Below are 57,671 nucleotides of genomic sequence, written 5' to 3' on the forward strand. Positions count from 1 at the left end.
AATATTTATCAGCTCCTATTAACCTTTCAAAATGATAAGCAGCTTTATTTGAAATTTGGCAGTCATTCAGGTGTATTTGAGCTATACGATGTGTATGGGCAAAAAAAATATGTGCTGACAAATGGCACAGAGCTAATATTGCTGTTGCAGCAAATTGCTGATGAAACGGCAACATCCTCCGATTGGAAAAAGTATTTGTGGGGGATATTGATTGTCCTTTTACTAATCGATGCGGCCTTTATTAGTAAAAATCGCTATAATCGTGATGACTATGGCAATAAAAAAAGCCTGCATTGGTCATGGCGAATCCTTTATACGATTATTTTTATGATGGCTTTTGTTGTGTCCTACTTCTATTTAGGGACAACGCATGCCGGTATATTATGCGGTGGCATTATGTTAACGATTGTACTTCAGGAATATTTAGAAGTGAAACAAGGGATTAAGCGAGCAAATTGGCTGTGGACGTCGATGACTATATTTTTTGTGCTGCTAGTAGTATTACTGTTTGTAATTTAGCGCTTTCATTCCGAATACTGAACTAATATAATAGAGTGGAAAGGGAGGCTTACAAATGACAGTCGAACAACAATTTGTAGATTATGTGAAGAAAATGCAAAACTATCACGAGGCGATTTCGGTTATTTATTGGGATATGCGTACAGGAGCGCCGAAAAAGGGGTTAGAGCAACGTGCTGAGGTGATCGGTACACTATCATCAGAAGTATTTGCACTACAAACATCAAATGAGTTAGGTGAAATGCTAGCAGCACTTGAAGCAAAGCAAGGTGAGCTGGATTTTGTAACAAAGCGCTTATTTGAAGAAGTAAAAAAAAGCTATGATGAGTCGAAAAAAATTCCTGCTGATGAGTATAAAGCGTATGTAATTTTACAGGCAAAGACAGAAAATGCCTGGGAAGAGGCGAAGGAAAAATCAGATTTCGCACTATTCCTACCATATTTAAAAGAAGTCGTTGCATATCAAAAGAAATTCATTAACTATTGGGGCATTAAAAACGGCTCGCCATACAACACATTGCTTGATAAATACGAGCCAGATATGACAACAGATATTTTAGATAAAGTGTTTGGTCAATTACGTGAAACCATTGTGCCATTAGTAAAAGCGATTCAAGCATCACCAAACAAACCAGACACAGCTATGCTATTTAAGCATTTCCCGAAAGAGGGACAGCATGCGGCTTCGCTAGAGCTTTTAGAGAAGCTTGGCTATGATTTTGACGCAGGTCGCTTAGATGAGACGGTACACCCGTTTATGATTGGCTTAAATAGTGGCGATATTCGTGTAACAACGAAATATGATGAAAATGATTTCCGCTCGGCTGTATTTGGTACAATTCATGAGTGCGGTCATGCGCTATACGAGCAAAATATTGATCCGAAATTAATGGGCTTACCACTTGCAACAGGTACATCAATGGGTATCCATGAATCGCAATCGCTATTTTATGAAAATTTTGTAGGACGTAATCCTGCTTTTTGGCAAAATAATTTTGAAGTGCTACAAAAAAATTCACCAGCGCAATTTGGTGATGTCACAGTAGAGGAGTTCCTAGCTGCTATCAATTTTGTAGAGCCTTCATTAATTCGTATTGAAGCAGATGAATTAACATACCCACTCCACATTATGATTCGCTATGAAATTGAGCGTGAGCTATTCAATGGCGATTTGCAGGTAGAGGATTTACCAAAAGTATGGAACGATAAATATGAAGAATATTTAGGTGTTCGCCCAGCGAATGATGGAGAAGGTGTTCTCCAAGATACGCATTGGAGTGGCGGCATGTTTGGATACTTCCCATCATATGCGTTAGGCTATATGTATGCAGCACAATGGAAGCATGCAATGGATAAGGATATTCCAAACTTTGATGAGCTATGCGGCAAAGGCGAGCTACTTCCAATCCGTGAATGGCTAACAGATAAAGTGCATCAATATGGCGCATTGAAAAAGCCATTTGAGCTATTAAACGAAGCGACGGGCGAAGGCTTAAATGCGCAATATTTAGCGGATTATTTAAAAGAGAAATATACGAAGCTATACCAATTAAAATAGAAACAAGAAAAAGCACTGCTGATTGTATGGTACATAACAATTAGCGGTGCTTTTCTTCGAGAGGGGATTCCATCTTTTTCTTTAACTAACATAACAAGCTATCATTTATTTGTAACTTATTCCACCATTTATCGTCAATTTCTATTAGAAAAACATTAAAGTAAGTCATAGACAAAGAGATGTTTTGAGTGAGTGGAAAATATTTTGTCATGAGAAAGCCTCCAAAGTTTTTATCTGTTGGAAATTAAAGCTTCTTCTTCGATTAATGGATGTTTTAGTGGAAGGCGGTTGAATGAGTAAATAAATTTAAGGATGTGAGGAGATGAAAAAAACGCTGTTTATGGTACTTATTACGCTTATACTTTCAGGCTGTTTTGGAATGGAAAATAGAGAAACAAAGGAATCAATTGATGAAGGGACTATCACAGTTGGCACAACTAAAAGTGAACTGATATTGAATGAAGGAATTCCTCTGTTTGAATATGCTCATCAACTACCTTCTATTGCAACAAAACCAAACGAAATAGCTACTATTCATATTGAGAATGAACCAAAAATTTCGGTTTATCTCTGGGATGAGCATGTGCCACTAAAATTAAATAGTTTCTCAATCCCTTATGAAATGGGGCGTTATGTTTACAATATCGAAGCCGAATGGCCAACTAAAAAAGCAAATTTTATTGCTGTAATTGAAGTTCAGCATGAATTTAAGCGAGTGCAACGTGAAAAGGAGCCTGATGATTCAAATGCATGGATTCCATCGCCTAATGGTGAAAAACAAGTCATGATTGAAGGGCTTGGAGAATTCGAAGCACATGGAACAATTGTATTGAAGGAGCTAAATAGTAATACGATGGAGAATATTGATTTTAATCATGGTCTTCAATGGACAGCAAAGAAAATTGCATGGTATGACAATGACTCAATCTTAACGACGATTGGGCTCGTTCATGGCACGGTAACTCGTGGAGGTAATCTCTATTACCTAAATTTAACAACACTTGAGCTCACACCGATTCTGGAGCTCCCTGTTAAGGAGGAAGTAACTGATTTTTCAATAGAAGGTAATTTACTAACATATGAAGTACACGTTTATGAAGATGACGAAATGAGCAAAGGATATATGGAAACCCGAACTTTAGAACTATCAGCTATAGAACAACAGTTAAACGATTAATAGAGAGCTTTAGGTAGATAAAATCCTAGAAAAACGCAGATATCTTAGGGGAATTCGCAGATAAGTCATGAGAAATCGCAGATAACCCAGAAAATTCGCAGATAAGTCCTAGAAAAGCGCAGATAACTCAGTAAAATCCGCAAATATTCCCTAAGAGAAGAGTTTAAAAATAGGCTGTAACAAATAAATGTCTCAACCGTCTATTACTATAAAGAGGAGGGATGCGTAGTGAGGATATTGTCAATTATAGGATTAACCATGCTACTAACCGCTTGTAACACGGCACAGCCACAAGCTGATCCTATAGAAAATCAAGCAACAGCACAAGTAGAGCAGCAGCCATTCACGTTAAAGCTTGAAGCAGAAAAGGAACAATATAAGGTCGGGGAAAAGCCTATTATTCAGGCGGAGCTTGTTTATGCTGGTGAAGAGGATGAAATTACGATTGCACATGGTGGTTCATGGCTATTTTTAGAAACGACAAATATAACAGAGGATTATCATTTTGGAGCATTTATGAATGAGCCGCTTATTTATACAAAGCTAACAAAGGGAGAGCCTTTAATTGAACGATATAGCTTTTCAGGCGGAACTTATATTGAAGGACAGGAAGGCAAGCCCTATAGTTACGAGCTATTTGAGCGGATGGCTAAAATGGACTTTCCAGCAGGGCAGTATGAAATTAAAGCGATAACGGAATTTGGAATAGAACAGATAACAGGGAAGAAGTATCAGTTAGAGGCACGTATCGTATTTGAAGTAGTAGAGTAAAAAAACTGACGGAAACTGTTCCGCCAGTTTTTTCATTACCATAAATTATTGAAGCCTTTTGAGCCAGGTGGTGCGTTGCTAATAATATCAAAGATTGGCACCGTGTAAGCAAAGATGATTAACGCTACTAAAATAACGCCCCATACTTTGAAGTTTTCAAGAATAGCAGGTGTTTTCTCCGCATCAGGTGCTACTTCTGCTACAGGGAAATCTTGCTCGCCCTTTGGTGCGAAAAATGCTAATTGAATGACAAGGTACGTAATCAAAATGATTGCGATGAATAAAATCGTTCCGCCAACTGCTTGCGCAATTTGGTAGGCAATCCATTCTGTTGCTTGTGATGCACCGCCATACTCAGAAAATTCAGAGCGACGTGGCGCACCGCTAAGTAGACCAACGATATGCATCGCACTTGACATAATAAACATACCCGTTGCCCACAAAATCCCTACAATCACACCAAGGAAGTTGAGCTTTTTCGTTAAGACACGACCTGTTAAATGTGGGATTAACCAGAACGCTACACCGAAGAATGTTAAGACAACAGTTGTTGCCACAGTTAAATGGAAGTGACCAGTAATCCAAATCGTATTATGCACAAGCTGATTCATTTGGTGCGATGCGTTGACGATACCGCCAGCACCACCAGGAATAAATGCGACCATCCCCATGAACGGTAATAAGAATCGGCTATCTTTCCAAGGTAATGCTTTAAACCAGCCTAAAAGTCCTTTGCGACCTAATTCGCGACCTCGTAATTCAAATGTTGCAAACATGGAGAATGCTGTTAATAAAGATGGTACGATAACGAAGAATGTTAAAACAACTTGAATGAATTTCCATAAGCCATCGATACCAGGCTCTGTTAACTGATGGTGAATCCCTACAGGAACAGAGAAGATTAAAAACAGCATAAATGCTAGACGCGCTAATGCGTCAGAGAAAATTTTTGCACCGATAATTTTCGGTACAATCGCATACCAAGCCATATAAGCAGGCAGTAACCAGAAGTACACTAATGCATGCCCGAAATACCAGAATAAAGTACGAGTTAATAATACATCCACACGTTCGATTAAGCCGAGCGACCATGGTAAAAGCATAAATAACACTTCTACTGCTACACCTAAAGTAGCAACAAACCAAAGTAAGCTATTGACAACCGCCATAAAAGCAAGCAGGGGAGATGTTTGCCCTTTATTTTCCTTGCGCCATTGTGCGTAGCGCATAAATTGTGGAACACATAATAGCCATGAGCCAACAACGACTAATGTTAAGCCTAAATAGAAAATCCAGTGCGCTTTTAATGGAGCATAAAATGTATAAAGCACTGTTGCTTCATTTAATAGCACCATCGTTGCAGCTGCAACTGTGCCAATTGTCATTAACCAAAAACCAATCCAGCCAATTTTGCGTTGTGTATTTGTTAGAGGACCAACTGTGCGACTAACCGCAGCAATTTGGAAGCCCATAATAAAGTATGTTGTTAAAATAAGACCGAGTAAAATCCCATGTACAGTTAATACTTGATAATAACCAATGCCCCAAGGCAATTTAAATTGACCTGAACGAACTAATACTTGCAATAAGCCAGCTAAACCACCGACAAGCAATGCGATAAATGCAACATACATATTAGCCATTGCTAGCTTTGCATCACGCGCATCAACCTTCATTACTTTATTCGCTATCGTTTGTTGCATTTGGGTCCACCACCTTTAATGTAGAATACATAAACGCATGCCCTGTACCACAGTACTCATTACATACGATTAAATATTCACCTGTTTTGTTAACAACGGTTGTATATTCTGATACATAACCAGGCTCAAGCATCATATTGACATTTGTTCCTGTAATATGGAAGCCATGAATAACATCCTTTGTTGTTGCGATAAATCTTACCTTTGCATTTAGAGGTAATTCGATTTCCATTGGATTATAATTGAAAGCAGAAGCGATTAATACGACTTCATAATCCCAATCCTTACCTTCTACTTTATGCACGCCTGGATTATTGAATGGCTCAAAGTCCTCCACTCGTTCATAATCAATCGTCCATTTTGTATCATTTGGATGTGAGCCGCTATGGAAGGCGCCGATACCTAAAATAACGAGAAACGCTACTAAAGTACCTGTACCAAACACTAGCCACCACTTTTCATACTTATGCAGGTGCATTTTTGTCAACTCCTTAAACAGTTAGTGTCATTAGAAACGATCCATAAATAGGCTGAAGCAATAGGCCCATAATAAAATAATGATTCCGCCTACGGTAAAGGTCATCAATAGCGTGCCTTTTAGATTTTCTTCCGACTTTTTCTTTTTTGCCATTATTACCCCTCCTATGTATTAGATGTATATTTCGTACTTGTTTTCATCATATAGAAAACTCATAGTAGACGATGTGATAAAAATCACACTTGCTGTAGGTTTTTGTGAAAAAAATGTGAAGTGTATAAAAAAAGCTAGCAGACGTATGTCCACTAGCTAACTAAGAAACCATTATTCTTCATCATCAATCGTTAATAAAATCGTAATGTTGCCAACGCCCTCAATTGCGGCAGGGAGGCGGAAAGCATGTTGGAAGCCATACAGCTTTGTATGACCAACCATCACGGTAGGTGGTGTAATATCAAGCTCTAAATTTTCAGTGCCAGCATGTGTACAAAGATTCCCAGCAATCATATTGCCGAGCTCACCTGTAAATGACTCTAGCATTGCACCTTCTAGTGGCATGCCAAACATAGAAGCACCAATTGCACCAAATGTTTCTGGCTTACTGTCAATAATGATACGTCCCTTTAAATCACCGACTAAGCCAATAAGTACGCCCATTTCCTGTTGTATGTATGGTTCTTTTGTAAGAGAGGGGGTTTCAACATCTATAGTCATTGGTAAAATAGTTTTTAATGAGTGGATTGTTCCGTTTAAAATCGTTTGTACATGCTTCGAAGTGCTCATTGTATGCCACATCCTTTTTATCTACTTTATTTCATAATATCATGAAAATGTCGAAAAATATAGAATACAATGAAGATTGACAGCAAACAAAAAATATTCGTATAATAGAGATGAAAATGATTCTCAATATTAGCTGGAGTGAGGTGGCTCGTATGATTTTTGTGCTAGTTGGCATCGTGATTGCTGCATATGTAGCAATCGGCTCATACGTGTTAAAAAATACAACAAAATCCATTTAAAGCGGAGCTTAAGGCAAATATATATTTGCTATAGCTTCGTTTTTTTTTTCAATTAAAGAGCGAAAATTATGTTACTATATACGTATGTGAAAATATAAATAAAGGGGCATTACAGTAGAATGGAAGTTTTTGAGCAACAACTGCAGGAGCTGCTTCAGCAATCTGCAATTCAATACATAATTTATCAAAAAAATGAAGATACAGAGCGCATGGAAAAGCTTGATTTATTTGCGCGCAAAATTTTGCAAAAGGAATATGTGATCGGCTTTGCAGGGCATTTCTCAGCAGGTAAATCGAGCATGATTAATGCATTATCTGGTGAGGATATTTTAGCAGCAAGTCCGATTCCGACGAGTGCGAATATCGTTAAGGTGCATAAAGCTGAAGAGGATTATGCGATTGTTTATATGCATCATGAAAGGCCTGTAAAGTTTGAAGCGGGCTATGATTTTAAAACGGTAAAAGAATTAAGTAAAAACGGCGAGCTTGTATCGCAAATTGAAATTGGGCATAGCGGCTCAAATTTACCATTAGGTGTGACAGTAATGGATACACCAGGTGTTGATTCAACCGATGACGCACATGCGATGAGCACAGAGTCGGCACTTCATATCGCTGATATTGTCTTTTATACGATGGATTATAATCATGTGCAATCAGAGTTGAACTTCCAATTTACGAAGCAATTAATGAAATATAATCCGAACGTTTATTTAATCGTCAACCAAATTGATAAGCACATTGATGCGGAGCTATCGTTTGAGGATTTCCGCAAGTCTGTGCATCAATCATTTGCGGCATGGGGTGTTGAGCCAAAGGATATTTTCTTTACATCATTAAAGGATAAGGAGCATCCACATAACGATTTTGCGAAAGTGAAAAAAATTGTGATGGATTCAATGAATGATTGGCAGGAGCAGCTTGTATCAACAGCTAAAAACACGCTGCAAAAATTGCATCATGAGCATGAGGCTTATTTAGCACAAGAAAAGCAAGACAGCTTTGAGGAGTTTGCCGAGGTGCTACCGATAGAAGATTGGGAGGCACGTGAGGATATTTTAGCACAATATGATTATTTAACACGCCAAACGACATTATTCTCCTTTGAGGAATGGCAGCAAACCTTTGACGACAAGCGCAAAGATTTATTAGCAAATGCGGCGATTATGCCAGCTGATTTCCGTGAAAAGCTACGCAGCTTTTTAGAGAGCAAGCAGGAAAACTTTAAAGTTGGTGGCTTATTTAGTGCTAAGCGCAAAACAGCGGAGGAACGCGAGCGTCGTGTGGAAGAGGCAAATAGTGCCTATCAGACGATCGTGCAATCACAAATTATCGGGCATCTCAAGGCATTAATGAAGGAAGCGTTGAAAAATGTTGGTGCATTAAATGAAGAGCGAGCTGCAGCAATTGATGGACATGATTTCAAGCTACCATTCTCATTGATTGAAGAGCAGGTGCAATCAGGGGCATTAGTAACAGGGGATGCCTTACTTAATTTTGCGAACCGTGTAGCAGAGGCAACGAAGCGATTTTTCGTACGTGCGACAGATGCGTGGCTAGAGGAGCAAAAGCCTCTTTTATCACAAATTGCAACAGAGGCGAGCGCGCCAGTGAAATTAAAAACCGCAGCGCTTCAGCCGAAAGTGGATGCAATTCGTCAAATCCAGTTATTTGATGAGCGCAAAGCGTATAGTGATAAGGAAATGAAGCAGGCGAAAAACGAAACACGTGCCATCGCTAAAACGCAAACAGCTAAATGGCAGCAGGATTTTGAGCGAGCACTTGCGGAAATTCGTCCATTTAGCGAGGAAATGCTTGCGCCAAAAGAACAACAGCACATTAATGAGCAGTTTGAACAACAGCAAACAACGGGCACAAACTATCAAACAGATGAAGTTATTCAGCGTGCATTGAAAACAGCAGAGACAATTGGCGATGTAGAAGGCTTCGCCGAAGTAGCAAGCTTCTTAAAGAAAAAAGTGGAGCGCCTGCAAAAGAAAGATTTTACAATCGCTTTATTCGGTGCGTTTAGTGCAGGGAAATCTAGCTTCTCAAATGCTTTAATGGGCTCAAAGGTGTTACCTGTATCACCGAACCCGACAACAGCAGCAATCAATAAAATTCGTCCTGTAACGCCTGAGCACCCACATGAAACAGCGGATGTTCAATTAAAAACAGCAGAGCAGCTGCTTGAAGATATTCAAGGCTCGTATGCGGCAATTGGTTTAACGGTTTCATCCTTAGAGGAGGCCTATACACGCGCAGAGGAAGGCTTAGCGGTAAAGCTAGTTGATGAGCGCTTAAATATTCATAAGTCATTTATTCGTGCCTATGCAGAAGGCTATAACCAGTTTAAAGAGCAGCTTGGGGAAGTGCTGCGTGTTGATCGTGAGCAGTTTGAGCTATTCGTTGCACAGGAAAATAAATCATGCTTCGTTGACAATATCGATTTTTATTATGATTCACCAATTACGCGCATGGGTGTGACCTTGGTTGACACACCAGGGGCAGATTCCATTAACGCGCGTCATACAGGAGTGGCATTTGAATATATTCGGAATGCCGATGCGATTTTATTTATTACCTATTACAATCATGCTTTTGCGAAAGCAGACCGTGAATTTTTAATTCAGCTTGGTCGTGTCAAGGATGCGTTTGAGCTAGATAAAATGTTCTTCGTTGTCAATGCGATTGATTTAGCAAACACGAAAGAGGAAGAGGAAGATGTAAAAAATTATGTGCGCAACGAATTGCAGCGCTTTGGTATCCGCTTCCCACGCTTATATGGCGTGTCGAGCTTGCAAGCTTTACGTGAAAAGGAGCAAGGGCAAGATTTGGCGTCAGGTATGCCACCATTTGAAGAGGCATTCCATCATTTCTTAAACGATGAATTGCAGGGGCTTGCGGTGCAGGCATTGCAGGAGGAAGTGGAAAAGGCACAAGCTCGCCTGCACGATTTAATTGCACAAACGGAGGCCAACCTTTTACGTAAGGATGATCGCTTAGAGGAGCTAACACAGCTAGAGCAGCATATTGAAAAGACGTATGCAAACGCCCAAACGACGATGCTAGAAGCTGATGCTAATCACGAGCTAGATGAGCTACTGTACTATGTGATGCAGCGAGTGTACTATCGCTACCCAGACTTCTTCCGGGAAAGCTATAACCCATCGCAATTTGCGGCAATGTCAGCAGCAGCAGCGTTGGAAACATCGCTAAAAGAAGTGCTACAAGCATTAAGCTTCGACTTTGCACAGGAATTGCGTGTAACGAACTTCCGTTTAGCACAATTCGTTGAAAAGCGCATCGGTGAACGCTTTAAGGAAGAGGCGCGTGGCTTAAAGGAAATGAACAACAGCTTTGCTTTTATCGCCTATGAGCCAGTGCAGCCAACAATGCTTGAATTTGCTGGACCATTTACAGATTATAGCAAATACACATCGGTTAAATCGCACTTCAAAAACGTCAAAGCCTTCTTTGAGAAAAATGAGAAGGAGCATTTAAAAGAAGCGTTAGAGCAATTAACAAAGCCAGATGCACAAAGCTATTTAGATGTGGAAAAAGCACGCTTACGTGAATGGGCAGCAGGCTATGTAGCAGAGGAAGCGAATGCGCTAGCCGCATATATGCGCACACAAGCATTGGAGCAAATCGCCACAGAGCGCCGTTTACTGCAAGAAGAGAGTGCATTAGGTGTATGGAAAGCGATTTACGCCCAATTGGAGTGCCAGGCACACAAACAATTCTGACAATTCGGGTGAAGGGGAGAGATGTTCATGGCAAAAGTATTTGTAACGGTAGATGAAGTCAAAGAAAAAGCACGCTTTATTGATACGCGCTTTTCACTAACAAATGCAGAGGAGGGGCAACAGTTATTTGCTGAAGGTCATATTCAAGGGGCAATTTATTGGGATTTAAATCTCGATTTATCGAATATGGCGAGCAAAGAAGGGCGTCATCCAATGCCATCAAAGGAGCAATTGCAAGCGCTATTTGAACGTAGTGGCTTACGCTATGAAGATGTCATTTATGTATATGACCAAGGTGGCATGCCATTTGCAGCGCGTGCTTGGTATATGCTGAAATACGCAGGCTTCCCACAAGTATATATTGTCAATGGTGGCTTTGCGGCATTGGCGGAAAAGCTTGATGTGACAGCAGAGCACATGAACTATTCGCCAACAGAGCTACAGCTGCAATGGCAAGAGCAGTTGTATGCAGGACGTGCGGATGTAAAGGCGATTGTCGATGGCAAGGAGCAAGCAACGCTGTTGGATGCACGTGCGGCCAATCGCTATCGCGGAGAGCAGGAGCCACTGGACCCAATAGCAGGACATATTCCAACAGCGAAAAACTTTGATTGGGAGCAGATCAAGCAAGGTGCTTCACTTGTACCGAATGATGACCTTTTAGCAAAAGTCGAAAAAAATGAGGACATCGTTGTGTACTGTGGTTCAGGTGTCACTGCATCGCCATTGTTTGCGGTGTTGACAGAGGCAGGCTATGAGCATTTGCGCCTATATGTTGGCAGCTATAGCGATTGGATTACAGCGTATGATGTGGAGACAGGAGAAAATAAATAAAAAAATAACTGCTTTGCAAAGAGATGTTGCAAAGCAGTTTTTCGATAGTTTGTTACAGATGTTCATGCTAAAATAGTTATTAATAGAGTGTATTTATATTATAGGAATTGGCAATGGCGGATAAAGTATTATAAAAAGCATTCAATACTTGGTAAGAAATGACCCTAAAGTTGTCAATTGAACAAAGTCGAATCCAGCTATAGCTGATGGAGCTGTCAAAAGGCGGCTCTCTCTTTTTAGAAGAAAAATGAATAGTGATTCATCGTGGAGGGAGAGATTGTATGTTATTAAAAAAACAATTTGAGCAAGGGGAAATAAATGGAGTAGTTTATGGCAATGGCACGGTTGCGTTTCAAGGTGTGAAGCTAAATGTCTATTGTTATATCATTGATGGGGTATGTATCGACACAGGAGCACATTCTTTGCGACAGCAGTTTCAACATTTTTTAACAGCACAATCCTTTGAGCAAGTTGTTTTGACACATCATCATGAGGACCATTCAGGTAATGCTGCGTTCTTGCAGCAACAAGGTGTTCCTATTTATATAGAGGAAAGTTTACTAAAGGAATGCGCTAAAAAAGCAGCATATCCCCTTTATCGCAGGCTGTTTTGGGGTGCGCGTAAACCGTTTCAGGCACAGCCGCTAGCTAACACATTCACCTCCAAAACAGCTACATGGGAAGTGATTCAAACACCAGGACATGCTATCGATCATGTAGCATTATTGAATAAAAATACAGGGCAATTGTTCACAGGTGATTTATATGTAATGACTAAGACGCGCCTTATTTTAAGAGAAGAAAGCATTCCAGCGATTATTCGCTCATTGCAACAAGTATTAGCATCTGATTTTGATGAAGTATTTTGCAGTCATGCAGGCTTATTAAAAAATGGTCGGAAGGCATTGCAAGCAAAGGAGGATTATTTATTAACAGTGCAAGACAAGGCTTTTTCACTTTATGAACAAGGCTTCACAGTGTCAGAAATTGACCGACAGCTGTTTTCGAAAAAATATCCAATTACGCGTTTTTCACGCGGGGAGTGGGATTCGCAGCATATCGTGACATCTATTTTAAAAGAAGCAAACAAAATTTGAGTTTTTTGTAACCTTTTTAAGCATCCTACGACTAATCGTATGAAACGTATTTAAAGGAGCGAAAAAAGATGATGAAAAAAACCATGACAATGGCATTAACAGCAACGTTAGCAACGAGTGCAATAACAGCACCATTCGCATTCGCACAAGATAAAGCAGAGCCAATTTCAAATGAAGTGCAGGAGGAAATAGCAACAAACTTCATTCAGCTTACAGGTAAATTAGGGAAAATTGAAAAGCATGATAACGGCACATTATATACAACAATTGAGCAAGGTGACGAAACATTCTCATTATATATTGAAGAAAGCACACTTGTTTTAGATAACCAAGGCAAAGAAGCAGAGTTAAAAGAAGGCGCAAAATTTACAGCGTTTGTTGATAAAAACAAGCCGATGCTAGCAATTTATCCACCCCGCTACACACCGGAAGTGCTAGTTGTGGAAACGGCTGATTTTGGCATTGTAGAAGTAGGCACATTTGATAAAGATTTCGTTAATAAGGAAAATACATTGAAATTAAATTTATCAGATGAAACAGTTGTGACAAATGTAGCTGGTGATAAATTGCCGCATGACGCAATCGTTGGCAAAGAAGCAATCGTTCTTTACGGACCAGCAACATTTAGCATCCCTGCTCAAACAAATCCATACCGTGTCATCGTATTTGACGGTGCACAAGATGAAGTAGAAGAAATTACGCCAATCGAGGAAGTAGTGGATTTCCAACAATTTGAAGGTGAAATTACTGATGTAGTAACACGTGAAAATGGCTCACAACTGCTTGTTATTGAAGATAAAGAGCAACCATTCGCATTAACTGTTGATAAAGAAACAATTGTCCTTGATAACACAGGGAAAAAAATAGAGTTGCAAAAAGGAATGAAATTTACAGCGTATATAGATGTGATGAAGCCTGCAATTTTAATTTATCCACCACAATATGCGCCAGAAGTGATTATCGTGCAAACGGAAGGTGCAGGTGTAGCGGAGTTTGGCACATTTGATTTAAATTTGTTAAATCATGAAAATACGTTAAAGCTAACGATTGATGATAAAACTGAAATTACAGGCTTAACAGGTGATAAATTAGCAAAAGATGATTTAATCAATGCACAGGCATTAGTGTTTTACACTGTAGCAACAGCAAGTATTCCAGCTCAGACAACACCAACAAAGGTGATTGTCTTTGGTGAAGCGACATTTCCAGAGGCTGAGCTTGCTGTAGAAAATAGCAAGCAAGTAGATGGTGTGACAATGGTGCCATTACGCGCTTTAGCAGAGGAATTAGGCTATAAAGTAACATCTACAGGAAAAGGTGCAATCCTAACAAAAGGCAATGCTTCATACGAAATTACACGCGGACAAAAGCAATACACGCATAATCGCGCAATCAAAGCATTTGACGTAGCACCTAATTTATTAGAAGAAAATACAACATATGTGCCACAGACTTTCATTGAAAGCTTACGTGGAGAATAAAGTAAAACGGCATTTCGTAGGGAAAACTCTACTTAATGAAATAGACATTTCATATTTTGGCTACCAACCAATATGAATGAGGAAAGGGGAAAGCAGGAAAAACCTGTCTTTCCCTTTTCTTATTAGAAAATGTAACCTTTTCATCCAGTATACGACTAATACTGTGAAATGAACGTGAAGGAGAGAAAGTATAATGAAAAAAGCAATGACGATGATTTTAAGTGCAACATTGGCAACAAGTGTCATGGCAGCACCGCTTGCATTTGCACAGGATAATGCAGAATTAACTTCAAAGGAAGTGAGGGAGGACGTGGCAACAAATTTTAAAAAACTGCAAGGCAAGTTAGGGAAAATTGAACAAAATAAAGATGGCTCATTCTTCACAACAATTGAAGAAGGCGAATCAGTTTACTGGCTAACAATCGATAAGGAGGCAATCGTTTTAGATAATTTAGGAAAAAAAGCGGAGCTGAAAGAAGGATTAGCCTTTACAGCTTATGTTAATGCCAACAAGCCGATGCTGATGATTTATCCACCACGCTACACACCAGAAGTCGTGATTGTGGAAACAGGCGAATTTGGTACAGTAGAAATCGGCACATTTGATGGCGATTTCGTCAATAAGGAAAATACATTGAAGCTACATATTGCTGATGAAACAGAAATTACAAATATCACAAATGAAAAATTAACGAAGGATGATGTTGTTGGCAAGGAATCACTTGTTTTTTACACTGCCTCAACAAGAAGTATCCCAGCTCAAACAACACCTTCTAAAATTATCGTATTAGAGGAAGCTATGCCAGAGCCAATTATTCAAATTTTAGATGTATTACCAGGGCTAATTGCACAGGATAGCTATGAAGTAAACGGTGTGACGATGGTGCCATTGCGCGATTTAGCTGAATATTATGGCTATGCGGTGAAATCAACAGGAAAAGGTGCAGTGATCACAAAAGGCAATCTTTCCTATGAAATTACGCGTGGACAAAAGGCATATACAGATAATGGTGTAACAAAGAGCTTTGATGAAGCGCCAGCATTATTAGAAAAAAATAAAACATATGTACAACAAGATTTAATTTATATTTTACGTAACGCACAATAAGCTTAATAAGGCTGTTAGAAAAGTAGGAAGATTCTACTTTCTAGCAGCCTTATTTTATGGAGATTTACTATAAGAAAAGAAATTTTTATGGTAATCTAGTATATTTTTGAACTGATTGCATAAAAAGAGGGACTATAAATTCGATACATAATTTAAAAGAATAAAAATAGTTGTAACTATTATATCAAGAAGTGCGGATCGTATTTGTTGAATATATAATTTTGATTTCGTTACATCTACAAGACTAGTAAAACCAATTACATAAACAATCGTATTATCAATCAGCTCTTCCTCTATAAAAAAATCATGATGATTGGAAAATTTATTTGTGAGTTCATTCACTATTTTTGTCATAGAGCCTTCTCCTTATTTAAATCAACAATAAAATAATTATTGGCAATAAGCGGTTATTTTATGCAAATGCTGAAATAGGTGGGCAGAACCAATGTAGGATATTTTGCTTTCTAGACAGCCTTATCGACAAGGAAAATATGGTATCATAATAGTGCTATTGGCAAAGTCTATATAGTAAAAGAGGGGATAAAATGACAAAACAATATATCGTAATAGGCGCAGGCATTTTAGGTGCCTCGGCTGCCCTTCATTTAGCTTTAAATAAAGCACAGGTAACAGTTATTGATCGTAATGACGCGGGCAAGGCGACAAATGTAGCAGCAGGCATTATTAGCCCATGGCTTTCACAGCGCCGCAATAAAGCATGGTATTTTTTAGCGAAAAAAGGTGCAGCGTACTATCCGCAGCTTATCGAAAAATTAGCTGAGCTAGGTGAATTCGATACAGGCTATGCACAAGTAGGTGCATTGCATATTCATTCAGAGGAAAAGCGCATTGAGCAAATTTTAGCATTGGCGGATAAGCGTAAAGCTGAAGCACCTGAAATTGGTGAAACGAGAAAGCTGTCAGTTGAAGAAATAACGAAAATGTTCCCCTACATAACAGAGCCAATGCGTGCTGCGTATGCAAGCGGTGGTGCACGGGTTGATGGACGAAAAGTAACGCAATCAATGAAAAATGCAGCTATTAAGCTAGATGCAAAATATATTGAAGGTGATGCTGCCTTACAAGTGGAGGATGGCAAAGTGATCGGTGTAATGGTCGACGGTATCGTCATTGAAGCAGATGAAATCATTGTGACAACAGGTGCATGGGGCAATGAAACATTGCAGCCGCTCAAGCTCGATATGCAAGTGAAGCCACAAAAGGCACAAATTTTAGAGCTGCAGCTAGAAAGCGAAAAAACAGAGCATTTACCTGTTGTCATGGCACCTTCCACTTTATACATGCTGGCATTTGAAGAGGGGAGATTGATGGTAGGCACGACGCATGAGGATGATAAAGGCTTTGATATGCGCCCGACGATTGGTGCGGCACATGAAATGGCAGAAAAAGCCTTTCAAATAGCCCCTGATTTGCGAGAAGCACAGTTAAGTGAGTTAAAAGTAGGCTTCCGCCCTGTTGTGCCAAATGCCATCCCTGTCATTGGGCGCTTGCCGCAATTTTCGAATGTGCTTGTAGCAAATGGCTTAGGCTCAAGTGGCTTAACAGTTGGTCCATACTTAGGTAAGGAATTAGCAGCACTTGCACAAGGGCTAGCGACTGAAATTGATGTAGACAATTATCAGTTAACGAATGTGATACGACATGAAAAGTAAGCCAATTTATGTTGAAATCGAGATGGATACATCGATGGAGCAATTATGGGCATATACGCAAAATCCTGAACTGCATGCAAAGTGGGATTTGCGTTTTTCTGAAATCCATTATAAAGACAAGGAAACGCCAGATGCACCGCAATTGTTTACATATAAAACGAAAGTAGGCTCGCTTTTCACTGTAGAAGGCTGGGGTGAAAGCAAAGGCACACATCATAAAAAAGATGAGTCAAGAACTTCCTCGTTGCATTTTGGGACGGAGCAAAAAATTTCACCGATTGCAGAGGGAAAAGGGTACTGGCAATACGTGCCGAATGGAGAAACGCTGACTTTTCTAACACAATACGATTATCAGGTGCGCTTCGGTGCAGTAGGCAGAGCCTTTGATATATTATTTCGCCCATTGATGGGCTGGGCGACAGCACTCAGCTTTGATGTATTGAGAAGATGGCTAAATACAGGAGAGCCACCAAGCATGCAATATCGTCGCTTCTTTTTATCAGTATTGTTATCACTGACATTTTTCTTTATTTGGTGTTATCAAGGACTTGTACCGAAGCTTATTGGGCTACATCCAGAGGAAGTAGCGCTTTTTACTGCGGTCAGTGGTATTGGCGGGGAGATGGCACAATGGGCTGTACGTTTGGTTGGTGTAGCTGAAATATTATTCGGCATGATTTGGCTATTGCCATTTAATAAAAGCCATTTGTATATGATGCAACTTGTCTTGTTTCCAATTTTAACGATTAGCACAGGCTTGACAAGCAGTGAAACATTAATAGGTCCGTTTAATGTGATTTCGTTAAATGGCGCATTGATTGCTTTATCGATTGTCGGTTATCTCTGCCAGCAAAATTGCCCTACAGCGAAAAGCTGCAAAAGGAGGAGAGAGGCATGATTTATGAAAAGCTATTAGGGGAAAGCTTTCAGCGGCTCCATCCGAAATTGCAGGAACGCTATGCACTACCGTTGAATGAGCCGTTTCAGGCAACTGGTATGATGCAAACGATTGAAACAGGCTCGAAGCTATTACATCCTTTTTATCGATTGGCAACGAAGTTTCATTTTTTGTTTCCAGAATCGGGACGCAATGTGCCGTTTACGCTTCGCAATGTTTGTAAGCAAATGGACAATGGAGATTATGAAGTAGAGTGGGAGCGTGCCTTTTATTTTGGAGATAAGGTGCGTCGCTTTGATGCGTTAATGACCGTTGATACAGAGCGGCATATTGTAAAGGATTATTTAGGCACACCTGCCTTGTTTTATTCGGATTTGCATTTTTCTGTGACGAAGGAAGGGCGCTTGTTGATTCGCTCAGGCTTACAGCGCTTTGTTGCGAAGAAGTTTGAAATGAAGATACCTGCCTGTTTGGAGGGGAGAGTCATTGTCGAAGAGGGCTATGATGATGCATTACAGGTGTATACGATTCATGTTTCCATCATGAATCCGCTAGTAGGGAGGCTGATGCTGTATGCTGGGCAATTTACGCCAGTCGATTAATCCGTTATCACTATTTGGTCTGCTTCTTTTTGCCATTGTTGTGATTGGGGCGGATAGGGCTCATTTTTTCTTGTACTTAACGCTTGCACAGCTCGTATTTGTGCCGGCGATTGTGCAGGGCATCGTGAAATTAACGAAGGGGCAGCAAAACCTTGTAGCACTTGGTCAACTCAGTGTAGCAATGCTAGCTTTTACGACAAATAAAACGGTGATGCTTGTAGGAGCAACGCTTTATTTGCTAGCAACAGCGATGATTAGCTGGCTAGGTTTACGTCGTTTTTTACAGCGTGGCTTTACTAATACAGCAGAAATCGCCATTGATATCGGGCTTATATATTTAGTTGTTGGTGGTATGTGGTTTTTTGCTTATACGGTTGGTATTGATACAGGCTTCACATCTTTAATTACATGGCTAACTGCGATTCATTTTCATTATTCGGCTTTTCTGCTTTGTATTTCAGTTGGGCTGCTTGGACGTTTAACAGGAGGTATTTTATATAAGCTTGTTATGGCAGTGATTGTGTCAGGTCCAATATGGATGGCAATTGGCATTACACTGTCAACAGTCATTGAAATGCTGTCAGCGCTGCTTTATATTTTGGCGATTTATTTGCTGCTGTTTCTTGTAATACGTACAAAGCTTTCTTTATGGCAGGGGATTTTTATTCGTCTTTCCATCGCAGCAATATGTTTCTCCATTCTGTGGTCTGTTTTATATGCATATGGTAATTTTACAGGGCATATGATTGTTGATATTCCAAATATGCTACAGTTTCATGGCTTTGTTAATTGCTATTTCTTCGGCATTTTTACGGTGCTCGGATGGCTGCTACATATCCCTGCAACGAAGCAGGGCGCTTTTCAATTTCCGATTAGCCAAATTCGAGGAAAGCTAGTAAATGAGGGAGCTGTACATAAAGGCTTAGTCGAGAAGCTAGATGATTTTGCGGAAACGATAAATTTACATCCAGCTATTGCGCATTTTTACGAGCAAACAACCGCCTACCGGTTATTTGCGCAGGTGCGTTGGGCGTGGTGGTTTTTACCCTTTGCTTTTATTTATAAAGGCTTGAGCAGGTGGCTCCAGCAAATTAATTTGCCATTAAGTAAAACGAAAACAGAAATGACAGGGCGCATTGTGCTCGTGGATGAAAAGGTGGATGGGCGAACATTTCCACGAGCATGGATTCGCACAGTGAAGGGGCGTCGTGTCTTCACAGCGATTTATTCTCAGCATACATCTGATCAAACCTATATGAATATTGCGCTGCCATTGCCCTATTCAACGATGATTGGGATTTTAGCATTGTATGAGGAGCAAGGAAAGCTACATTTAACGAGTCGTAATGGCGCAGATGCGGGTGTTTATTTAGCGATAGGCTCTGCTGTCATGAAACTACCATTACAGGAGCATTTCACAATTACAGCAATTTCCACAACACAATTAATAGCAGCACATCAAATGACGCTATTTGGCTTGCGTTTTTTGCATATTGATTATGAGATTGAGCGAGAAATTTAATTTTCCTTTAATTACTATATTGGATGCAATTGAGTATTTTGAAACGATGATTCGTTATTTAATGGAGGCAGTCAAGCAATTGTCGAAAGACGATATGAAGCATATCTTACAAGAAGTAGAGAAACAATTTCCAGAGGGGAGTGACTTAACGATGACATTGGCAGATAGCTTACGAGAGGAAGGACTACAACAAGGCTTGCAGCAAGGACTACAACAAGGACTGCAACAAGGAAAAATAGAGACGATGGCACAAGTTGTTCAGCAATTATTGTTCCGAAAATTCGGCAAGCTACCAGAGGATATTCAACAAAGCATTCTCCATGTAGATTCTGTAGATTTGCAAATATTGGTAGGTGATATTTTCACGATTGAAAGTTTGGATGATGTGCGAAAATATTTACAATAGCATTTGGGAAACAATAAAAAGTGTCTGAACGTGTTGGAGTTCAGGCACTTTTTATTGTTTATTACAAACCCATTAATTGCAATTCCCTCTGCACGAGCTCAAGCGGCACAAATAGACCGATACGTCCATGCTCCTCATGCTTTGTCGTAGCGAAGACGACACCAATTACTTGTCCGTCCTCAGTCAAAACAGGGCTACCGCTATTGCCTTTGTAAATCGGGGCTTGTAGCATCATGACAGGCTCCTGCCAATCATCAAGCTGCAAGGGCTCCAGCACGGTTCCTTCATTGGCAATGCCGGTGAAATAAAGAGGGTTGCCAATGACATAGACATGCTGCTTACTTGGCTGAAAAGTATTGGCTAATGGAAGATACGGTAGCTCCTCCTCGGTTTCCACCTTTAAAATAGCTAAATCGACTTCAGGGTTGCTTGCAATGACATGTGCTTTATATAAGCCGTTGTCAGGGAAAACAGCGGTAAGCGCTAGCGCATCATCAATGACATGTGCATTTGTCAAAATATAGCCGTCTGCTGAAATAGCGAAGCCTGTACCTTTACTGTTTTCGGATGAAACTTCAACAATAGCTTTTTTGTATTGCTGAATATCTTCCTGCTGTGACAGCTTTGTTGATACTTTAATAAATTCAATTGCAGGAATCGAATAAATTTGAAAAATGATAGCAAATGTATTAAATAATAAGGCGAATGCCATAATATAAACGGCGAAGCGAATGATTGGACGCTGTTGTCGTTTTTTCGGTTGGCCATTGAGACGACGCTGCCGTTCTTCCTCTAACGCCTTTTCCTGTTCAGCTAGCACAAGCTCCAAAAATTCTTCCTCTGTTAAAGGCTCCTCCTGAGGCTGTTGTTGCTTATCCATTTAGCTCCTCCTCCTTTACGATAACAAAATTAAGTCATAAGCGAGTTGAGCGATTAAAATTACTGTAATAATGCGCAATAGCTGACTAGCAAGCTTATTGCTTACTTTGCGTGAAAGCAATAAACCGATTTGCGCACCAATAATTGCACCAGCCATTAATGATAATGTTTCCATCCATAAAATTTGCCCAGTTACTATGTATGTAATTGCCGCACCAAAGCAAGTAGCAAAAACACCGACTCTTCCTAATACGACAGCCTTCATATAGCTTAGTCCAGCACTCGCATAAATATATAATAGCAATGTTCCACTACCAGGTCCAAACATCCCATCATAAATGCCAACACCAATTAACAGTGCGCGTGTACGATGCTTTAGCTCAAGGACGACCTTTTCACCAAAATTTGTTCGACCTAAAAAAGAGAGAATGAAGGCAAAAATAAGTAAGCATAATGCAATCATTGTTAACACTTTACTCGGTAATAGGGAGGCAATTAATCCTCCAAGCAAGCCGCCGCTAAAGCATAATATAGCTATTGGACGAGCTTCTGCCAAAGTCACTTCTTTATGACGCAGAGCCGAATAAAAGTTGGATAATGCACTAACTGCGCTCGCAACTTTATTAGCACCAATTGCAGAGTGAACAGGCATTCCGATCAACAGCATAGTTGGTAATGTGATAAGTCCGCCACCACCTGCTAGTGTGCCAATAATATTTCCTAGAAAACCAATTAAAAATAATAATGTTAACAAAAAATCGCCTTCTTTCTATATGCTCAACTTTACATTATTTTTTGAATTTTTAAAATGTATTTTGCGAATGTGTCTAAAATGTGACGGATTATACTTGTGACTTTGTGAAAATTTTCATAATTTTGCAGTGAAAATGAATCGTGTATATTTTCACAAAAAAGTAGCTTGTCTGAATAGTGCTAGAAAATGTAAGCGCTATTTTATTGCTATGTTAAAAAACTAATTTTTAGCCATTTATTATTTGTGAAACATTGAGCAATCCGTTGCTATATATGGCTTTAAATATATTTTTCAAACTGGCGGGAAATTATTATTGACTTCATATTTTGGAGGCGATATGATACGTAACTATAAAGAAAATTCAGATAACTAAAAGGAGATATGCGAATGGATGTTATGCAAAGAGCGTTACAATTACATGAGGAATATTGTGGGAAGATGGAAATCAAAGCACGTGTGCCGCTTGCGGATGCCTATGATTTAAGCTTAGCTTATTCACCTGGTGTAGCAGCGCCTTGTATTGAGATTGAAAAAAATCCATCTCTTGTTTATGACTATACAATAAAAGGTAATTTTGTAGCCATTGTCACAGATGGGACAGCGGTGCTTGGACTCGGTGATATAGGACCTGAAGCTGCATTACCTGTAATGGAGGGCAAGGCATTATTATTAAAGCGCTTTGCCAATGTGGATGCTGTACCGATTTGCTTAAATACAAAAAATGTAGATGAGATTGTGCAAACAGTAAAGCATCTTGCGCCAACATTTGGCGGGATTAATTTAGAGGATATTTCGGCACCGCGCTGCTTTGAAATTGAGGATCGACTGCGTGCTGAGTGTGGAATTCCTGTCTTTCATGATGACCAGCATGGCACAGCTATTGTCGTTGCCGCAGGGCTGATGAATGCGCTGAAAATTGTGCACAAGGAATCAAGTGAGGTCAAGGTCGTGATTAACGGGGCAGGGGCAGCGGGGATTGCCATTTTGCGTATTCTTGTGCAAATGGGCTTTACGAATATATTTATGTGCGATACGACAGGTATTATTTATAAAGGACGAAAAGAGGGCATGAATGCGATGAAAGAGAGCATTGCCCATTTAACAAATAGCGGATTGCAGCATGGACAGCTTGCGGATGCGTTAGTAGGAGCGGATGTCTTTATCGGCGTGTCTGTTGCCAATTTATTAACAGAGGCACATATTGCTTCGATGAATGCTGACCCGATTGTTTTTGCTTTAGCGAACCCAAACCCAGAAATCACCTATGAAAATGCCAAAGCATGGGGTGTGCGTGTAATGGGCACAGGGCGTTCTGACTATCCGAATCAAATTAATAATGTGCTGGCGTTTCCAGGCGTCTTTCGTGGTGCATTAGATGTAAGAGCAACGGACATTAACGAGACGATGAAGTTGGCTGCGGTAGAGGCTATTGCTTCATTAATAACAGAGTCGGAGCTGCATGAGGAGTATATCGTACCGAAGGCATTAGATGAGCGCGTTGTAGGTGTTGTCGCAAAGGCGGTTGGCAGCGCTGCAATTGATACAGGTGTATCAGATTTGTTTCAGCAGCCGATAACAGCATACGAATAGCAATAACTATCCGAAAAGCAGCGCTTTAAGCTACTTTTCGGATATATTTTATGCATTCATCGCTTCTGTTAATTTTTCAAGCTCGTCAACTAAGCTACCAATATAGGCAATCGTGTTGCGTAGCGGCTCCTCCGTTGTAATATCGACACCCGCCATTTGTGCAAGCTCAACAGGCGTTTTCGCACCACCTTGTTTTAACATATCAAGCCAATCTGTGACAGCTGTTTCACCTTCCACTAAAATGCGCTGTGATGCTTCTGTTGCAATTGTTAAACCAGCAGAGTATGTGTATGGATATAAGCCTTTGTAATAATGCAGCTGACGCATCCATGTTAATTCAGCACCTTCTGTAATTTCAACCGTATCGCCCCAAAATTCCTCGATGACGCTATGCTTTAATTCATTTAGCTTCGCCGCGTTGACAGCACCTCCTGTATCAACAATTTCATACACTTTGCGCTGATACGCAGCTTCTAATAAATGTGTCACGAATTGATGATAATATGTGCGCGATACCATTTTCGCAATGACCCAGCGTTTAAAGCGCGCATCCGTGGCATTTTGCAATAAATGATGTGCCATTAGCATTTCATTCATCGTCGAAGGTGCTTCAATAAAGTACATCGATGGGCGTGCATCGAAAATATTTTGATGCGTGTTTGCTAAATAGAAATGACCAGCATGACCAAGCTCATGCGCTAAAACGAATACTTGCTTCATACGGCTCGTCCAAGAAATTAATACATATGGATGGTAGCCATATGGGCTTGAACAAAAGGCGCCATTCGATTTGCCGATATTTTGTGCAAAATCAATCCAACGCTCATCGAATGCACGGTCAAGCATTTGTGCGTAATCCTCACCTAAAACGGCAAGACCTTCTTTGACATATTGGCGTGCCTCTTCAATTGATACTTGTGGCTCGTAAGCTGGATCAAGTGAAATTTTTAAATCCGCATAGGTCATGTGCTCAATACCGTGCACCTTTTGGAGTAATTTAGCATAGCGGCGCATATGCGGTGCCAGCTCCTGCATAATTAAATCAATTTGTCGGTCATACAATGTGCGATCCACTTCCTGCGATTGCAGCAAATAGTCAAAAACAGATGTGTAGCCGCGCAAATCTGCCTCTGTTTTTTCACGTTGGATATGCGTGTTATATGTTTTCGCCATCGTATGCTGATAGTTGCGCAATTGCCGATGGAATGTCTCAAATGCAGCACGACGGAGTGTCAAATCATTTTCAAATTCCCAATCCCCTTCAAATGAATTGAAGCTAAGCGGATAGCTTTTGCCATCTACCTCAAAGTCAGGGAATTGTAAATCAACTAGTTTCGTAATGTAGTAAAGCTCAAAGGCAGCACCGAATGTCGTGCCGAATGACGCTAATGCCTTTTCTGCATCTGGATGAAGCTGATGTGGCTTTTGACGCAATAGCTTATCAATAAAATGAGCATAGTGCGGTGCTAGCTGACCAGCCTGACGCAAAGTTGCTTCATCCAATTGTAAAAGCTCACTTTGAATGAAGGATAGCTGAGAGTTTAATGAAGCTGAAAGCTGTGATATTTTGGCAGAACGTAATTGTGATTCACTATTCGTTTGATCCGTACTTTGTGCAAGAAAAGCAAATGTCGTAATTGGCATCATTTGCTCAAGGAATTTTTCATATGCAGCAATGACTGCCACTGCTTTGTCGGCATTGACAATATTTCCTTTATACGTCGCCTCTGTAGTGGAAGCATAAGCTTTGACATCTTCAATTGCCTGGTCAAATTGTTGCTCTGTGGCAAATAAATCATCTAAATTCCATGTTTCTGTGATATTGACTTCGCTTCGTTTAAGTGTTGTCATTATATAATAGCCCCCTAATTATTCCGCTGTACGAAATAAATTGTAGCATTGTTTGCTGAATATTTCAAAAATTTTTATGGGGTATAATAGTTAAATGGAGGGAAGATAATGAAACAAAATAAATATGATAACGACAAATTTTTCGATATGTATGCACAAATGCCTCGCTCTGTAGATGGCTTAAAGGCGGCAGGGGAATGGCATATTTTAAAGGAGCTATTGCCCCCCTTTGCAAGAAAAACGGTGCTTGATTTAGGGTGTGGCTTCGGCTGGCATTGCCGCTATGCAGTGGAGCAAGGTGCAAACGCTGTAACGGGTATCGACTTATCTGAAAAAATGTTAAAGCAGGCAAAGAAGCTTACAAATAGCGATGCGATTACATATTTGCAAATGCCGATTGAGGATATCGATTTTGCGGAGGAGCAATTTGATATCGTCATTAGCTCACTGGCGTTTCACTATGTTGAAGCATTTGATGTAGTTTGTAAAAAAGTATTTAACGTTTTGAAAAAGGGTGGCTCCTTCGTTTTTTCAGTGGAGCATCCGATTTTCACTAGCCGTGCAGAGCAAGATTGGCATTACGATGAAAAGGGGCAACCTAGGCATTGGCCCGTCGACGATTATCATTTAGAGGGTCTACGTCAAACATCATTTTTAGCCGAGGATGTTGTTAAATATCATCGCACAGTAGCAACCTATGTCAATACATTGATTGAGGCAGGATTTACAATTAAGACAATGAAGGAATCCTACCCATCAGAGGAAATGCTCGAAACGATGAAGGATGAGATGAGAAGACCAATGTTTTTATTGCTAGCAGTTGAAAAATAATTTGAAATGGTTGTCTGAAAAGCGGTATGCTAACATGCTTTTTGGACAACCATTTTTACCTTATTGAGGCTTAATATATTCCATAAATATGCCTTTAATAATGGTCAATTGAAGGCGGGGATCAAGCTCGTCCTCGAAGAAGGGCATTCTTTCGAATAAGGATAGCTTCCTTGAAAATAAACCGAATGCATTGATAATAGATAATAAAACATCCTTTGCTGAAATATCTGTTCGAATCGAGCCATCCAACGCGCCATCCTCAATGATTACGGTAAGCGTTTTGGCGATTTTTTGACGAATTAAAATATAGTCCTGATAATCACTTAGCTCCTCAAGCGATGTAGAAGCATAGCTCTCAAAAGCTTCTAACAATTTTGTAGCTGCTAAATTGTCAGGCTCTATATCTGCTATAAAATAATCAAATAACGTTTCTATTTTTTTGAAGCAAGTCGTATTGTCAACTGCAACAGCTGTGAATATGCTATCGTACCTTTCTAATACATGAACAGCTACTGCGACAATTAGTTTATCTTTTTTAGGAAAGTATTGAAATGTTTACAAGCAATAAAGAAGTAAGAGAAGCGACTTTAGCAGGCATTCCTTTAAATGTTCTTGGTCAGCCATCTGATATTGCCTATGGTGTTCTTTATTTAGCTTCAGACGAATCCAAATTTGTAACGGGTATTGAATTAATTATTGATGGTGGTTCCATCTTACATTAATAAAAATAAGGCTAGCGAGAAAATATTAATATTTCCCGCTAGCCTTTATTGATGATGGTTCAATTGCTATTAAATTTCGCCAAGCTCAGCTGTTAATTTTTCAAGCTCATCAATTAAGCTGCCGATGTAAGAGATTGTGTTGCGCAATGGCTCCTCTGTTGTAATATCAACACCTGCCATTTTAGCAAGCTCAACAGGTGATTGTGTGCCACCAGCTTTTAGGACGTTAATCCAATCCGCTACAGCAGGCTCACCTTCTTCTAAAATACGCTTCGATACTTGTGTAGAAATCGTTAAGCCAGCAGAGTATGTGTATGGATATAAGCCCATGTAGTAGTGTGGCTGGCGCATCCATGTTAATTCAGCGCCATCTAAAATATCCACTGTATCGCCCCAGAATTGTTCTAGTACGCTACGTTTTAATTCATTTAGCTTCGGTGCATTGACAGAGCCACCAGCGTCGATAATATCGTACACTTTACGTTGATATGCTGCTTCTAATAAATGGGTCACGAAGTTATGGTAGTAAGTGCGTGACACGATTGTTGAGATGACCCAGCGTTTGAAGCGTGCATCGTTAGAATTTTGTAATAAATGATTCGCCATTAACATTTCGTTCATCGTAGAGGGTGCTTCGATGAAATATAGAGAAGGGCGTGCATTGTAAATGTTTTGGTTAGCATTCGCTAAATAGAAATGACCAGCATGACCTAGCTCATGAGCTAATACGAATACTTCGTTCATTTTGCTCGTCCAAGAAATTAAAATATATGGGTGGTAGCCAAATGGGCTAGAGCAAAATGCGCCTGTTGATTTGCCCGCATTGTTCGCAAAGTCCGTCCAGCGCTCGTCAAATGAACGATCTAACATTTCTGCATAGTCAGCGCCCATTACAGCTAAGCCTTCCTTCATATATTTGCGTGATTCATCAATTGTCACTTTTGGCTCATAAGATGGGTCAAGTGAAATTTTTAAATCAGCAAATGTCATTTGCTCAAGCTTATGCACCTTTTGCAATAATTTTGCGTAGCGGCGCATATGTGGTGCCAACTCAGACATAATTAAGTCGATTTGACGGTCGTAAAGCGTGCGGTCCACTTCTTGTGATTGTAATAAATAGTCGAAAACAGAGCTATAGCCACGTAGGTCTGCCTCTGTTTTTTCTGTTTTTAAATGCGTATCGTATGTTTTAGCTGTTGTATGCTGATATTCGCGCAGCTTGCTATGGAATGCCTCAAATGCCGCATGGCGAACCTCTTTATCGTTTTCTGGCTCCCAATCACCTTCAAAGAGGTTATAGCTAAGTGGGTAGCTTTCACCGTTTGCTTCAAAATTAGGGAACTGCATATCAACTAATTTTGTCGTATTGTACAGACCGTATGCTGCATCAAATGTTGTGCCAAAAGCTGCTAATGCTTTTTCAGCTTCAGGATGTAGCTGATATGGCTTTTGGCGCAATAGCTTACGAATATAGTTTGCATATTGTGGCGCTTTTTCGCTTGCCTCAACTAATACGCTCTCATCTAATTGTAATAGCTCGCTTTGGATAAATGATAATTGAGCACCGAGCGCAGAGTGGAATTGACCTACTTTCGCTGCGCGCATTTGTGCCTCGCTATCTGTTTGCTCAACGCTATGTGCAAGATTTGCGTATGTACCAATTGGAACTAATTTTTCATACAGTTTTTCATATGCAGCAATTACATTGACTGCGCTCTCTGTATCTACAATTTTTCCTTTATATGTTTCAGCGATTGCTGTAGCAACTTCCTTCGCTTCCACAATGGCATCTTCAAACTGCTGCTCTGTTGCAAATAAATCTGCTAAATTCCAAGTTTCTTCAATATTTACTTCACTACGTTTTAATGTTGACATAAAAAGCCTCCTCGTCATTCCGATATTCGAAATAAATTGTACCATCATTTACGAAATTGCGCAAAAATTATGACGGTATTGAGAAAAGAAGTAGGTTTCAATAGATTGGTTGAGCGAATTTATGTGCTCGATGGGCGAATTTAGCCATTCGATGAGCGAATTTGGCTGTTGGTTGAGCGAATTCCACAGTTCGATGGGTGAATCAATCCTGCATCGAGCCAAATAGAATAAAGTATTGCTTTTGAATTGAAAGAAAAACTGATAATCAACAGGGAATGTTGTATTCGAGTATTTGTGGTGCACAGCGGACGAGAGAGAAGAGAAGTTACATAAAAAGGGAACACAGCTAATCTCTGTGTTCCAAATAGTTTCTTATGCAAGCATAATTTTTTCTAATTGTAATGGTTCGATATATTCATCGCCCTTGTATGCCCGCATGTTGCCGCCTGAAATTTCATCAATTAAAAGGATTTCATTGGTTTTTGCATCGCGACCAAACTCAAGCTTAATATCGTATAAAGTTAAGCCTTTTTTAGCCAGCTCTGCTGCAACGAATTTCGAAATTTCAATTGTGCGTTGCTTTAAAATTTCGTATTCCTCTAATGATAAAATGCCTAGCATAGCAAGCGCATCTGCTGAAATGGGTGGGTCTTGTCGCTCGTCATCTTTAATCGTTACTTCAACAAAGGCGTCTAAATCTTGCCCTTCCTTGACATAGGCACCGTAGCGACGAAGGAAAGAACCCACTGCTTTAAAGCGGCAAATGACCTCTAAGCCGTTACCAAAAACCGTTGCAGGCTTCACCGTCATTGTTGCATCATCGAAATTGGCATCCACATAATGCGTTGGTACACCTTGCTCATTAAGCTTTGAATAGAAGAAGGAAGTGAGGCGAAGTCCTGCTAAGCCAGCGCCTTCAATTGTTAAGCCAACTGTGTTCGCACCTGGATCAAACACGCCGTCCTCACCTGTTACATCATCTTTAAATTGCAATAAATAATGACCATCTTCAAGCTGAAAGACATTTTTCGTTTTACCTGTGTATACTAATTCCACAAGAAACCCTCCAATTCACAAAATTATAATTACATTTTAACACGAACGATTACATGTTTGTCTATATAAAATGTTCGTTTTTGAAATTAAAAATAGACTGTCGATTTGTCGACAGCCTACATTATTAATAAACGCCTTCTGCAATCATCCCAGTTGCAACTTTTTTAAAGCCAGCAATGTTTGAGCCTACAACTAAATTGTTTGGGTAACCATATTTTTCAGCCGCATCTTTGCTTTCTGCAAAAATATCTTTCATAATATCATGTAATTTCGTATCTACATCGTTAAATGCCCAGTTATGGCGGCTTGAGTTTTGTGCCATTTCAAGCGCTGATACAGCAACGCCACCAGCATTCGCCGCCTTGGCAGGACCGAATAAAACACCAGCATTTAAAAAGACGTTAATCGCCTCTAAATCGGATGGCATATTAGCCCCCTCGGCAACTAGTTTGACACCATTTTCAACGAGCGTGCGTGCAGCGTCACCGTTAATTTCGTTTTGTGTCGCGCAAGGTAGGGCAATATCACAAGGAATTGTCCAAATGTTTGAGCAGCCTTCCACATATTGTGCATTAGGGTGGTAATCTAAATATGTGCTAATACGTGCGCCTTTTACTTCTTTAATTTCTTTTATTGCCTTTAAGTCAAGGCCCTTTGGATCGTAAATATAGCCGCCTGAGTCAGAGCATGCGACAACATTGGCACCGAAATGCTGCGCCTTTTCAATTGCATAAATAGCGACATTGCCTGAGCCAGAGACAACGACTGTTTTATTCATAAAGGATAGATGGGCATCATGCAGCATTTCGCTGACAAAATACACTAAGCCATAGCCAGTTGCTTCCTTGCGTCCTAAAGAGCCACCATAGCCCGGCTTTTTACCTGTTAGTACACCTTGCTCGAATTGCCCGCGAATGCGCTTGTATTGTCCCCATAGATAGCCAATTTCGCGTGCGCCAACACCGATGTCACCTGCTGGGACATCGCAATCAGGCCCGATGTAGCGATAGAGCTCTGTCATGAATGCCTGACAGAAGCGCATAATTTCAGCATCAGACTTTCCTTTTGGATCAAAATCTGAACCACCTTTTGCGCCGCCGATTGCCTGACCTGTTAAGGCATTTTTGAAAATTTGCTCGAATGCTAAAAATTTCATAATGGATTCGTTAACAGTAGGGTGGAATCGAAGACCGCCTTTATATGGACCTATTACATTATTAAATTGTACGCGATAGCCGCGATTCACTTGTACTTTATTTTCATCATCTAACCATGCAACACGGAATGAAATGATGCGGTCAGGTTCAACAATACGTGCTAAAATATTATGGTGAATATATTCTGGATTTTGGGCAAAAACAGGTACTAACGATAAAAAGATTTCTTCAACTGCCTGTAAAAACTCTAATTCAAAGGCATATTTCTTTTTTAATTTTTCAAATACACCATCAATATATTCTTTTGCTAGCTGTTCATGGTTCATTACATCAGTCGTCATAAAAAAGTTCCCTCCTAAAAATACGGTTAAATGTTATAGTATTATGATTTTTCTTGCAATTCAATAAATTTTTATTCACTTTTATGAGAAGGGAGGAGAAAAAGCCGGCAAAAAATTATATAAAAATAATAAAATAAGAGAGAGAAACGTGCTTTTTTGAAAGGGGAAATCATTGATGATTCAATTGCTAATTGATGCAGATGCCTGCCCAGTTATTGATTTGGCGCTATCTGTTTCATCTCGATATAAGATAAAACCTATCTTGTTTTGCGATACTTCACATCGCATTGAGCGTGATAATGTAATAACGATTGTCGTGCCAAAGGGACCTGATTCAGTTGATTTTAAGCTAGTGAATGCGCTTTCTAAAAATGATATTGTCATAACGGGGGATTATGGATTAGCTGCCATGTGTTTGGCGAAAGGCGCATTTGTTGTGGACCATAATGGCAGAGAAATGACTGCCGATAATATAGACCAGTTGCTCGCTTTTCGTTATGAGAGTGCAAAATTCCGCCGAGCAGGTGGAAGAACGAAAGGACCCAAAAAGCGCACCGAGGAAAATAATATTGCCTTCAAAAAATTTTTTCAACAAATTTGTGAACGGGCTGTCAAATTGAAAGGAGAAATGAATAATAATGCATAATTCATTCGAAAAAAGACTAGAAAATTTACCGCTTATTCCATCTTTACAACGAGCTGAGCCTGTCATTTGGTTGAACGATCAAGTAAATAATGAACAAAGCTTCCCTTTTTCAATGGCAATGGTTTATGAGGCGGAAGCAAGATTGAAGCGTTTTGCGCCATATTTGCAAGACGCTTTCCCAGAAATACAAGACGGAATCATTGAATCGCCTATTATCGAAGTCGAGCAAATGAAGGCATATTTAGAAAATGCTTATGCAACGAAAATTGAAGGAAAGCTTCTATTAAAATGTGATCATGCATTACCAATTGCAGGCTCAGTAAAGGCGCGTGGTGGTATTTATGAAATATTAAAGCATGCCGAAAGCTTAGCAATTGAACACGGGTTATTATCGAAGGAAGATGATTATCGCAAATTGCATGATGACCGCTTCCGCCAATTTTTCCAAAACTATAAAATTGCAGTGGGCTCGACAGGAAACTTAGGATTAAGCATTGGCATTATTAGCGCAAAGCTAGGCTTTCATGTAACAGTGCATATGTCGATGGATGCGAAGGAATGGAAAAAGCAATTGCTGCGAGATTTAGGTGTCACAGTGATAGAGTATGAGGCGGATTATAGTGAGGCTGTCAAACAGGGGCGTTTAGAGGCAGAGCAGGACGCTACATGCCACTTTGTTGACGATGAAAATTCACTTGATTTATTCGCAGGCTATGCGGTTGCAGCGCTACGTGTGAAGGCTCAGCTAGAGGCACAAAACATAGCGGTTGATGAGGAACACCCGCTATTTGTTTATATTCCATGTGGTGTTGGTGGGGCACCTGGTGGGATTAGCTATGGCTTGAAGCAGTTATATGGTCAAAATGTTCATATTTTCTTTGCCGAGCCAACGCAATCGCCATGCATGCTGCTCGGGATGATGACAGGCTTACATGATGAAATTGATGTGGCACAAATCGGCTTAACGAATGAAACCGAGGCGGATGGGCTTGCGGTTGGGCGAGCGTCGAAATTTGTTGGCGCACAGATGGAAACGATTGTGAGTGGTTGTTATACTGTAAAAGATGCGTTTTTATTTGAAAGTTTGCGAGAAATGTATAAGCGGGAGCATATTTTCATGGAGCCATCTGCACATGCAGGCTTTTTTGGCCTTATACAGCTAGCGGACACTTATTCACAGAAAAATGCCAATCATCTCGTCTGGTCAACAGGCGGCAATTTAGTACCAAATGAATGGCGCACGCATTATTTACAAAAATAAAAATTTGAGGAGTTTTAGGCTGTGATTATAACTGTTTTTATCGTCGGCTTTATAATGGCTGGCATATTAGACTTATTATTAAGAAAGAAGTTCAAAATTGAAAAAAATGAAAGATTTATGGATCAATATATCAATAAAGCGCATTTTGTATTTGAAATTTTGCTCTGTGCATTTTTTATCGTCAATGTGGCAGTGAGGGGCTTTCCTGAGAAATATTTGTATTTTTTATTGTTTCTATTTTTCGGACTTGTCTTTGCAGTTCGCCTTGCGCTGGAATATATCTTTAAAAAGGCACAACGAAAATATATTATTTCACTTGCTTATATGATTGTTTGTCTAGCTTGTGCGTTAACAATTTTATTGTTCTTATAAGGGGAGAGAAGGCAAATGGCACAATCCATTATGATTCAAGGCACTGCCTCGGATGTTGGGAAAAGCTTAATTTGCACAGCATTATGCCGCATTTTTGCAAACGACGGATACCGTGTCGCCCCGCTTAAATCACAAAATATGGCACTCAATTCCTATATTACAGAGGATGGCTATGAGATTGGGCGTGCGCAAGGTGTGCAGGCAGAGGCGGCGCGCGTGAAAGCGACAACACAAATGAATCCGATTTTATTGAAGCCAAAGCAAAATATGCGCTCAGAAATTATTTTTAATGGCAAGCGTTATGTTGAAATGGATGCGATGGATTATCGAGAAAATTTTGTTGAGAAGGTTATGCCAGAGGTGGAAAAATTGCTGCGCTATTTGCAAGAGCATTTTGATGTGATAGTGCTTGAAGGGGCGGGAAGTCCAGCTGAAATCAATTTAAAGGCACGAGATATTGCGAATATGCGCATGGCACATTTAGCAGATGCACCTGTTATTTTAGTAGCAGATATCGATCGTGGTGGGGTGTTTGCCACAATTGTTGGCACGCTTGCGTTGTTAGATGACGGTGAGAGGGCACGTGTCAAAGGTATCGTGATTAATAAATTTCGCGGCTTGAAGGAGCTGCTTGATGACGGGCTCACTTGGCTAGAGCAGGAGACAGGCATTCCGGTTTTAGGTGTTATTCCGTATTTAGATGTACCGATTGAGGCAGAGGATTCATTAGCATTATCATCATTGCGTTTGAAGCAGGCTGCAAAAGGGGAGTTTGCTATTGATGTAGCTTTTATTCGTCTACCACATCTTGTCAATTTCACCGATATGGATCCACTATTAGAGGAACCTGGTGTTGGTGTACGTGTGGTAACGACAGTTGCAGAGCTTGGTAGCCCTGACCTTCTTATTTTACCAAGCTCAAAAAATATTGTTCATGATTTACAATGGCTAAAGGACGCAGGTCTTGCACAGGCAATTGTTCAACGTGCAACAAAAATTGTTGGTATTGGTACAGGCTATTATATGCTTGGTGCAACGATAATGAGCGAGCATAACCTGTACAAAGGGCTACAGTTACTGCCGCTACAGACAACGCTTTTACAACAAGAGACGAAAAGGCAAGTAGCTGGCAGCATTATTGCAACAAAGGAGCAAATTGTTGGCTATGAAATGAACATAGGTGAAGTGACATTATTAAATGGAGCTATACCATTTATTCAATTGGCGGATGGGCATGACAATGGTGCTGTATTAGAAGATGGACATGTGCTTGGAACAACGCTACACCATCTACTGCACAACCGACATGTCACGCGTCGCATGATGAACGAGATTCGTCAAGTGAAGAGGCTGCCGTTCATCAATGAACAGCTTCAAAGCGATGAAGAGCTGCGTGATCAAGCCTATGAATTGCTTGCACAGCACGTTCGTATGCACTTAAATATGGAAAAAATTTATGAATTTATGCAAATGGAGGAACGACATGCTGACGGTTGAACTAGGTGAGGAGCTACTTATTATTAAAAGTGAGCAGCCATTAAAAGTGTTAAGCTCGGCTATGCTGAATCCAGGGATTGGTCGTTATCAATATTTCGTCAATCGAACGGTTGATAAAAATTATTATCCTGAGGATGCAAAGTGTGAGTATGAGCAATTTTTACAGCAATATACAATGCCCCTCCAGATGACAGTTGCGATGATGACCGCGGTGCAGCAACGCTTTGTGATGAGGGAGCAATATGTGGATGGAGAAACTGCGATTGATGTTTTTATTACGGCAGGATTAGGCAATGCGGTCGATGTAACACAATCCTATCAATATACATATAAGCCAGCCGTCGGAACGATTAATATTTTCGTTTTTGTGGATGGAGATATGAGCGATGAGGCGTTCATCCAAGCATATCATTGCATCATTGAGGCGAAGGTGAAAGTGCTGCATGAGCGTGGTGTTATAGATAAGCAAAGTGGCACAATTGCGACAGGCACGTCAACAGATAGCGTCGCTCTGGCGGTGATGGGGCGTGGTGAATTTCATGCATATGGTGGCTCAATTACTCGTTTAGGGGCGCTGATTGGCAAAGGTGTTGCGGCGACATTGCATAAAGCGATTGATGGCTATGATGCTTATCAAAAAGGTGAGCTGCGATGAACATCGTCATTGTTGCCATCGCAATTTTGCTTGATCGTCTTGTTGGAGATCCACCTAGGCTACCGCATCCTGTTATATGGATTGGCAAGCTTATTTCATTTTTTGAGCAGCGCTGGAATCATGGGACGGCACGTGTTTTAAAGGGAGCTATGACAGCAATATTTGTTGTTAGTTTAACAGGAATTATTGTTTGGGGGCTTATTTATTTAGCTGGACTACTGTCTGTTTGGCTTGCAGTAGCGCTAGAAATATTGCTTATTGCGATAGCGATTGCACAAAAGAGCTTGAAGGATGCGGCAATGGTCGTTTATGATGCGCTGCGACGAGGCGATATGCAGGAGGCACGCATAAAGCTTGGCTGGATTGTTGGACGTGATACAGCACATTTAGAGGAGCCTGAAATTGTCCGAGGTGTTGTTGAAACCGTTTCTGAAAACACAAGTGATGGCATTACAGCGCCAATTTTTTATGCGCTGTTATTTGGTGCAACAGGCGCGTGGGTCTATAAGGCAATCAACACGCTTGATTCGATGATTGGCTATCGCAATGAACGCTATGGGGAGTTTGGTCGCTTTGCTGCAAGACTTGATGATGTGGCCAACTTTATTCCGAGTCGTCTTACAGGCTTGTGCATTTTATTATTTACGAAAAATGAAGGACCTTTTGCATTAAAGGAGCGCCTGCGCTATTGGCTACGCGATGCGAAAAAGCATCCAAGCCCAAATAGTGGCTATTTAGAGGCAGCAACCGCCTTGCAGCTAGGCATTCGTTTAGGTGGAGAAAATACCTATCAAGGGAAAACCTCATTTCGTGCCTACATGGGTGAGCCTATAGTGGAACTAAGCAAGGTACATATTTTACGTGCTATTCAGCATTTATATGCGGTGACAATACTTTTTACGTTATTGATTGGAGGCATGATGTATGCGATATCCCGCACATGGAGCTAATCCAGCTACATTATACCAGCAGCTACAACTAGAGATGCCTGCACAAATTGTTGATTTAAGCGAAAATGTCAATTTTTTAGGGCCACCAGCAAGCTTTCACAAGGTGTGGTCAGCAATATTTGAGCAAATTGCGCTCTATCCACATGAGGGTGCTGAGCCTTTGCGTAGCGACTTGGCGAGACATCATCATGTGCTAGCAGAGCATGTTGTCATAGGCAATGGCGCAGCGGAAATCATAATGGCATTAGCAAAACGCTATAGGTCAAAGCCTGTTATTATTGTGGAGCCTTCTTTTTCTGAATATAAGCGAACGTTAATGCAGCAGCATGCAAGCATTCAATCGCTTATTGTGGAGGAGCTAACGAGCTATGTACTACCAATGGAACGATTAAAGCAAGCGATGATAGGCGCAGAGGCGGTTTATATTTGTAATCCGAACAATCCAACTGGCGTGGTGACGCCTAGGTCAAAGCTGTTGGAATTGCTACAATATGGGCAACAAGTAGGCTGTGAGTTAATTGTAGATGAGGCATTTATGGATTGGACGGATGAATCACAATCCGTTATTGATTTGGTAGCGTCATTCAACAATCTAGTTGTACTGCGCTCGATGACAAAAATGTATAGTATGGCAGGTGTTAGACTAGGCTATGCGATTACACAACACGCTGCTAATTTAAAGCTAGAGCTGCCGCATTGGAATGTCAGTGCGCCCTCGATGGCGCTTGGGATGCAGGCATTGCAAGAAGCGGAATTTTGCGAAAATTCAAGGCAACAAGCGACAGCAATGCGCACAAAAGTGACACATTGGCTAAAGGAGCATGGCTGTACTGTGACAAATAGTGAAACAAACTATATAGCATTTCGTTTGCCTTCTTGCTATGACCCAACAGAGTTTTATTTTGCATTATTGAAAAAAGGCATTGTATTGCGCCACACGCAAAATTTTGTAGGCATGGACGGAGCATGGTTCCGCCTTGCCCTAAAGGAGCCATATAAAATGACCGCCTTCCAACAAGCGATGGAGCAATTTTTTCGATAGAGTAATTTCAAACTTCCCTCACATTTGTACGTTATACTGAAAAAGTAGGAGGGAATCGAATGAAAAAAATAATGATGCTTGTAGCGGTATGCTTTTTATGTGTAATACAAAGCGTAGAAGCGCATACTGTGACAGAAAACAATATGTATGAGGATGTAGCACCCACAGCTGAAAATGCACAAAAAATATTATTATTAAATAGCTTAGGCTTGCTTGGCTATAATGGTCAGGATATGAAGCTAGGGCAGGATGAAAATTTGTCACGCATGGAGTTTGCGGCGTGGCTTGCAGGCTTTTTCCATTTAGAAGGGGATAATTTTGAGCAACAAGCCAATGCGAGCTTGCAGGAGGAATATGTGTCCTCCTTGCAAGGCGATTTGACATATGGCGAGCTTAATGCAGCCTTGTTCCATAAAAAACTCAAGCTGGACAAGCCTGAGGCAACATTAACAAAGGCACAGTATATCGATTTTATTTTTGAGCATTTAAATGAGGATATGGGCGGACATACGCTAGTACAGATGGGCGGCTATATGGAAGGACCTACAGGTGTGATTGATGATGTGAAAACAGCGGATGGCGCTGTGACACTCACAATTGATGGCAAAGACTATTTGTTATCAGGACATCCACGCATATCTGCACAGACGGATAATTCAGAAGAGTGGGCTGGTAAAACGGTAGAACTGTCTTATTTTACAACAAGCAATAGTAGTCATGGGCATCACCATGCCGACCAGCAATCAAATGATGAAGCTGTCTTGCAATATGTTCAGCTAGAGCAGACAGTGGCAGAGGACAATACGAAAAGCAAATGGCTTATGCCCGCAATTATCATTGCAGTGCTTGCAATACTGGCATTGTTATTTTTGAAGCGTAAATAAAGGAAAGGGGCTGTTTGAAAATCCATTTTCAGACAGCCTATTAAAGTATAGTAAAGAAATAAAAATATTAAGAAAAGATAGCATTTTCATTTAAAAGTATGATACAGTAATAGCACAATTGAATAATGTGTAAGATTTGGTGCCAAGCGAAAGCTTGACTTAAAAGGGAAGTCGGTGTGAATCCGACGCTGTCCCGCAACTGTAAATCGGAGCAAATCACAAATGCCACTGGTGAGAAACTGGGAAGGCTGTGAGGAGCGATGATGATAAGCCAGGAGACCTGCCAACATCTAGTACACACCAAATACCTACGTGGAAATAGGTGGTGAAAAGTAACAATTGTTACGAGTACGAGCGATCAAACAATAGCGAATGGAGCACCCATTTCGTGTTTTTTTGCAATGTTCGAATTTATAGCCATTTTCCATCAAAGGAAAATGGCTTTTTTGCGCACTTTAAAAATGACAAAGAGAGGTTGATGAAAAGCATGGCATATGTAGCAACAGCAATTGGTTATCCGTATATCGGAGAAAATCGCGAATGGAAAAAGTCATTGGAGAAGTTTTGGAAGCAGGAATTAACAGAGGACGAATTTGTCACACAGCAAAAGGAAATTCGTTTAAGCCGTATTGAAAAGCAATTACAGCTTGGCTTGAACGTAGTTTCGGTTGGCGATTTTACCAACTATGACCGCATACTAGATACAGCAGTAATGTTTGGACTTGTACCAAAGCGCTTTAATTGGCAAGGTGGCAAAGTCGATTTAGCAACATATTATGCGATGGCACGTGGAAATAAAGAGGCCGTTGCCTGTGAAATGACGAAATGGTTTAATACAAATTATCACTATATTGTGCCAGAATATGAGGGACAGACATTACAGCTCACAGAAAATACTTTATTGAAGCATTTTGTTGAAGTAAAGGCAGCATTTGATATTACAGCAAAGCCAACGCTTATTGGTCCTTATACATTTATCAAGCTAACGAAAGGCTATGACCGCGTATCGAAGGCATCCTTTGTCTTAGCCCTATTACCTTTGTATATACAAGTAATCAAGGAATTAGCAGCAGCTGGCGTACAATGGGTGCAGCTTGAAGAGCCTGCCCTTGTTACCACGTTAGATCAAGAGGAAATTCAACTTGTACAAGAAATATATGGACAGCTTACAACAGCAGCACCTGAAGTGAACATTATGCTGCAAACGTATTTTGAGTCGTTATCAGCCTATGAGCAGCTTGTTCAGCTACCAGTGCAAGGTATCGGACTTGATTTTGTGCATGGCTATCAGGATAATATGCAGGCATTGCGTCAGCATGGCTTCCCAAGCGACAAAGTGCTAGCGGCAGGTGTGATTAACGGACGTGATATTTGGCGTGCAAATTTAGCCGAAGTGAAGACAATGATACAGGCAATCGAGCAGCTTTCAGGTGCAAAGGAGCTATGGATTCAGCCTTCTTGTCATTTACAGCATGCACCGATTACAACGAAATTTGAGACAAAACTAGATAAGGTGCTGCTCAATGCACTCGCTTTTGCAGATGAAAAAGCAGTAGAAATTGTAGAGGTGGTTGCCAATTTACAAGGACAAGAATCAACGGCTATTTCTGCTAGTATGAAGGCGATTGAAGCTTTGAAAAATCATCCGATTCGCAACAACAAAGTAGTTCAGCAAGCGGTTCAAACAATTGAACAAGCAGATTTTGAGCGCAGCACGCCATTTACAGAACGTTTAGCTATTCAACAAAAGGCACTGCAATTGCCGCTTTTCCCAACAACAACAATTGGTAGCTTCCCACAGTCTGATGAGGTCAAGCAAAAGCGCAACGCATGGCGCAAAGGCAATTTAACAAATGAGGAGTACACTGCCTTTTTAGAGCAGGAAACAGCACGCTGGATTGCCATCCAAGAGGAGCTGGATATTGATGTGCTTGTGCATGGCGAGTTTGAGCGTACAGATATGGTGGAGTATTTTGGTGAAAAGCTAACAGGCTTCGCATTTACAACGAATGCATGGGTCGTGTCCTATGGCTCTCGCTGTGTCAAACCACCGATTATTTATGGTGATGTAGCATTCGAGGCACCCATGACAGTGAAGGAAACGGTGTATGCACAAAGCTTAACAAAGCGTCATATGAAAGGGATGTTAACAGGCCCTGTAACGATTTTAAATTGGTCGTTTGTGCGTGATGATATTGCACGTAAAGATGTCACATATCAAATTGCCTTAGCACTACGAAAAGAAATTGAATCTCTGGAGGAAGCAGGTATTTCGATTATTCAAGTGGATGAGCCTGCATTACGTGAGGGGTTACCGCTGCGTAAAGAAAATTGGAATGCTTATTTAGAATGGGCAGTAGGGGCATTTAAATTAGCAACAGCAAGCGTCAAAGATGAAACGCAAATTCATACACATATGTGCTATTGCGAGTTCAACGATTTCATTGAGCCAATTAGCGCCTTAGATGCTGATGTTATTTCCATTGAAACATCGAGAAGTCATGGCGAATTAATTAACTCATTGCAGCATAACCCATACGATAAAGGCATCGGCTTAGGCGTTTATGATATTCATAGCCCCCGTGTGCCAAGCGAAGCAGAAATGTTAACAATTATGCAGGACAGCTTGCAAGTGTTAGCACGCAATCAATTTTGGGTCAATCCAGACTGTGGCTTAAAAACGCGTAAAGAGCCTGAAACAGTGGCGGCACTTGCCAATATGGTGCAAGCAGCCAAAACATTGCGTCAGCAAATCGAGCAAGTGATTTAAAGAGGTGTACACGATGGACCAGCAAATAGTTAAACATTACGAGCAAGTATTAAAAGCAAATATTATGCAGATTCAGCTTAACGGAGCTTCACTAACTTTGTCTGAGCAAGTAGCACAATTAGTGGCGAAGGATAGAGCAGACCAAGCTGAGATTCGTCGAGCCTATGATAATGTGGTACGTGAATTAATCGGAGAAGCGCTGTAATGAAAAAGAGTCACTTTACGAAGTGGCTCTTTTTCATTTGCAAAAAATAGGAATTTATAGCAAAATAGAATTTGATATTTCTAATTTTTACATATATTTCACATCGTGGAGGTAAATAAATGAAAATTCAACAAGAGGGCGATTATGTCGTGATTAATAATTTTAAAATCGAAGGATATATTTTAGCAGAGCGCTGTGAGCAATGTGGCAACCCGAAAATTCGCAACGATCAATACGATGCTTATTTTTGTGCCTACTGCAATAAATGGCTTGAGGAGAAATGCACAGACCCCAACTGTCGTTATTGTCCACAAAGACCAGACAAACCGATACCAGAGGCATATGTGAAATGACCACTATTTATTTTGTACGTCACGCACATTCACATTACACGCCGGATGAGTATAATCGCTCATTGTCAGAACAAGGCTGGATAGAGGCACAAAAGTTAGTCAATGTATTTGAAGGAATTGATATTCAGGCAATCTATGCTAGCTGCTATCAAAGAGCAGTAGAAACTGTTCAACCGATTGCGGCAAGTAAAAAACTGGCTATCACTCAAGAAAAAGCATTGAATGAGCGCATTTTAGCAAAGAGCAGTGTTCCTGATTTCGCAAGCGCCATCGCTAAAGTGTGGGCAGAGCCAACGTTCTCTTTTGATGGCGGAGAGTCTAATATTGTGGCTCAGCAGCGAGTGATACCAATGATAGAGGAATTATTAATGCGCCATCAAAATGAAAAGATTATCATTGGCATACATGGTAACATTTTAACATTGTTGTTGCAGCATTTTAATCCAAAATATGATATAGATTTTTGGCAAAGCTTGAAAATGCCAGATATAGTTGTAGCGAAGTTTAAAAATAAACAATTGCTTTCTACAACACGATTAATTAAGTAGGAGATACCTATGGAAATAAAAAATCATGGATATATATTTCAAAAATTTATACCGCTTCAAGAGCATGAGCTAACAAGCTTTGAGCAGCTAGCTGGCTCCTATGCTATTATTCAATCCGAGGGTAGATGGCTTATTTGCTATAATCGCTGGCGCAAGCAATGGGAGTTGCCTGCGGGAGGTTGTGAGGCAGATGAAACACCGAAACAATGTGCTGTTCGAGAATTGTATGAAGAAACGGGGCAAATAGCAGCCGAGCTCTCTTTTTGTGGGGTGCTAAAAAGTCGAAATATTCAAAACGACAATGTCAAATATAATCCAGTATATTATGGGGTAATAGAACAATTGATGCCTTTTGTTGAAAATGAGGAAACGGCTTGTATTTTACTATGGGATATGCGAGCAGCAATTGAGGCAATTGATGAAGTGGATTTAGCGCTCTTGCAGGCAATCAATCTTTTGTCCTTGAAGCGCCTTGTATGATATAGTTAAATCAATATATTAGAGGTGATTGTGATGAATCGAAAGATACTGAAACGGCTTCCTTTACACAAATTAATGGACTTAAAAGTTGATTACGCCTTTAAACAAATGTTCGGTAGTGAAAAGAATAAAGAAATTACGATTGTGTTTTTAAATGCTATTTTGCAACGAACAGGTCGTGATACGATACAAGAAGTGCTATTTGCTAATCAAGAAACTGGTGGCGAGTATGAAGAAGATAAGCAGTCGCGCTTAGACATTGTTGTTAAAACGCAAAAAGGCGAATGGATTAATGTCGAGATGCAGCTATCCAATCAAGAAGATATGTTAAAGCGTACATTATATTATTGGTCTCGTTTATACGCGGCACAACTACAAAAAGGAAAAGGCTATCGTACATTGCGTCCAACGATTACGATTAATATTTGTAATTTTACGGTTTTTGAGGAGCAAAATTATTATCATAGCACATACCATCTATATGAAGATACAACTTTGAAGCGCTTGCAGCCAAAGGATGATGTATTAGAAATCCACTTCATCGAAATGAACAAATTTTTAAGTGCTTGGCATCAAGAGCAGCTAAAACCACTGGATGATATTTTAGCGAGGTGGCTGTTACTACTTGGCATGGTTGACGCTCGTAAAGAGCGCGTCTATCAAGACATTTACCGAGAATTGGAGGTATTAGCAATGAAAGATGAAACTTTATTAGAAGCATTCAATGTATGGGAAAGCTTAAGCCAAACACCGGATACAATCATTGCGTACCAATCCCGTCTAAAAGCTATTTTAGATGAAGAAGCGCGTTTGGATGATGTGCGCGAAAAAAGCCTGCAGGAAGGGTTAGAAAAAGGGCTTGAACAAGGTATCGAAAAAGGCGTGCTAAAAGTAGCCAAGGAGCTAATCGCTTTAAATTTAGACATGGAAACAATTCAGCGAGCGACAGGGCTAACTGAGCAAGAGATTGAAAAGCTATGTAGCGAGTAATAGGTTAACCTACTCGCTGCATAGCTTTTTTGTTTAAAATCCTAACTTCCCAAATAAACCTTTACGTGCGTCTAATTCCACTTTGTGACTACAATCATCACAGGCAAATCTGCCGTTCATATTTTGTTTATAGAGCTGATACTTGCGAGTGCCTTCTAAAATTTTGAAATCCTTTTTGCAACAAATACAATTTGATACGTAATAAAACATTTTGATTTCCTCGCTTTCATCTCGTTTCTTCTATTATAGCATGCAATTTTCAGAAAATATTGTGACATTAAGGGAAACTTTCAATTGGGGGGTTAATACAGAAGAAAGTGCAACACTTCCTGCAAATGAACCAATAGACCTATTGTATATACTTAGTAATGTTTTTATACTAACGTTAAAGTATCGAAATGTTACTAAGTAAAGGGGAGAAGGAAAATGACAGCAGTTTTTGGCAAATGGCAAGATTGGACTTGGTTTGAGCGCATATGGCTTGCTTTGTTCACCGCAATTAATTTTATTTTATTTTTTGCATGGAATGACACAATATTAGGATTAATTTCATCCATTTCAGGGATGCTATGCGTCGTTTTAGTTGCAAAGGGAAGAATTGGTAATTACTTTTTCGGCATCATCCAAACGGCAACATATGGCTATATTGCATACACGTATCAATTGTACGGAGAGTCGATGCTGAATTTATTATTTTATTTACCAACACAATTTATCGGTATCTATATGTGGCTAAAGCATAAAAAGCCTGAAAATGAGGCAGTGCATGGAGAAACCGTTTATGCAAAAAGACTTTCTATGAAGCAATGGCTAATTGTTATAGTAGCATTTGCTATTGGTGCGGTGCTCTATGGGTGGCTTTTAACGTCAATTAATGCACAGCAAGTACGAATTGATAGCATGGCAGTAGTGTTGTCTGTCATCGCACAAATTTTAATGATTTTACGCTTTGCGGAACAATGGATTATTTGGATTTTAGTCAATGTATTAACAATTACACTATGGGTTATTACACTTGTGCAAACAGGTGGCAATGATTGGACGATGGTCGTGATGTGGAGTGCCTTCCTAGCAAACTCAGTGTACGGCTATGTGAACTGGCTACGCATTGCGAAAGGGCAGGTGAATGAACAATGAAAGTAGGATTTTATGGTGGGAAGTTTATGCCATTTCATCAAGGTCATTTGTATAGCACATTAAAGGCGAGTGCCATGGTGGATAAATTATATGTCATTGTTTTATATGATGAAGCACGTGATCGCCAGCTTTGTGCTGAGGGCAATATGCTATACGTTCCATATAAGGAGCGGGCATTATGGATTTCACAGGAGACGAGAGATTGCTCGAATATAGAGGTGCTTTATATAGAGGATGCTGACTCGCCGGATGAAGATTATAATTGGTTTGAAGGTGGCAAGCGCATTAAAGCAGCAATTGCTGAGCCAATTACCCATGTATTTAGCTCTGAGAGCAGCTATAGCAAATGGTTTGATGTGATTTATCCAGAGGCGGAGCATGTCGTATTAGATGAACAACGTCAAATGTTCCCAATTAGTGCCACACAAATTCGAACAGAGGGTGTCTATAAGCATTGGCATATGCTGCCTGTTAGCGCTCGTCCATTTTTCACAAAAAAAGTAGCTGTTGTAGGTACAGAAAGCTGTGGAAAAAGTACGTTAGTGCGCAATTTAGCAAAGCTTTTTCAAACAGCCTATGTTGAAGAATATGGTCGGACAATTTGTGAGGAAATCGGCAATGGCTCAAATTTAATTATGGATTGTCATTATGAAGCAATTACTTATGGACATAAGCATTTAGAGTTCCAGCGCTTAAAAGAAGCAAATCAAGTGTTATTCATTGACTCAGAGCAAGTAGTGACACAATATTATACAAAAGTGTATCAAGGTTATGAGCTACCGATTGTCGAAGCGGCAATTGCGACACAGCGCTATGATTTATATTTATACTTAGAGCCTGATGTGCCATGGGTTGAGGACGGCTACAGAGTATTAGGTGAGGAAACGGTGCGTGAAAAAAATAATGCTTTATTAAAAGAAATGTTTGCACAGCGTCATATTCCAATAAAAATTATTAGCGGCACATATGAGGAACGAATGGAGCAGGCGATACAGCTTGTACGTGCACTATTCAAATAGAAAGGAATGGTTATAGTGGACAATGAACAGCAATTTCTTGCGCAATATCAGAAGGAAAAGGATCAGTATGAAAAGCCGAGCGTAACAACAGATATCGTCGTATTTACCGTTTCACAGGAGCGTCCCGCATTAGAGTTATTGCTGATTCAACGGAAACACCATCCATATAAAGATTGCTGGGCCCTTCCTGGCGGCTTTATGGATATTGATGAATCATTGGAGCAGGCAGTACAGCGAGAGCTGGCTGAGGAAACGGGTATTACAAATATTTATGCTGAGCAGCTCTACACATGGTCGGATGTAGCACGTGATCCACGTATGCGTATTTTAAGTGCCTCTTATATGGCGCTGACGCCAAAGGATAAATTGCAGCTAAAGGCGGGCGATGATGCACGGGATGCAGGATGGTTTACGGTGAAGACAGAAAGCTTGCTCAAAGAATATAAAGAAACGAAGGAAATGCTAGAGGAAACAGAGGAAATTTTATTAACATTGACGAATACACAAAAGGATGTGCAGGCAAAGGCAACATTGCGCGTACGCAAGCAAGCATATGGCACGAAGACGAGCGAAACCATTGAAATGGTAGAAGATGCTGTGAATACGATTGCCTTTGATCATGCGAAAATTATTTTGTATTCTTTATACCGCCTACGTAATAAAGTAGAGTATACGAATATCGCCTTTAATTTAATGCCTGAAAAATTTACATTGCCTCGCTTACAAGCAGTGTATGAAATGATTTTAGGGAAGAGTTTATTCAAGGCGCAATTCCGCCGTCATATCGCAGATAAAGTGATTGCAACAGGGGAAGAGGTGAAGGAGGGAGCGCATCGTCCATCACAGCTTTACCGCTACAATCATCGTTGGGTATTCGGCTCATTGTAACGAAAGTAGGTGGAATCTATGAAAGCAATGCACTTACAATCATTGCTTGATGCTTATCGTGATTTATCTGAATCGGCCTTTCTGCAATACACGGCACAATTTGATATGGAGAAAATGCGGACGAATGAGCTGGATGATTTAAATCAGCTAGTGGAGGAGCTGACTGCTACAGGGAAGCCCTCACTACATCATTTCTTCGTCGGCTATAAAATTAAACAAATTAGCAAGGAATTTGATTTATTGCGTATCGGCAAAAATTATATTGTCAATATTGAGCTGAAAAGTGAGAGCACGAAGCAGCGCATGCGCAAGCAATTGCAGCAAAATGTTTATTATTTGAAATTTTTAGAGGTTGATATTTTGAGCTTTACCTTTGTATCATCAACGAAAACATTGTATCAATTAAAGGATGATAAGCTGATTAAAGTATCCTTTCTGCATTTGCTCAAAGTGCTAGAAAATCAGCAAATTCGCCTGCTAACAAATATTGATGATGTATTTGATCCAATTAATTATCTCGTGTCACCATTTGAGCTACCGCATGCCTTTATTAATGGCGAATATTTTTTAACTTCTCCACAAATGACCTTTAAGCGAGAAATACTGGATTTAGTGGAGCACAATACATCTGTTGTCATCGACGGTGCACCAGGTACTGGTAAAACGTTGCTGACTTATGATTTAGTGAAGACATGGAGAAAAGCAGGGAAACGAGTTGTGCTTGTACATGGTAATGTGTTGAATAAAGGGCAACGTATTTTAAATGAGCAATATGGCTGGACGATTCAGACGGTGGATGTGATGTCATTAGCCAATGTAGATATTGTCGTTATTGACGAGGCACAAAAGCTTAGCTATGAGCAGCTGCAGCGTATTCGAGCAGAGCTATTAGAAAGTAAAATACCAGCTGTTTTCTCACTTGATGCAGGCTATTATTTGTTTGGTGAGGGTCATAGAATTGATGTGCGAGGCTATATTGAAAAGCATTTTGCAACGAAAATTTATGAGCTGAAAATGGTTATGCGTTATAACAAGGAAATGCAGTCCTTCGTGCATCAGCTTTTCGACCAACGCCTTGTTATTGAGAAACAGCATTTTCCAAATATTAGCGTCCATTATTTTTCCACAGAGGCAGCTTTTACACAGCATATTGAGGAATGTAAGCGGACGAACTGGCTTGTTGTTGATTGCTATCATTTTGAACGGCCGACAACACGCGATATTTTAGGACATGAATTTAATCGTGTATGTGTCATCATCGACAATCACTTTACGTACAAGGCAAATGGTCGTCTATCCGCCGCAAAAAAAAGCGCAACAATTGACCCGTTGCAAGTGCTCTATCACACCATTATTCGTACACGTAAAAAATTGCAATTAGTTATAGTAGATAACGTAACAATATTACAAGCCATTATCAATTTATTGAAAAATGAGCATTGAAGGTAGTCGCAAATAAATCAAGGAAAACGCAAATAAAAGTGAGAAGTCGCAAATAAATCAAGGAAAGCGCAAATAAAAGTGAGAAGTCGCAAATAAATCAAGGAAAGCGCAAATAAAAGTGAGAAGTCGCAAATAAACCAAAAAAAGCGCAAATAAATTTGAGAAGCCAACAAATAAATCCAAAAAGCTGAACTATTAGGGAGCATTTCACAATAGTTCAGCTTTTTAATTGAGAGCTCAGTATCCTCAACTACTAGATTTTATAGCTTTTGAAGGCTGTTTTTTAATTTTGTCGCGACAAATGTGACGAAATTGTGTTTTGATTTGATGGTGAATTGACAAGAAAGCGCTTACTATAAATGTAGTAGTAAAAAATACTTAATTTATAGATTTTACAAGGGGGTTATTGTAGTGAGTGAAAAGAAAGGGTTTCAGGTGAAGGTGCAGCGATTTGGTAGCCAATTGAGCTCAATGATTATGCCAAATATCGGTGCTTTCATCGCATGGGGGTTAATTACAGCCTTATTTATTCCGACAGGTTGGATACCAAATGAAAGCTTAGCTTCATTAGTTGGTCCAATGATTACGTATTTATTGCCATTATTAATCGGTTATAGCGGAGGTAAATTAATACACGGTGAGCGTGGAGGTGTCGTTGGTGCCATTGCAACGATGGGGGTAATCGTTGGAACGGATATTCCAATGTTTATCGGTGCCATGATGATGGGTCCACTCGGTGGATTTGTCATTAAGCAATTTGATAAATTAGTAGAAGGTAAAATTAAGTCTGGCTTTGAAATGCTAGTAAACAACTTCTCAGCAGGAATTTTAGGTGGCGCATTAGCCATTCTTTCCTTCAAAGTAATTGGTCCTGTTGTTGTGAAATTTAGCGATATTTTAGCATCAGGCGTTTCATGGATCGTTAATGCTGGCTTATTACCATTTGTTAGTATTCTAGTAGAACCTGCAAAAGTGCTATTTTTAAACAATGCCATTAACCACGGTGTATTTAATCCGATTGGTATGGCAGAGGCAGCAGAAGCAGGGAAATCGATTATTTTCTTATTAGAAACAAATCCAGGACCGGGGCTTGGTATTTTACTTGCCTTTTGCTTATTCGGTAAAGGCATGGCGAAAAACTCTGCACCAGGGGCAGTGGTGATTCACTTCCTAGGTGGGATTCATGAAATTTACTTCCCGTATATTTTAATGAAGCCGGCGTTAATTTTTGCAGCAATTGCTGGTGGAATGAGCGGTGTGTTCACGTTTACACTATTGAATGCAGGACTTGTAGCAGCACCATCACCAGGTAGTATTTTCGCTTTATCTTTGATGGCACCACGCGGTGGGTTACTGCCAGTGTTAGCGGGGGTATTAGTAGCAACGATTGTTTCCTTTGCGATTAGTGCACTTATTTTAAAAACAAGTAAAGATGCAGAGGATGATATTGCAAAGGCGAGCCAAGAAATGGAAGCGTTAAAAGGGAAGAAGAGCTCTGTAGCAAGCACATTCCAGCAACCAGCAACAGAAGTGCGCAAAGTGGTGTTCGCTTGTGATGCAGGAATGGGTTCTAGTGCGATGGGTGCTTCCATGTTAAAAAATAAATTCAAAAAGGCAGAAATTGATATTGAAGTAACGAATACATCGATAAGTAATTTGCCGAGTGATGCAGATATTATTATTACGCACAAAGATTTAACGGATCGTGCTCGCGCTCAGCAGCCAAATGCCGAACATATTTCAGTGGAGAATTTCTTAAATAGCCCGAAATATGAAGAGTTAATTAATCGTTTAAAATAAAGTTAATTATCAATAATAAACATAAGCGTTTTCACATTGGTGAAAACGCTTGTCTAGCTAAGGGCATTTTGACTGAGAATAAAAATAGTGCAGAAACGAGGTGAGTGCGATGTATATATCGGCTAGGGAGCGATCAATTTTGGCATTGTTAGTCGGTCAGGAAAAGGCGCTTCCTATTCGTGAGATTGCAAAGGAATTGGAAGTCAGTACACGCACAATCCAACGTGACCTTAAAGGGATTGAATCGATTTTAGAGAAATTCCAGCTCTCTTTGCAAAGGGAAGGTTCAACGCTGTCAATCAAGGGAGAGACTGAGCGACGGGTAGATATTATGTCATATATTTGGAGCCTTGAGCATGAGGAATACACGCCAGAGGAGCGACAAGTTGTTCTGTTGGCGCATCTACTGCGTGCTGTGGAGCCAGTTAAGCTATATACGCTCGCAAACGAATTGCATGTGGCAGTAGCAACGGTGAGTGCTGACCTACAAAAGGCGGAGAAATGGCTCGAAACCTTTTCATTGCAGCTTGTTAAAAAACGCGGCTATGGTGTTGAGGTAGTTGGGGATGAATGGATGGTTCGGACAGCGCTTAAAAAGTTAATTAGCGAAAATTTGAGCGAGGATTATTTTTATCATTTACTTAGCAGGGATGATAGTGAGCCACCGACAATTGTTCAAGAGGCATTAAGTCACCTTCTTTATTATGTAGATGTTGAAGTAATTAAAGGTGTGAAACAAGCAATTAGTGAATGGCGTCAATTAGTAGAGCGCAGAATTGTTGATAGCTCCTATATCTCGCTGATTATTCATGTGACACTTGCGGTGGAGCGAATAAAAGCTAATGAGCGAATTGAGCTTAGCCATAGTCAGCTAGAGAAAATGCAGGAGGAGCCTGAATATGCATTAGCGCAAAGCTTGGCAAATAAGTTAAGCATGATACTTGGAATGGATATTCCTGAGGAAGAGATAGGCTATTTTGCTATGCATATTCATGCATTGAAGTGGGATGAACAAAAGGATGAGGTGCTATATGGCTCAGACCTTGTGCTTGCTGTCCAAGTAAAGAGCTTAATTGAAATAATTGCTTCTAAATATCATATTCATTTTGAGGACCAGCAATTATATAAAGGCTTATTTGCACATATGAAGCCTGCTCTCTATCGAATTGAGCATAAAATGAAAATTCATAATCCGCTGCTTGCTAAAATTAAGGAAGAGTACCGAGAGCTATTTGATGCAGTGACAAGTGCAGCTATAAACGTATTCAAAGGGATAAATCTCCCTGAGGAAGAGATAGGCTTTATCGTGATGCATTTTGGCTCAGCTATTGAGTTATGGCGAATGAAGGTCAATATTCGAGCATTAGTCATTTGCTCAAGTGGTATTGGCTCTTCCAAATTACTCGCGAGTAGACTAAAGAAGGAATTTCCAGAAATCGCAGAGCTTCATCATGCATCACTTTTTGACTTGCGTGAGGAGCAAATTGCGCAATATGATCTTGTCATCTCCACTGGTCCTGTTCCGGGAAGAAAAGATTATATTTATGTCAAACCGTATTTGGATTATCAAGAGGTTGAGGAAATACGCAAGTGGCTCGATAGCTATATCGGTAAGCAAAGAAATCTGTTGGAGGAATTTTCTAAGCAGCAAAAGGAGCTTGTTCCACGCTATGAGCTTAGCCTATTTGAGCGCTTACGTGATATTAACCAAGATGTACTCACGATACTTCAACACTTTGAAGCTCGTAAGCTAACAGAGCAGACAATGGAGGAAAACTTAATGTCCATGTGTGCAGCTTACGTCCAAAAGGGTGCATTGCGTGCAGCACAGGATGTTGTTACATCTTTATTAACAAGAGAGCAGAGTGGAGGATTAGCTATTCCAGGCACACATTTAGCTCTTTTCCATACGAGACATCGGGATATTAAAGAGCCTGTTTTTGCAGTGTATGAATTAGAGGAAGGAATGCATCGCAAAGGCATGGATAACCAGCCAACCTTGGTCAAAAGGGTGTTATTGCTACTAGCTCCTGAGAAAATGGAGGAGCATCGGCTTTTATTTATTAGCTCCATTAGCGCCAGCATCATTGAGAATGATGCCTCCATTCATTTATATGAATATAGTGAAGAAGCGGAAATAAAAGCACATTTAGCAAATCAATTTAAACAATATTTACAAGAAATGTCGAGTGAAGGGTGATTAATATGACAATATTAGCAAAAGAAAATATCCGTTTTAATGGGCAAGCAAAGACGAAGGATGAGGCAATTCGTGAAGTCGGCAATGTATTAGTGGAGCAAGGCTATGTACAGGCTTCATATGTTGAGAAAATGTTAGAAAGAGAAGTGCTGACATCAACGTATATGGGTAATATGCTAGCCATTCCTCATGGTACAGAGGAGGCAAAGGCACAAGTTATTACATCGGGGCTTGCGGTGATGATTTATGCCAACCCGATTGAGTGGAACGGTGAAGAAGTGCGTTTAGTCATCGGTATTGCAGGGGCAGGTGGCGAGCATTTAGAGCTGCTTTCTAAAATTGCGATTGTTTGCTCAGAGGAAGAAAATGTGGAACGCATCTTGAACGCCTCTTCAGCTGAAGAAGTGCTATTAACATTTGAAGAGGGAGACGAGTAATGATGAAAGCAGTTCATTTTGGTGCTGGCAATATTGGACGTGGCTTTATCGGCGCACTTCTTTCTAAATCAGGCTATGATGTAACATTTGTGGATGTCAATGCTGACATTATCCAAGCACTCAAAGACAAGGGCAGTTATACGGTATTAATGGCAGAGGAAAACGGTGCAGCTGAAGTGATTTCAGGTGTTCACGCATTGAATTCTGAGCGTGAGCTGGATGCTGTAGTGGAGGCAGTGGCTCAGGCGGATATCGTGACAACGGCGGTAGGGCCAAATATTTTACGCTTTGTAGCAGAGCCGATTGCAAAAGGCTTAGAGCAAAAAGGCAATCGCCCAACGCTTGTTATTGCATGTGAAAATGCTATTGGCGCTACGGATACTTTACGTGCCCATATTGAGCAGCATGTGGATTCAGAAAAATTAGCAGGTATTTTAGCAACGACAAGCTTCCCGAATTCAGCCGTTGATCGGATTGTGCCGAATCAACAGCATGAAGAGCTGTTAACGGTTGCTGTGGAGCCTTTCTTTGAATGGGTAATTGATGCTTCGATGATTCAGACAGAGAAGCCAAAGTTAGCGGACGCTTTATTTGTGCCAGATTTAACACCATTTATTGAAAGAAAGCTGTTTACTGTTAATACAGGGCATGCAACGGTTGCCTATTTAGGCTATCAAAAGGGCTATACGACAATTTATGAGGCGATGCAAGATCAGGAAATTGTAGCAACGGTGCGTGCCGTTTTACAGGAAACAGGCTATGTGTTGACAACGGTATATGACTTTGACAAAGAGGAGCAAAGTGCCTACATTGATAAAGTGCTAAATCGTTTCAGCAATTCTTATGTATCCGATGAGCTAATTCGTGTCGGTCGTAGCCCATTGCGTAAATTAAGTCGCTATGAGCGATTTATTAAACCGGCGATGATGCTATTGCAGCTTGGTCAACAACCAGTCGCTTTATTAGATGGTATCAAGGCGGCATTCCAATTTGATGTGACCGAAGATGCTGAAAGCGTGGAACTACAAACAAAGCTTAAAACACTACCATTAATAGATGTAGTTGTGGAAGTGACAGGCTTGACGAAGGAAGACGAGCTTGTTAGCCTAATTTTAGCTAAGCTAGAAGCATAGAAAAACGGATGGAAAAAACAAAGCGTTTTTTCCATCCATTTTTTATACTTGCTCAAGCGCAGCAATTGCTTGTTGCACCTGCTCTTCTGTTAAATTATGTCTAACGATATAGCGATTGCGCTCATGCTTCGTACATTCAATCGTACAACCGCCTAAATGTTTCGCTTCATTTTCTTCTGATGTTAAAATTTGCTTGTTACATTCTGGATTTGCACAATTAATGTAGCGCTCACACGGTGTACCATCGAAATGGTCACGTCCAACAACGACATGCTCCACTTGGTTAATTGGCACAGTTAAACGCTCATCAAAAACATACATTTGTCCGTCCCATAGCTGACCTTTCGTTTCAGGGTCTTTACCATATGTTGCAATCCCACCATGCAATTGCCCTACATCCTCAAAGCCTTCACGCTTTAGCCAGCCTGAAAACTTCTCACAGCGAATACCGCCTGTACAATATGTTAAAACGCGCTTTCCTTCGAATAATTCGCGATTTTCACGCACCCATTGTGGTGTATCACGGAAGTTGTCAACCTCTGGACGAATGGCACCACGGAAATGACCAACATCATACTCATATGTGTTACGCACATCTAATACCACTGTATCCTCACGTTGCATTTGCTCTAAAAATTGCGCAGGGGATAAATATTCGCCCGTAATTTCATGCGGATTGACATCATCCTCTAGGCTTAAGTTAACTAACTCAGGACGTGGACGCACATGCATTTTTTTGAATGCATGACCTTCTACCTCATCAATTTTAAAGACAATTCCTTTAAATAACGGGTCATTTTGCATCAATTCCATATAAGCATTTGTCGCTTCAATTGTACCTGATACTGTTCCGTTAATGCCCTCTGTTGCGACTAAAATACGACCTTTTAGCTCAAGCTCCTTACACTGCTCTAAATGCTGTGCTGAAAATTCAGCAGGATCTTCAATTGTTGTATAAAAATAATACAGTAAAACGCGGTAATCTTTCATGTTTAATTCCACCTTATGCGTGTTTGCAGGACACGTTTTTTAACTTGCTTCAGCAGACATCTCACACATTTATAGTGGTCGGATGTATGCAAAAAAGGCTTTTAAATCAGAAAGTTAAACTCCCTACTCCTGCGATTACTCGTCGTAGAAAAGAGTTGCTGATTCAGGTTAAGCCTTTGGCAGATGTCACAGATTTTGAGAAAAATCTAGACGCAATTACACTCAGGCGTAATTGATAGCCGACGATAATTATATCAAAAATGGCTAAAGAGTGCTATCAGTAATTGGTCTGAAATGAATGCTATAATTATAAAAAGGGGTGAGAGGAATGAAAATTGTTATTAGCCCAGACTCATTTAAAGGAACGATGACGGCATCTGAGGCAGCAACAAGTATCGAGCGTGGTGTGAAACAATGTCTGCCTGACGCAACAACAGTTTTGTTGCCTGTTGCTGATGGAGGAGAGGGAACATTAGAAACGCTTGCACAGCAATTACATACAATACAGGTGCTTGACCCACTTGGCAGAGCCATTACTGCGAGCTACGGCGTATTGGCTGATGGCACAACATGTGTCATTGAAATGGCACAAGCTTCAGGGCTGACATTGCTACAACAGTCAGAACGTAACCCTGCAATCGCTTCAAGCTATGGTACAGGGCAATTGATTCGCCATGCGCTCGAGCAAGGCTATCGAGAGTTTATTATATGTATCGGTGGCAGTGCGACGAACGACGGTGGTGTTGGCATGCTACGTGCATTAGGCTTGCGCTTATTAGATGAAGCAGGTGTAGAGGTGGCACATACAATCGCAGGTTTATATGATGTGCAGCAAGTAGATTTTTCTAATTGGGATGAAAAAATTCAGCACGCGACATTCCTAGTTGCCTGCGATGTGGATAATCCGCTTGTTGGCGAAAAAGGCGCAACAGCCGTGTTTGGCAAGCAAAAAGGTGTAGAAGACATCGCTTATTTTGACACAGCTTTAACAAAGTGGGCGAATATCGTGGAAAAGGAAATCGGTATTCGCCTGCATGATTATCCAGGTGCTGGTGCTGCTGGTGGGATGGGTGGAGCGTTAATTGCTTTTTTAAACGGTCAGCTTCAACAAGGTATTGAGCTTGTACTACAGCGCCTACATTTTGCACAAATCATTGAAGGCGCTGATTTAATTATTACTGGAGAAGGTCAGTCGGATGCGCAAACACTGCATGGTAAAGCGCCATTTGGTGTACTGACATATGCAAAAAAGCACAATATCCCTGTGCTTTTATTATCGGGAGTAATTAAGGATAGCGAATTATTGTCGCAGCATTTCCAATTTTGTCATGCCGTTGTACAAAATGATGTTACAGTAGAAATGGCGATGGAGAGACCTGCAAAATATTTAACAGAGGCAACTTATCAGTGGATGATTAAAAATTTCAAAAATGGGTAAAGTATAGTGTACTAAAAAATAAAGGAGTTTTGATGTATGTCACAAAATTTAAATGCAAAATTAAACGAGCTTGTTTCAACGTATTCTGTGCTGTATACAAAGTTACACAATTACCATTGGTATGTAAGTGGTCCATCATTTTTCACATTGCATGACAAATTTGAAGAATTGTATAATGAAGCAACATTGAATCTCGATGAGCTAGCGGAGCGCATTTTATCGAAGGATGCGAAGCCTGTGGCGACATTGCGTGAGCATTTAGCGCAATCATTAATTCAAGAGGCTGAAGGCAAAGAAACAGCAGAGCAAATGGTTGCTACTATTGTTGCCGATTTTAAAACAATTATGCAGGCACTAAATGAAACGATGTCGATTGCAGCAGAAGATGGCGATGACCGTACAGAGGACATGCTGAATGCGATGTATCAAAGTATTGAAAAGCATACGTGGATGTTGAATGCCTATCTTGGTGAAAGCGTCAGCGCACAATAAGTGGGTAGAGCTATGTGGAATTTTTCCATATAGCTCTTTTTGTCATTAGTTCTGTTAAAAGTAGATGTTCAGGTTAATACTTATTTGAATTATTGATGTCAGCACATTCTATTAGTTTCATTTGTATTGGAAATAACATACATATATAATAATTGAGAATGCCGAAATTTGATACAATGAACGGCAGGTTGCTTGGATAAAAAGAGCCATAATTGGAGAAAGGTAGCCAACGAATGGAGAATAAAAGGTTTAATGTATAAATAATGTTCATAAGAAAAAGCAATAAACTCTGTCCCATCAGTGTTTGTTGCTTCTCTTTATGTAACCAAACTTACATTTGTTTTGTATATGCTATAAATCCTTATTGTACTAAAGCACCCGTTAGTG

General features: G+C 40.3%; 53 protein-coding genes, 1 pseudogene and 1 riboswitch (1 of these 55 only partly in view). Of the genes and pseudogenes, 41 read left to right on the plus strand and 13 right to left on the minus strand.

Annotation, left to right across the window (positions count from 1 at the left end):
• The 4 genes from M3Z76_RS00660 to M3Z76_RS00675 form a co-directional block, all read left to right on the plus strand.
• On the plus strand, positions 1 to 519 hold the 3' portion of the coding sequence (locus M3Z76_RS00660) for a hypothetical protein (protein ID WP_293920065.1). 399 nt of this gene lie to the left of the window's left edge; the window shows 519 of its 918 coding nt (coding positions 400-918); its start codon lies beyond the left edge, outside the window; the stop codon is at positions 517 to 519.
• A gap of 55 nt (positions 520 to 574) precedes the next feature.
• Complete coding sequence (locus tag M3Z76_RS00665; RefSeq protein ID WP_293920064.1) at positions 575 to 2,077, plus strand: carboxypeptidase M32; 1,503 nt, start codon at positions 575 to 577, stop codon at positions 2,075 to 2,077.
• Between the two features lie 322 nt (positions 2,078 to 2,399).
• Positions 2,400 to 3,254: a DUF4652 domain-containing protein gene (locus M3Z76_RS00670; protein ID WP_293920063.1), complete on the plus strand. Its 855-nt coding sequence runs from the start codon at positions 2,400 to 2,402 to the stop codon at positions 3,252 to 3,254.
• 228 nt (positions 3,255 to 3,482) lie between these two features.
• Positions 3,483 to 4,025: a hypothetical protein gene (locus M3Z76_RS00675; RefSeq protein ID WP_293920062.1), complete on the plus strand. Its 543-nt coding sequence runs from the start codon at positions 3,483 to 3,485 to the stop codon at positions 4,023 to 4,025.
• 35 nt (positions 4,026 to 4,060) lie between these two features.
• On the opposite strand, the gene M3Z76_RS00680 is transcribed toward M3Z76_RS00675, so the two are convergent.
• The 4 genes from M3Z76_RS00680 to M3Z76_RS00695 all read right to left on the minus strand — a co-directional run bounded on the left by M3Z76_RS00680 (position 4,061) and on the right by M3Z76_RS00695 (position 6,989).
• Entirely contained in the window at positions 4,061 to 5,728 is a 1,668-nt protein-coding gene (locus M3Z76_RS00680) for a b(o/a)3-type cytochrome-c oxidase subunit 1 (protein WP_293920061.1), read from the minus strand.
• On the minus strand, positions 5,706 to 6,206 hold the full coding sequence (locus tag M3Z76_RS00685; RefSeq protein WP_293920060.1) for a cytochrome c oxidase subunit II: 501 nt from the start codon (positions 6,204 to 6,206) through the stop codon (positions 5,706 to 5,708). The genes M3Z76_RS00680 and M3Z76_RS00685 overlap by 23 nt, the downstream gene beginning before the upstream one ends.
• A gap of 30 nt (positions 6,207 to 6,236) precedes the next feature.
• Positions 6,237 to 6,359 (minus strand): hypothetical protein, encoded by a 123-nt coding sequence (locus tag M3Z76_RS00690; protein WP_293920059.1) that lies wholly within the window; start codon positions 6,357 to 6,359, stop codon positions 6,237 to 6,239.
• Between the two features lie 171 nt (positions 6,360 to 6,530).
• A complete protein-coding gene (locus tag M3Z76_RS00695; protein WP_293920058.1) occupies positions 6,531 to 6,989 on the minus strand; it encodes a chemotaxis protein CheX in 459 nt (152 codons plus the stop codon).
• Between the two features lie 358 nt (positions 6,990 to 7,347).
• Between M3Z76_RS00695 and M3Z76_RS00700 the strand changes: the two genes are divergently transcribed.
• From M3Z76_RS00700 to M3Z76_RS00720, 5 genes are all read left to right on the plus strand, one after another.
• The gene (locus M3Z76_RS00700) at positions 7,348 to 10,977 is read left to right on the plus strand and encodes a dynamin family protein (RefSeq protein WP_293920057.1); all 3,630 of its coding nucleotides are present in this window, start codon (positions 7,348 to 7,350) and stop codon (positions 10,975 to 10,977) included.
• Positions 10,978 to 11,004: 27 nt separating this feature from the next.
• Positions 11,005 to 11,811, plus strand: a complete 807-nt coding sequence (locus M3Z76_RS00705; RefSeq protein WP_293920056.1) for a sulfurtransferase — start codon at positions 11,005 to 11,007, stop codon at positions 11,809 to 11,811.
• A 281-nt stretch (positions 11,812 to 12,092) separates the two neighbouring features.
• Positions 12,093 to 12,908: an MBL fold metallo-hydrolase gene (locus M3Z76_RS00710; protein ID WP_293920055.1), complete on the plus strand. Its 816-nt coding sequence runs from the start codon at positions 12,093 to 12,095 to the stop codon at positions 12,906 to 12,908.
• 68 nt (positions 12,909 to 12,976) lie between these two features.
• A complete protein-coding gene (locus M3Z76_RS00715) occupies positions 12,977 to 14,389 on the plus strand; it encodes a copper amine oxidase N-terminal domain-containing protein (RefSeq protein ID WP_293920054.1) in 1,413 nt (470 codons plus the stop codon).
• A gap of 193 nt (positions 14,390 to 14,582) precedes the next feature.
• Positions 14,583 to 15,497, plus strand: coding sequence for a stalk domain-containing protein (locus M3Z76_RS00720; RefSeq protein WP_293920053.1), 915 nt, complete (start codon positions 14,583 to 14,585; stop codon positions 15,495 to 15,497).
• A 132-nt stretch (positions 15,498 to 15,629) separates the two neighbouring features.
• On the opposite strand, the gene M3Z76_RS00725 is transcribed toward M3Z76_RS00720, so the two are convergent.
• Complete coding sequence (locus M3Z76_RS00725; protein WP_293920052.1) at positions 15,630 to 15,851, minus strand: hypothetical protein; 222 nt, start codon at positions 15,849 to 15,851, stop codon at positions 15,630 to 15,632.
• Between the two features lie 191 nt (positions 15,852 to 16,042).
• Between M3Z76_RS00725 and M3Z76_RS00730 the strand changes: the two genes are divergently transcribed.
• The 5 genes from M3Z76_RS00730 to M3Z76_RS00750 are packed head-to-tail and all read left to right on the plus strand — an operon-like array spanning position 16,043 to position 20,598.
• Complete coding sequence (locus M3Z76_RS00730) at positions 16,043 to 17,170, plus strand: NAD(P)/FAD-dependent oxidoreductase (RefSeq protein ID WP_293920051.1); 1,128 nt, start codon at positions 16,043 to 16,045, stop codon at positions 17,168 to 17,170.
• Positions 17,160 to 18,068: a DoxX-like family protein gene (locus M3Z76_RS00735; protein WP_293920050.1), complete on the plus strand. Its 909-nt coding sequence runs from the start codon at positions 17,160 to 17,162 to the stop codon at positions 18,066 to 18,068. The genes M3Z76_RS00730 and M3Z76_RS00735 overlap by 11 nt, the downstream gene beginning before the upstream one ends.
• The gene (locus M3Z76_RS00740; protein WP_293920049.1) at positions 18,065 to 18,670 is read left to right on the plus strand and encodes a DUF4166 domain-containing protein; all 606 of its coding nucleotides are present in this window, start codon (positions 18,065 to 18,067) and stop codon (positions 18,668 to 18,670) included. Before M3Z76_RS00735 ends, M3Z76_RS00740 begins: the two co-directional genes overlap by 4 nt.
• Complete coding sequence (locus M3Z76_RS00745; RefSeq protein WP_293920048.1) at positions 18,642 to 20,192, plus strand: YndJ family protein; 1,551 nt, start codon at positions 18,642 to 18,644, stop codon at positions 20,190 to 20,192. Before M3Z76_RS00740 ends, M3Z76_RS00745 begins: the two co-directional genes overlap by 29 nt.
• Positions 20,176 to 20,598, plus strand: coding sequence for a DUF4351 domain-containing protein (locus M3Z76_RS00750; protein WP_293920047.1), 423 nt, complete (start codon positions 20,176 to 20,178; stop codon positions 20,596 to 20,598). The genes M3Z76_RS00745 and M3Z76_RS00750 overlap by 17 nt, the downstream gene beginning before the upstream one ends.
• A 61-nt stretch (positions 20,599 to 20,659) precedes the next feature.
• Here the strand turns inward: M3Z76_RS00750 and M3Z76_RS00755 are convergent, their stop codons facing one another.
• Both M3Z76_RS00755 and M3Z76_RS00760 read right to left on the minus strand, forming a co-directional pair.
• Positions 20,660 to 21,478, minus strand: a complete 819-nt coding sequence (locus M3Z76_RS00755) for a S1C family serine protease (protein ID WP_293920046.1) — start codon at positions 21,476 to 21,478, stop codon at positions 20,660 to 20,662.
• 15 nt (positions 21,479 to 21,493) lie between these two features.
• Positions 21,494 to 22,231, minus strand: a complete 738-nt coding sequence (locus M3Z76_RS00760; RefSeq protein ID WP_293920045.1) for a sulfite exporter TauE/SafE family protein — start codon at positions 22,229 to 22,231, stop codon at positions 21,494 to 21,496.
• Positions 22,232 to 22,618: 387 nt separating this feature from the next.
• Between M3Z76_RS00760 and M3Z76_RS00765 the strand changes: the two genes are divergently transcribed.
• A complete protein-coding gene (locus M3Z76_RS00765) occupies positions 22,619 to 23,821 on the plus strand; it encodes an NAD(P)-dependent malic enzyme (protein WP_293920044.1) in 1,203 nt (400 codons plus the stop codon).
• Between the two features lie 48 nt (positions 23,822 to 23,869).
• On the opposite strand, the gene pepF (M3Z76_RS00770) is transcribed toward M3Z76_RS00765, so the two are convergent.
• Positions 23,870 to 25,672, minus strand: a complete 1,803-nt coding sequence (pepF, locus tag M3Z76_RS00770) for an oligoendopeptidase F (RefSeq protein ID WP_293920043.1) — start codon at positions 25,670 to 25,672, stop codon at positions 23,870 to 23,872.
• A gap of 108 nt (positions 25,673 to 25,780) precedes the next feature.
• Between pepF (M3Z76_RS00770) and M3Z76_RS00775 the strand changes: the two genes are divergently transcribed.
• Positions 25,781 to 26,503, plus strand: coding sequence for a class I SAM-dependent methyltransferase (locus M3Z76_RS00775; RefSeq protein ID WP_293920042.1), 723 nt, complete (start codon positions 25,781 to 25,783; stop codon positions 26,501 to 26,503).
• Positions 26,504 to 26,563: 60 nt separating this feature from the next.
• Here the strand turns inward: M3Z76_RS00775 and M3Z76_RS00780 are convergent, their stop codons facing one another.
• On the minus strand, positions 26,564 to 26,875 hold the full coding sequence (locus M3Z76_RS00780; protein ID WP_293920041.1) for a hypothetical protein: 312 nt from the start codon (positions 26,873 to 26,875) through the stop codon (positions 26,564 to 26,566).
• Between the two features lie 176 nt (positions 26,876 to 27,051).
• On the opposite strand from M3Z76_RS00780, the pseudogene M3Z76_RS00785 reads away from it, so the two are divergent.
• Positions 27,052 to 27,225: pseudogene (locus tag M3Z76_RS00785) on the plus strand (SDR family oxidoreductase); the annotation flags it as partial.
• A 69-nt stretch (positions 27,226 to 27,294) separates the two neighbouring features.
• Here M3Z76_RS00785 and pepF (M3Z76_RS00790) read toward each other — a convergent pair.
• From pepF (M3Z76_RS00790) to gdhA, 3 genes are all read right to left on the minus strand, one after another.
• Entirely contained in the window at positions 27,295 to 29,100 is a 1,806-nt protein-coding gene (pepF, locus tag M3Z76_RS00790; protein WP_293920039.1) for an oligoendopeptidase F, read from the minus strand.
• 372 nt (positions 29,101 to 29,472) lie between these two features.
• Complete coding sequence (locus M3Z76_RS00795) at positions 29,473 to 30,156, minus strand: phosphoribosylaminoimidazolesuccinocarboxamide synthase (RefSeq protein WP_293920038.1); 684 nt, start codon at positions 30,154 to 30,156, stop codon at positions 29,473 to 29,475.
• 124 nt (positions 30,157 to 30,280) lie between these two features.
• Positions 30,281 to 31,654 (minus strand): NADP-specific glutamate dehydrogenase, encoded by a 1,374-nt coding sequence (gene gdhA, locus M3Z76_RS00800; protein WP_293920037.1) that lies wholly within the window; start codon positions 31,652 to 31,654, stop codon positions 30,281 to 30,283.
• Positions 31,655 to 31,829: 175 nt separating this feature from the next.
• Here gdhA and M3Z76_RS00805 point away from each other — a divergent pair, with 175 nt between their 5' ends.
• The 22 genes from M3Z76_RS00805 to M3Z76_RS00910 all read left to right on the plus strand — a co-directional run bounded on the left by M3Z76_RS00805 (position 31,830) and on the right by M3Z76_RS00910 (position 54,364).
• The gene (locus M3Z76_RS00805) at positions 31,830 to 32,300 is read left to right on the plus strand and encodes a YaiI/YqxD family protein (RefSeq protein ID WP_293920036.1); all 471 of its coding nucleotides are present in this window, start codon (positions 31,830 to 31,832) and stop codon (positions 32,298 to 32,300) included.
• Entirely contained in the window at positions 32,293 to 33,561 is a 1,269-nt protein-coding gene (locus M3Z76_RS00810) for a D-serine ammonia-lyase (RefSeq protein WP_293920035.1), read from the plus strand. Before M3Z76_RS00805 ends, M3Z76_RS00810 begins: the two co-directional genes overlap by 8 nt.
• A gap of 21 nt (positions 33,562 to 33,582) precedes the next feature.
• Entirely contained in the window at positions 33,583 to 33,933 is a 351-nt protein-coding gene (locus M3Z76_RS00815) for a DUF4181 domain-containing protein (RefSeq protein WP_293920034.1), read from the plus strand.
• Between the two features lie 15 nt (positions 33,934 to 33,948).
• Complete coding sequence (locus M3Z76_RS00820; RefSeq protein ID WP_293920033.1) at positions 33,949 to 35,430, plus strand: cobyric acid synthase; 1,482 nt, start codon at positions 33,949 to 33,951, stop codon at positions 35,428 to 35,430.
• Entirely contained in the window at positions 35,417 to 36,085 is a 669-nt protein-coding gene (locus M3Z76_RS00825; RefSeq protein WP_293920032.1) for an adenosylcobinamide amidohydrolase, read from the plus strand. The genes M3Z76_RS00820 and M3Z76_RS00825 overlap by 14 nt, the downstream gene beginning before the upstream one ends.
• Complete coding sequence (gene cbiB, locus M3Z76_RS00830) at positions 36,082 to 37,035, plus strand: adenosylcobinamide-phosphate synthase CbiB (RefSeq protein WP_293920031.1); 954 nt, start codon at positions 36,082 to 36,084, stop codon at positions 37,033 to 37,035. The genes M3Z76_RS00825 and cbiB overlap by 4 nt, the downstream gene beginning before the upstream one ends.
• Positions 37,010 to 38,077 (plus strand): pyridoxal phosphate-dependent aminotransferase, encoded by a 1,068-nt coding sequence (locus M3Z76_RS00835; protein WP_293920030.1) that lies wholly within the window; start codon positions 37,010 to 37,012, stop codon positions 38,075 to 38,077. The genes cbiB and M3Z76_RS00835 overlap by 26 nt, the downstream gene beginning before the upstream one ends.
• Positions 38,078 to 38,136: 59 nt before the next feature.
• Positions 38,137 to 38,961, plus strand: coding sequence for a hypothetical protein (locus M3Z76_RS00840; protein WP_293920029.1), 825 nt, complete (start codon positions 38,137 to 38,139; stop codon positions 38,959 to 38,961).
• Between the two features lie 120 nt (positions 38,962 to 39,081).
• Positions 39,082 to 39,263: riboswitch (cobalamin riboswitch) on the plus strand.
• A gap of 185 nt (positions 39,264 to 39,448) precedes the next feature.
• On the plus strand, positions 39,449 to 41,731 hold the full coding sequence (metE, locus tag M3Z76_RS00845) for a 5-methyltetrahydropteroyltriglutamate--homocysteine S-methyltransferase (RefSeq protein WP_483310133.1): 2,283 nt from the start codon (positions 39,449 to 39,451) through the stop codon (positions 41,729 to 41,731).
• 13 nt (positions 41,732 to 41,744) lie between these two features.
• Entirely contained in the window at positions 41,745 to 41,936 is a 192-nt protein-coding gene (locus tag M3Z76_RS00850) for a hypothetical protein (RefSeq protein ID WP_293920027.1), read from the plus strand.
• 119 nt (positions 41,937 to 42,055) lie between these two features.
• A complete protein-coding gene (locus M3Z76_RS00855; RefSeq protein ID WP_293920026.1) occupies positions 42,056 to 42,289 on the plus strand; it encodes a hypothetical protein in 234 nt (77 codons plus the stop codon).
• Positions 42,286 to 42,837 (plus strand): histidine phosphatase family protein, encoded by a 552-nt coding sequence (locus M3Z76_RS00860; RefSeq protein ID WP_293920025.1) that lies wholly within the window; start codon positions 42,286 to 42,288, stop codon positions 42,835 to 42,837. Before M3Z76_RS00855 ends, M3Z76_RS00860 begins: the two co-directional genes overlap by 4 nt.
• Positions 42,838 to 42,846: 9 nt before the next feature.
• Positions 42,847 to 43,317 carry an NUDIX domain-containing protein gene (locus tag M3Z76_RS00865; protein ID WP_293920024.1) on the plus strand — a complete coding sequence of 157 codons (471 nt, stop codon included), beginning with the start codon at positions 42,847 to 42,849 and terminating at the stop codon, positions 43,315 to 43,317.
• A gap of 33 nt (positions 43,318 to 43,350) precedes the next feature.
• Complete coding sequence (locus tag M3Z76_RS00870) at positions 43,351 to 44,307, plus strand: Rpn family recombination-promoting nuclease/putative transposase (RefSeq protein ID WP_293920023.1); 957 nt, start codon at positions 43,351 to 43,353, stop codon at positions 44,305 to 44,307.
• A gap of 426 nt (positions 44,308 to 44,733) precedes the next feature.
• Entirely contained in the window at positions 44,734 to 45,444 is a 711-nt protein-coding gene (gene pnuC / locus M3Z76_RS00875; RefSeq protein WP_293920022.1) for a nicotinamide riboside transporter PnuC, read from the plus strand.
• Positions 45,441 to 46,463, plus strand: coding sequence for a multifunctional transcriptional regulator/nicotinamide-nucleotide adenylyltransferase/ribosylnicotinamide kinase NadR (nadR, locus tag M3Z76_RS00880; RefSeq protein WP_293920021.1), 1,023 nt, complete (start codon positions 45,441 to 45,443; stop codon positions 46,461 to 46,463). Before pnuC ends, nadR begins: the two co-directional genes overlap by 4 nt.
• A gap of 15 nt (positions 46,464 to 46,478) precedes the next feature.
• Positions 46,479 to 47,351 carry an NUDIX hydrolase gene (locus tag M3Z76_RS00885; protein ID WP_293920020.1) on the plus strand — a complete coding sequence of 291 codons (873 nt, stop codon included), beginning with the start codon at positions 46,479 to 46,481 and terminating at the stop codon, positions 47,349 to 47,351.
• An 18-nt stretch (positions 47,352 to 47,369) separates the two neighbouring features.
• Complete coding sequence (locus M3Z76_RS00890; RefSeq protein WP_293920019.1) at positions 47,370 to 48,794, plus strand: AAA family ATPase; 1,425 nt, start codon at positions 47,370 to 47,372, stop codon at positions 48,792 to 48,794.
• A 411-nt stretch (positions 48,795 to 49,205) separates the two neighbouring features.
• The gene (locus tag M3Z76_RS00895; protein WP_293920018.1) at positions 49,206 to 50,594 is read left to right on the plus strand and encodes a PTS mannitol transporter subunit IIBC; all 1,389 of its coding nucleotides are present in this window, start codon (positions 49,206 to 49,208) and stop codon (positions 50,592 to 50,594) included.
• 109 nt (positions 50,595 to 50,703) lie between these two features.
• Positions 50,704 to 52,794: a BglG family transcription antiterminator gene (locus tag M3Z76_RS00900; RefSeq protein ID WP_293920017.1), complete on the plus strand. Its 2,091-nt coding sequence runs from the start codon at positions 50,704 to 50,706 to the stop codon at positions 52,792 to 52,794.
• 5 nt (positions 52,795 to 52,799) lie between these two features.
• On the plus strand, positions 52,800 to 53,231 hold the full coding sequence (locus M3Z76_RS00905; protein ID WP_293920016.1) for a PTS mannitol transporter subunit IIA: 432 nt from the start codon (positions 52,800 to 52,802) through the stop codon (positions 53,229 to 53,231).
• Positions 53,231 to 54,364 carry a mannitol-1-phosphate 5-dehydrogenase gene (locus M3Z76_RS00910; RefSeq protein WP_293920015.1) on the plus strand — a complete coding sequence of 378 codons (1,134 nt, stop codon included), beginning with the start codon at positions 53,231 to 53,233 and terminating at the stop codon, positions 54,362 to 54,364. Before M3Z76_RS00905 ends, M3Z76_RS00910 begins: the two co-directional genes overlap by 1 nt.
• 42 nt (positions 54,365 to 54,406) lie before the next feature.
• Here M3Z76_RS00910 and trhO read toward each other — a convergent pair whose 3' ends face one another.
• Complete coding sequence (gene trhO / locus M3Z76_RS00915; protein WP_293920014.1) at positions 54,407 to 55,354, minus strand: oxygen-dependent tRNA uridine(34) hydroxylase TrhO; 948 nt, start codon at positions 55,352 to 55,354, stop codon at positions 54,407 to 54,409.
• A gap of 328 nt (positions 55,355 to 55,682) precedes the next feature.
• Between trhO and M3Z76_RS00920 the strand changes: the two genes are divergently transcribed.
• Together M3Z76_RS00920 and M3Z76_RS00925 are read left to right on the plus strand one after the other, a co-directional pair.
• Positions 55,683 to 56,792: a glycerate kinase gene (locus tag M3Z76_RS00920; RefSeq protein WP_293920013.1), complete on the plus strand. Its 1,110-nt coding sequence runs from the start codon at positions 55,683 to 55,685 to the stop codon at positions 56,790 to 56,792.
• Between the two features lie 36 nt (positions 56,793 to 56,828).
• Positions 56,829 to 57,284, plus strand: coding sequence for a Dps family protein (locus M3Z76_RS00925; RefSeq protein ID WP_293920012.1), 456 nt, complete (start codon positions 56,829 to 56,831; stop codon positions 57,282 to 57,284).
• Positions 57,285 to 57,671 lie beyond the last annotated feature (387 nt).

The sequence above is a fragment of the Metasolibacillus sp. genome (genome assembly GCF_025291715.1).
GTDB classification, from domain to species: domain Bacteria; phylum Bacillota; class Bacilli; order Bacillales_A; family Planococcaceae; genus Metasolibacillus; species Metasolibacillus louembei.

Bases quoted from the DNA above. Each gene is read 5' to 3' on its own strand.
- M3Z76_RS00735 (WP_293920050.1), top strand. From the start codon at position 17,160: ATGAAAAGTAAGCCAATTTATGTTGAAATCGAGATGGATACATCGATG.
- M3Z76_RS00680 (WP_293920061.1), bottom strand. From the start codon at position 5,728: ATGCAACAAACGATAGCGAATAAAGTAATGAAGGTTGATGCGCGTGAT.
- M3Z76_RS00865 (WP_293920024.1), top strand. From the start codon at position 42,847: ATGGAAATAAAAAATCATGGATATATATTTCAAAAATTTATACCGCTT.
- M3Z76_RS00835 (WP_293920030.1), top strand. From the start codon at position 37,010: ATGCGATATCCCGCACATGGAGCTAATCCAGCTACATTATACCAGCAG.
- M3Z76_RS00755 (WP_293920046.1), bottom strand. From the start codon at position 21,478: ATGGATAAGCAACAACAGCCTCAGGAGGAGCCTTTAACAGAGGAAGAA.
- M3Z76_RS00730 (WP_293920051.1), top strand. From the start codon at position 16,043: ATGACAAAACAATATATCGTAATAGGCGCAGGCATTTTAGGTGCCTCG.
- gdhA (WP_293920037.1), bottom strand. From the start codon at position 31,654: ATGACGACTGATGTAATGAACCATGAACAGCTAGCAAAAGAATATATT.
- M3Z76_RS00910 (WP_293920015.1), top strand. From the start codon at position 53,231: ATGATGAAAGCAGTTCATTTTGGTGCTGGCAATATTGGACGTGGCTTT.
- pnuC (WP_293920022.1), top strand. From the start codon at position 44,734: ATGACAGCAGTTTTTGGCAAATGGCAAGATTGGACTTGGTTTGAGCGC.
- M3Z76_RS00850 (WP_293920027.1), top strand. From the start codon at position 41,745: ATGGACCAGCAAATAGTTAAACATTACGAGCAAGTATTAAAAGCAAAT.
- M3Z76_RS00855 (WP_293920026.1), top strand. From the start codon at position 42,056: ATGAAAATTCAACAAGAGGGCGATTATGTCGTGATTAATAATTTTAAA.
- M3Z76_RS00720 (WP_293920053.1), top strand. From the start codon at position 14,583: ATGAAAAAAGCAATGACGATGATTTTAAGTGCAACATTGGCAACAAGT.
- trhO (WP_293920014.1), bottom strand. From the start codon at position 55,354: ATGAAAGATTACCGCGTTTTACTGTATTATTTTTATACAACAATTGAA.
- M3Z76_RS00840 (WP_293920029.1), top strand. From the start codon at position 38,137: ATGAAAAAAATAATGATGCTTGTAGCGGTATGCTTTTTATGTGTAATA.
- M3Z76_RS00925 (WP_293920012.1), top strand. From the start codon at position 56,829: ATGTCACAAAATTTAAATGCAAAATTAAACGAGCTTGTTTCAACGTAT.
- M3Z76_RS00690 (WP_293920059.1), bottom strand. From the start codon at position 6,359: ATGGCAAAAAAGAAAAAGTCGGAAGAAAATCTAAAAGGCACGCTATTG.
- M3Z76_RS00920 (WP_293920013.1), top strand. From the start codon at position 55,683: ATGAAAATTGTTATTAGCCCAGACTCATTTAAAGGAACGATGACGGCA.
- cbiB (WP_293920031.1), top strand. From the start codon at position 36,082: ATGAACATCGTCATTGTTGCCATCGCAATTTTGCTTGATCGTCTTGTT.
- M3Z76_RS00725 (WP_293920052.1), bottom strand. From the start codon at position 15,851: ATGACAAAAATAGTGAATGAACTCACAAATAAATTTTCCAATCATCAT.
- M3Z76_RS00700 (WP_293920057.1), top strand. From the start codon at position 7,348: ATGGAAGTTTTTGAGCAACAACTGCAGGAGCTGCTTCAGCAATCTGCA.
- pepF (WP_293920043.1), bottom strand. From the start codon at position 25,672: ATGACAACACTTAAACGAAGCGAAGTCAATATCACAGAAACATGGAAT.
- pepF (WP_293920039.1), bottom strand. From the start codon at position 29,100: ATGTCAACATTAAAACGTAGTGAAGTAAATATTGAAGAAACTTGGAAT.
- M3Z76_RS00685 (WP_293920060.1), bottom strand. From the start codon at position 6,206: ATGCACCTGCATAAGTATGAAAAGTGGTGGCTAGTGTTTGGTACAGGT.
- M3Z76_RS00670 (WP_293920063.1), top strand. From the start codon at position 2,400: ATGAAAAAAACGCTGTTTATGGTACTTATTACGCTTATACTTTCAGGC.
- M3Z76_RS00900 (WP_293920017.1), top strand. From the start codon at position 50,704: ATGTATATATCGGCTAGGGAGCGATCAATTTTGGCATTGTTAGTCGGT.
- M3Z76_RS00745 (WP_293920048.1), top strand. From the start codon at position 18,642: ATGCTGGGCAATTTACGCCAGTCGATTAATCCGTTATCACTATTTGGT.
- M3Z76_RS00825 (WP_293920032.1), top strand. From the start codon at position 35,417: ATGCTGACGGTTGAACTAGGTGAGGAGCTACTTATTATTAAAAGTGAG.
- M3Z76_RS00810 (WP_293920035.1), top strand. From the start codon at position 32,293: ATGCATAATTCATTCGAAAAAAGACTAGAAAATTTACCGCTTATTCCA.
- M3Z76_RS00805 (WP_293920036.1), top strand. From the start codon at position 31,830: ATGATTCAATTGCTAATTGATGCAGATGCCTGCCCAGTTATTGATTTG.
- M3Z76_RS00905 (WP_293920016.1), top strand. From the start codon at position 52,800: ATGACAATATTAGCAAAAGAAAATATCCGTTTTAATGGGCAAGCAAAG.
- M3Z76_RS00665 (WP_293920064.1), top strand. From the start codon at position 575: ATGACAGTCGAACAACAATTTGTAGATTATGTGAAGAAAATGCAAAAC.
- M3Z76_RS00740 (WP_293920049.1), top strand. From the start codon at position 18,065: ATGATTTATGAAAAGCTATTAGGGGAAAGCTTTCAGCGGCTCCATCCG.
- M3Z76_RS00715 (WP_293920054.1), top strand. From the start codon at position 12,977: ATGATGAAAAAAACCATGACAATGGCATTAACAGCAACGTTAGCAACG.
- M3Z76_RS00695 (WP_293920058.1), bottom strand. From the start codon at position 6,989: ATGAGCACTTCGAAGCATGTACAAACGATTTTAAACGGAACAATCCAC.
- M3Z76_RS00820 (WP_293920033.1), top strand. From the start codon at position 33,949: ATGGCACAATCCATTATGATTCAAGGCACTGCCTCGGATGTTGGGAAA.
- M3Z76_RS00870 (WP_293920023.1), top strand. From the start codon at position 43,351: ATGAATCGAAAGATACTGAAACGGCTTCCTTTACACAAATTAATGGAC.
- M3Z76_RS00890 (WP_293920019.1), top strand. From the start codon at position 47,370: ATGAAAGCAATGCACTTACAATCATTGCTTGATGCTTATCGTGATTTA.
- M3Z76_RS00860 (WP_293920025.1), top strand. From the start codon at position 42,286: ATGACCACTATTTATTTTGTACGTCACGCACATTCACATTACACGCCG.
- M3Z76_RS00705 (WP_293920056.1), top strand. From the start codon at position 11,005: ATGGCAAAAGTATTTGTAACGGTAGATGAAGTCAAAGAAAAAGCACGC.
- M3Z76_RS00710 (WP_293920055.1), top strand. From the start codon at position 12,093: ATGTTATTAAAAAAACAATTTGAGCAAGGGGAAATAAATGGAGTAGTT.
- nadR (WP_293920021.1), top strand. From the start codon at position 45,441: ATGAAAGTAGGATTTTATGGTGGGAAGTTTATGCCATTTCATCAAGGT.
- M3Z76_RS00775 (WP_293920042.1), top strand. From the start codon at position 25,781: ATGAAACAAAATAAATATGATAACGACAAATTTTTCGATATGTATGCA.
- metE (WP_483310133.1), top strand. From the start codon at position 39,449: ATGGCATATGTAGCAACAGCAATTGGTTATCCGTATATCGGAGAAAAT.
- M3Z76_RS00765 (WP_293920044.1), top strand. From the start codon at position 22,619: ATGGATGTTATGCAAAGAGCGTTACAATTACATGAGGAATATTGTGGG.